This window comes from Vibrio sp. 10N.247.310.98, from assembly GCF_041467395.1.
GTDB classification, from domain to species: Bacteria; Pseudomonadota; Gammaproteobacteria; order Enterobacterales; family Vibrionaceae; genus Vibrio; species Vibrio crassostreae_C.
This window is the reverse complement of record NZ_JBFSUL010000002.1, coordinates 1-57,671: the sequence shown is the minus strand read 5'-3', so window position 1 is coordinate 57,671 and position 57,671 is coordinate 1. Positions and strand designations below refer to the sequence as shown.

The following is a 57,671-nucleotide window of genomic DNA, read 5'->3' as shown; positions in this document are numbered from 1 at the left end:
CTGTTAGCGAACGATCGTGCACGCGAAATTGCACGCCATGAGCTAAAGGAATCACAGGAACTTCTTCATTGAGAATGTTTTGGGCTTGTCGGTACAAGTTCACACGGTGCCTTTGTTGATTGATCTCTAATGCTAAGTCGAGAAGGAAATCAAAGTCTGAATTACACCACATCGAGACGTTTAACCCTGCACGCTCAGAGCTGCATGAGAGCAGCGGACGTAAGAAGTTGTCCGGGTCACCGGTATTGCCTATCCAGCCTGTAAGCAACAAGTCTGTTGAGGAAATAGAGGACAACTGTGTGCGGTCAAATCGGTCGTCGGTATAGAGTTTCAATTCAATACCAATATCGGCTAAGTTTGCTTGGATAAGTTCTGCCGTTTTTCTTGGACTTGGATTGTATGCGCGTGGCTCTAGTGGTACCCACATTGAAAGCTCTAACCCAGGTTCAACGCCAGCTTCTTTGAGAAGCGCAACCGCATAGTTTCGGTCGTAGCGAACTTGAACGCTGTCTTTTTGGTGAGCCCAAGAAGTCGGAGGAAGCAAGGTGTAGGCTTTGGTTCCTGTACCGTAATACACAGAATCAAGAATGTTCTGACGATTGATGGCTAAGTTGAGCGCTTTACGAACTCGAGAGTCACGCAGTGCAGGGTGCTCAGTATTCAGTGCGATGAAAGAGACATTAACCGCCGGAGTAGCAGAAATCTTCAACTCTTCATGAGCCTGAATAATAGGGATTTGGCTAGAAATTGGTGAGTTGAGCACGTCACACTCACTACGCAGAAGCTTGGCAAGTGTGCCTGTTCCACGTTGCGAAGTATCGAACACAACTTGGTCCATTTGTACTTCACCTTTCCAGTAGTGCTTGTTCTTTTTCAAGCGCACTAGGTCGTTGATTTGGTATTCATCTAAGTAGAAAGGGCCAGTGCCGACTGGATTGGAATCGATTCGATTTTTCTCATCCGCTGCAATGAGCTGATTGGCATACTCCTTAGAGTGAATGACTGCATAGCTGGTGGCGATGTTATTGAGAAACGAATTGTCTGGGCGACTTAATTGGAATTTCACCGTTAGGTCATCAACTGCGGTGATATCGACAATCAGGTTTTTGAAGTCGATTCCGGCAAACCATGGGTATAGGCCGCCACCCACATAATGAAATGGGTTTGAACTATCAATGACACGTTCAAAGCTAAACACCACATCTTGTGCATTCATGCTACGAGTTGGGGTGAACCAGTCTGTGGTTTGGAACGCAACATTTGGGCGCAGTTTGAACGTGTATTCTGTACCTGATTTATCAACAGACCAACTTGTCGCTAAGTTCTGTTTTGGTCGGTACGTCATCGGATCAAGAGTGAGCAGTGTATCGAAGATTTGAGGACTCAGCGATTCTGCGGTAATGCCACTATCAACTAGCTGTGGATTGAAGGTACTAGGATTACCTTGGCCGCAATAAATGAAGCCTTTTTCACGGATTTGCTCGTGATTCACACTCTCACCACATCCAGCGAGAAAGCTCAGCGTACAGATGCTCAGTGATAGTCTTATTAGTGCTTTCATAAAAAGAAATACTTTTCGAAACGAGGCGTTAGAGGAGCCTCAAGATCCGGACAATTTAACATTTTATTTATTCGGCTCCAAATAATAATCAAGTGTGGACAGCTATTTATCGTTAGCTTGTCCGACAATCGCGTACTTCCTCACCATTCCACGTAATTGGTTGTAGGTTAACCCAAGTAATTCTGCGGCTTGTTTCTGGTTATATTTGCTCTGTTTGAGGGCTTGGTTGAGTAGCTTGATGTCTTGTTGTTCTTGCCATGCTTTGTAATCAAGCGGCAAAGAAAACAAGCTCTCTGATGAAGTATGGCTGTTAGACGGCTCATTGCCAGTTTCCGGAGGGGAATCTTGCTCTGTTTTCCATGCGGGTTTAAATGGGTTAAACACCAAATATTCAATAGGATATGGATCTTTTCCGTGCTGATAGATAGCTCGCTCAATGACGTTTTTGAGTTCTCGTACATTCCCTGGCCAAGAATAATCCAAAAGCGATTCAACGGCAGAGGGGGCAAAGCCAACAAACAACTCCAATTCCAATTCACGACACATCTTAATGGCGTAATATTCTGCCAGTAGCATGATGTCTTCTTTTCGCTCACGCAAAGGAGGGATAGTAATGACGTCAAACGCCAGTCTATCTAATAGGTCTGCTCGGAATTCGCCCTTTAATGCCATGTCTGGTAAGTCGGCATTGGTTGCACACACCAGTCTGACATTGGCACTTAGCGCCTTTTGCCCACCGACACGTTCATATTGCCCGTATTCAATAACGCGCAGTAGTTTCTCTTGAACCGCAAGGGGAGTGGTCGCCAGCTCATCCAGAAACAGCGTTCCGCCTTCTGCTCTTTCAAAACGACCTTGATGACGCCCTTTCGAACCCGTAAAGGATCCCGATTCATGACCAAACAGTTCTGAATCAATCAAACCTTCACTTAAGGTTGAGCAGTTCAATGAGATCAAAGGTTGATCCCAACGTCTTGAAAGGTAATGCAGTCTTTGTGCGATCAACTCTTTACCTGTGCCACGTTCGCCAATGATCAGAATGGGTCTTTCTATTGGTGCGAGTTGGGAAACTTTATCTAACACAGAGAGAAAGCTAGGTGATTCACCAATGAGGTTCTGCTGCATAGCGGGTCCTTGTATGAATTAATCGCTGGAGAGGTCATGTAAGAGCCATAGTGGTGAAAAATACCAATACTTGGCTAAATTCATCATAGCATGGTTCGAGTTAATCACCATTTTATTGTAAGTAACTGATAATAAATGGCTTAAAAGTTGGCACGCTACTTGGATTATTTATGGTAGGTTTAACAACAAACGTAAATTTTTGAGCAAGTGGATTGATAAAGTCGCACAACGATTTGAAACGCATTTGCCATCATTGTAATTAAGGAGTTCCTCATGGGTATTTTTTCTCGCTTTGCAGACATTGTAAATTCAAACATCAGTGCACTATTAGATAAGGCTGAAGATCCAGAAAAGATGATTCGTCTTATTATCCAAGAAATGGAAGACACCTTAGTTGAAGTTCGTACCAACTCAGCAAAAGCAATTGCTGACAAGAAAGAGCTAGCGCGTAAAGTAGAAGCTATCGAAACACAGATTCTAGATTGGCAAAATAAAGCGACACTTGCCCTGACCAAACAACGCGAAGATTTGGCGAGAGCGGCGCTAATCGAAAAGCAAAAACTGGAAGACATCATCAAGAGCCTTCACACCGAACAAACCTTGGTTCATGAAACCATCGAAAAATTGACGAGTGAAATTGGTAAACTTGAAACAAAGATCGCAGAAACTCGTGCAAAGCAACAAGCATTAATGATTCGTAACAATGCGGCAAGCAACCGTCGTGATGTTCAAAAACACCTGCACTCAAGCAAAACCAACGAAGCAATGGCGAAGTTTGAGCAATTCTCGCGTAAAGTGGATGAATTAGAAGCTGAAGCGGACGTTTACGCTAAGACTGGCAACGCAAAATCTTTAGACCAAGAGTTTGCCGAGCTACAAGCTCAAGATGAAATCGAAAAAGAGCTAGCGAAACTGAAGCAACAAGTTGAAAACCGCGATAAATAATCTAGGAGTTGTCTATGTCAACATTTCTAATTGCAGGTCCACTGATTGTCTTTTTAATCTTCGTGGCACCGCTATGGTTATTCTTACATTACCGCAGCAAGAAGAAATCCAGCAATGGTCTTTCTGAAACGGATCTTCAACGTCTGCATAAGCTTTCTGCGCAAGCCGAATCCATGCAAGACCGAGTGAAAACGCTAGAAAAAATACTGGATGCGGAGTCGCCTAACTGGAGACGAAACTATGAGTAGAGAACTGTATCGCGACACGATTAACGGCAAATTGTCTGGTGTGTGTGCAGGGTTAGCGAACTATTTTGGCCTTGAAGTGTGGTTGGTTCGCATCTTAGTTATCTCAGCAGCACTGCTTGGTGGTAGTTTTCTGGTGTTATTAGCGTATTTAGCTTTGACATTTATGCTTGAAAAACAACCACCTCAGTATGTCGACCAAATGAAGGCGAAACAAGAGCATACGCTGAAGCAAAAGCCTTGGGAAAAAGGGCAAACTGCAGAGTCGCTATTGAACACTTTAGAGGGTGATTTCCAGAAGTTAGAGACCAGTGTCCGCAACATGGAAGCTTATGTCACCTCAGATACGTTTAAAGTGAATCGTGAATTTAAGAACATGTAGTGGTAAAACCTAAAAAGGATTAGATAACGGTTTAGGAAAATTTATTCCAAGCCGTTATTTTTTTTAATAATTTTCTCTAAATAAATCTTACGCTGACTGGTAAGTTACATGTGATTAATCTATGTTATAAAAATATTTATAGATATGGATGATCACCAATGTATAGAGCCTCCCTTGTCCTATTGACTGCCTTAGCTGGGTTGTCTGGGTGTGGTAAGGAGCTTCCTCCCGTGCCTGAACCTGAGTCCAGACCCGCCAAACTCTTCACTGTCTCCGTCGGTAATAATGCCTTTGAGCGTAATTTCCCTGCTACCACAGAAGCTGGTGACAGAGCGGTACTCGCATTCCGTGTTCCTGGGTTATTGCAGAGCATCGATGTGACCGCTGGGCAGCACGTGTCTAAAGGCGACGAGCTTGCTAAGTTAAATCCCGATGAATATCAACTACTCGAGAAGCAAGCAAAAGCGAATTTTCAGCTAGCCGATGTTCAATATCAACGTGCGATCAAACTTCGTAAAGATCGTGTGGTATCAGAGCAAGATTTCGACCAAGCGAAAGCGAACCACAATTCAGCTCGCGCGGTGCTTAATCAAGCTAACGCGAATCTTCGCTACACCACTTTGGTTGCGCCGTATGACGGAACCATTTCCATCATTCCTGCTGAAAACCATGAATACATTGCGGCTAAACAAGGCGTGATGAATATTCAAACCAATCAAATTCTTAAAGTCGTCTTCTTATTACCCGACCAACTTATTACGCGCTTTTCATCAGGGTTCGAGATGGATGCAACCATGGTTTTTGATGCGTTTCCTGAAAACTCTTACGTTTTAACCTTCCAAGAAGTGGATACCGAAGCTGACCCGAAAACAGGTTCGTACAAAGTCACCATGGTAATGGAAAGACCAACCGATGTGGGTATTTTGCCCGGTATGTCTGGCTCGGTAAATCTCGTTTCATCGTTAGCGGCGGCCACCAAAATACCAACGTCAGCAATGATGACCGATGGGGATGATGTCTCTGTATGGCGTGTGAATAGCGACGGCATTGTTGAAAATGTTGCCATTGTCATCGATGAAAAACGCCATATCGTCTCTGGATTGAACGATGGCGATCGCATTGTGACTTCTGGCGTCAATGGTCTTGAGTCGGGCATTAAAGTTCGAGAGTGGATCAAGGAAAGGGGGCTATAACATGAAAACACTTAAAGTGGCTGCTGGCCTGTCGTGTTTAGCCTTACTGACGGCTTGTGAAGATAAGCAAGCTGTAGAAGTGAATAACACGCCCTTGGTTAAAGCTATCGAGATTTCAGTCATCGATTTTAGCGACAAACTCTATTTCCCTGCGGTAGCAAACGCTGCTGAGAAGGCTCACCTCAGTTTCCGAGTTGCGGGTGAAATCTTCAAGCTAGATGTGAAGGAAGGTGAACGAGTTGCCAAAGGGGACATCATTGCCGAGCTTGACCCTACCGATTATCAATTGGATGTGGACAATGCTCAAGCTCGTTACACGGTAATCAATAGTCAATACCGACGTTCGAGTCCGCTAGTGAAGAAAGGCTTATTGGCTAAGTCGCAATTCGATGAAATTGCCGCTCAACGCCAGATTGCTTATGCCGAGTTGGAACTGGCGAAACTGCGCTTATCGTTCACTATGCTTCGTGCGCCTGTTGATGGGATTATTTCTCGAGTCAGTGTCGACCAATATGAAAATATTCAGGTAGGCCAACAGATTGTGAACATTCACAGTGTTGAGGATGTCGAAGTTGTGATTCAGCTCCCTGACCAAATTTATGTGAATCAACCCAATGAAACGCTCCTCTCGAACGTGGAAGCTGTGGTGAGAGTGCCAAGCGGTAATGAATACACCGCAGGTATTAAAGAGTTCACCACTGAACCCGATCCAAGTACGGGTACCTTCACGGTTACATTAGCTTTGCCGATGCCAGAAGACGATTTGATTCTTGATGGTATGGCCGTTGATGTGACTTCAAACGGGCGGGATATCGGTTTGGAGCTAAAAGCTGGTGTACTTATTCCGATCGAAGCGGTCTTCAATGCAGACGGTGATGAACTGGATCGTAAAAACTCTTATGTGTGGGTTCTTAACGACGACAAGACAGTCTCGAAACAACAAGTCGTGTTAGGAAAAGCAAACCAGGAAACATTGCAGGTAGTGAAAGGATTGGAAATGGGGCAGCATGTCGTTGTTGCAGGCGTATCGCGATTGCGAGATGGGATGACAGTGGAAGTATTGTCTCAGGAGACGAACAATGAGTGAAGTAAATAACAAGCCCCAAAATGACGATCAACAGGGTGATGATCAGATCACAGGTGTTGCTTCTTACTTTATACGTAACAAAGTCATTAGCTGGATGCTATCTCTGATCTTTCTTATTGGTGGTGTTTCAGCATTCTTCGGTTTGGGGCGTTTAGAAGATCCTGCCTTTACCATCAAAGATGCAATGGTCGTGACTTCATACCCGGGGGCAACGCCTCAGCAGGTGGAAGAAGAAGTTACCTACCCACTAGAGAAAGCGATTCAACAGCTTACCTATGTCGACGAAGTGAACTCTATTTCAAGCCGTGGCCTGTCTCAGGTAACGGTAACGATGAAGAATAACTATGGTCCGGACGATCTTCCGCAAATTTGGGATGAACTTCGCCGAAAAGTGAATGATCTTAAGGTTGAACTGCCACCTGGGGTCAATGATCCTCAAGTCATTGATGACTTCGGTGACGTTTACGGGATCTTGCTTGCGGTGACGGGTGATGGTTATAGCTACAAAGAGCTGCTGGATTACATTGATTATCTAAGGCGAGAGCTGGAGTTGGTTGATGGGGTCAGTAAGGTCTCTGTTTCTGGTCAACAACAAGAGCAAGTATTCATTGAGATATCGATGAAGCGGATAAGCTCCTTAGGTCTGTCTCCAAGCACGGTATTTAATCTTTTATCGACTCAAAATATTGTATCAAGTGCAGGAGCGGTAAGGATTGGTGATGAATATATTCGAATCCATCCAACAGGTGAGTTCCAAAACGTTGAACAGCTTGGAGATTTGATTCTTACGGAAGGTGGCGCTCAAGGGCTTATCTATCTAAAAGATGTGGCGAATGTAACTCGTGGTTACGTTGAGGTACCGAGTAACATCATTGGTTATAACGGCGAACTCGCGCTTAACCTGGGTGTCTCTTTTGCGCAAGGCGTGAACGTGGTAGCGGTTGGTGAAGCGTTTGATCGAAGATTGGCCGAGCTAAAGTATCAACAACCCGTCGGCATCGACATCTCCGAGGTTTATAACCAACCTAAAGAGGTGAACAAGTCGGTAAGCGGATTTGTAGTGAGTTTAGGGCAGGCGGTTGCGATCGTAATTGTGGTGTTACTGTTCTTCATGGGAGTACGATCGGGTCTGTTGATTGGTTTGATACTGCTATTGACCGTATTCGGCACCTTTATTTTCATGCAGTACTTCAAAATCGACCTTCAACGTATTTCACTGGGCGCGTTGGTTATTGCCTTGGGGATGCTGGTGGATAATGCCATTGTGGTGGTGGAGGGGATATTGATCGGCACGCAGAAGGGGCGAACCCGGATGCAGGCCGCCACTGATATCGTGACCCAAACCAAATGGCCACTGCTTGGCGCAACGGTGATTGCGGTCACCGCGTTTGCTCCAATTGGTTTGTCTGAAGATTCAACGGGCGAATACTGTGGCACTTTGTTCACGGTGCTATTGATTTCATTGATGCTGAGTTGGTTTACTGCCATCTCGATCACGCCGTTTTTTGCCGATATCTTCTTCAGAGGACAGAAGGTTGATCCCGATAACGAAGGCAAAGATCCATACAACGGGATGGTTTTTGTTATCTATAAAAACTTCCTTGAGTTCTGTATGAAACGCGCGTGGCTAACCATGATCGTTCTGGTGATTGGTTTAGGTGCGAGTGTGTACGGTTTTGGCTTTGTGAAACAAGCATTCTTCCCATCTTCAACTACTCCGATGTTCCAAGTGGATGTTTGGATGCCAGAAGGTACGGATATTCGAGCAACTAATACCAAGTTGAGAGTGCTTGAGAGTTGGTTGTCGGAACAAAGTGAAGTTGAACATATCACGACCACGGCCGGTAAAGGTCTGCAGCGTTTCATGTTGACCTACTCACCCGAGAAGAGTTATAGCGCGTATGGCGAAATCACGGTTCGTGTGACAGATTATCAGGTACTTGAAGGGCTGATGCGTCGCTTCCGTGAACACGTTGACAGTCAGTTCCCTGAAATTGATTACAAACTTAAGCAAATTGAATTAGGCCCTAGTGGCGGTGCGAAAATTGAGGCTCGAATCGTCGGTTCAGACCCAACCGTGCTACGTTCAATCGCAGCTCAAGTTATGGACATCATGCGTGCCGATGACGGAGCGTTTAACGTTCGTCATGATTGGCGTGAAAGAACTAAGGTCTTAGAGCCTCAGTTCAATGAAAGCCAAGCGCGTCGTTATGGTATTACCAAGTCTGACGTTGATGATTTCCTAGCGATGTCTTTCTCTGGTAAGTCGATTGGTGTGTATCGTGATGGTACTACGCTGATGCCTATTGTGGCTCGTTTACCTGAAGATGAGCGAGTTGATATTCGCAACATCGAAGGTATGAAGATTTGGAGCCCGGCATTAAGCGAATATATTCCGTTGCAGCAAGTGACGCTTGGCTACGAATTGGAATGGGAAGATCCACTTATCATCCGTAAGAATCGTAAGCGCATGCTGACGGTAATGGCCGACAACGACCTATTGGGTGAAGAAACGGCTTCGACGTTACAGAAACGCTTACAGCCACAAATTGAAGCGATTGAGATGCCTCCGGGTTATTCGTTGGAGTGGGGTGGTGAATATGAGTCATCTGCTGATGCACAAGCGTCACTGTTTACCACTATGCCGATGGGTTACCTGTTCATGTTCTTGATTACCGTGTTCTTGTTCAACTCAGTCAAAGAGCCGCTGATTGTTTGGCTAACGGTTCCATTAGCGCTAATCGGGGTAACGACGGGCTTATTAGCCTTGAATACACCATTTGGCTTTATGGCATTGCTAGGCTTCTTGAGTTTATCCGGGATGCTACTTAAGAACGGTATCGTATTACTTGATCAAATTGAGATTGAAATGAAATCAGGTAAAGACCCTTATGTTGCGGTAGTTGATGCTGCATTGAGTCGTGTTCGCCCAGTATGCATGGCAGCGATTACAACGATTCTAGGTATGATCCCGTTACTGCCTGACATCTTCTTCAAGCCAATGGCAGTAACCATTATGTTTGGTTTAGGCTTTGCGACTGTACTCACGCTAATCGTAGTACCTGTGCTGTATCGTTTATTCCATAAAATTGAAGTGGCTTAACGTCAACTAACCTTTGAAATAATGCCCCTATTTGGGGCATTATTTTTATGTACGATTACTAAAAGAGACTATCGAAATGGAAGCGAATACAGTGGATAGAACGTGTGCATGGGCGCTTAAACATGAGCTTGAAAGGGAGTACCACGATGCAGAGTGGGGCGTGCCTGTTTATGATGACCAAGTTCTGTTTGAGTTCATTACTTTAGAAGGCGCTCAGGCGGGTCTTAGCTGGATTACGATCCTTAAAAAGCGTGAAGGCTATCGTGCTGCATTTGATAATTACGATCTAAACAAGCTAGCTGAGTTGAATGAAGACAACGTGCCGTTCATCATTGAAAACTTCGATGTGGTTAAGCATAAGGGCAAGATCGCCTCTGTATACGGTAATGCTCGAGCAACACTTGAACTCCAGAAAGAGTTTGGTTCTTTATCAAATGCTTTGTGGCAATTTGTCGATAACAAGGTGATAGAAAACAACTGGACTGAGATGTCTCAAGTTCCCGCTTCTACCGAGCAATCTAAAGCAATGAGTAAGTTTTTGAAAAAAAGAGGCTTTAAGTTTGTAGGAGAAACAATCTGTTACGCATTTATGCAAGCAACAGGTATGGTCAATGATCATTTAGTCGGTTGCCCACACAAATAAAGTGTTATTTATTTCAGCGGAACAATCACTTAGAAATTGAAAAATTCATAGCCATTTTTTCATCGCTCTGAGATCTTTAAGTGGATGTGCTTTAAGGTTCAATATTGGCTTTGAAAGCTTCTGGACTATGAGCGGTTTGTATTATGAGCTGAAGTATCTGAATATGAGTATTTTGAGTTATGCTTTAAACAGAAAAAGGCAGGAATATCCTGCCTTTTTTGCATATTAGACCTATCGTCTCAGATTAAATCAGAGCGCTATAACGTTCTAATCCCGCCTCTAGATCAGCAATCAGGTCATCAACATCTTCTAACCCAATATGAACACGTATCAAGGTACCTTCGAAATTAGGATTGGCAACAGTTCTCAAGCTGTCAAAACTGCTTGGTTCGTTAGCTAGAATCAAACTTTCAAATCCACCCCAAGAGTAACCCATACTAAAATGTGTCATTCCATCAAGTAACGCTGTCGTCGCTTTGATATTAGAGTTGTTTAGTACAAAAGAGAACAAGCCATTACCGCCAGTAAAATCTCGTTTGAAGAATTCATGGCCTGGGCAAGACTCAAGAGCAGGGTGACGAACGTGGTTAACTTCAGGACGAGTCTCTAACCATTTTGCGACCTTCAAGCTGCTTTCTGCGTGTTGGCGTAGACGCACATCAAGAGTACGAATGCCGCGAAGCCCTAAATAAGCATCATCAGGTGAGACACATTGCCCCATCAAGTAACTTTGCTCTCTTAGTTGATCCCAGCATTTCTCATTGGCGACTGCCGTACCTAGCATCACATCAGAGTGACCCACGATGTATTTGGTCGCTGCTTGAATCGAGATATCAACACCAAAATCAAACGGTGAGAAGTTCACGCCAGCCGCCCAAGTATTGTCTAGCATAACGATGATGTCATGTTCATGAGCGATACGCGCTAGTGTTGGAATATCCTGCACTTCCATGGTGACAGAGCCTGGAGACTCAGTAAACAGCACCTTAGTGTTTGGCTTGATAAGGTCTTGGATACCTTCACCAATCGTTGGCTCGTAGTAAGTTGTCTCTACCCCCATCTTTTTCATGATGGTGTCACAGAAATCACGAGTAGGTTCGTAGCAGGTGTCAACCATTAAAATATGATCACCTGTTTCTACAAAAGAGAGAATGGCATTCGAAATTGCTGCTGTACCACACGGGTACAGTGCACAACCCGCGCCGCCTTCTACTTCAACCATCGCATCTTGGAAGGCAAAATGAGTGTTGGTTCCACGACGTCCGTAAAAAAGGGTCTTGTTAGCGCGGTTAATCGTAGCTTTACGCTTCTCTTCTACTGAGTTAAATACGACAGTTGAAGCGCGTTGTACTGGTGGGTTAACAACACCATTGGTCCACTTCTTATCACGACCGGCAGTGATAAGTTTAGTGGTTTTGTTCTCGGACATGCTGTGAATTCCTTATCAATCGGTTATGTCCTATTTAAAACATGCCAAGAGTGTTCAAAGCAAGAGCGGAGCGGGGATTTTTGCGCTTTTCTTACGATTTTTAACCTTTCACTCAGTTAACAGTGAAAGGTTAAAAATGATCGATGGGGAAACAACGAGCCATAATCGACTCATTGCTGGAATTATAGGAGTGGGTTGAACAAGTAGAACAGCCTCTCAAAGAAGCGATTACTAAGGTTTCTTTGCTCCCACTGTTCTAACTCTACAGAGTGGGATGAAGCGATATAAGATTTCTGCAGCTCAGACAGTTTTTGCGTGAAATGCACATCATCCACAGCCAGAGTCACTTCAAAGTTGAGCCACAAACTGCGCATGTCGATATTGACGGTTCCGATCAAGCAAAACTCTTCATCGATCACTACCGATTTGGTATGAAGAAGGCCACCGTAAAATTCATAGATCTTCACGCCAGCTTCAAGCAACTCGGTATAAAACGCACGAGAAGCCCATTTAACCATTAGTGAATCGTTATTGTGTGGAATGATCAGTTCTACAGTTACGCCGCGTTGAGCTGTCATCTTAAGTGTTTCGAGTAAGTCAGCACTTGGCACAAAATAAGGTGTAGTAATACGTACAGAATGATTCGCTTGATTGATGGCGATGGTCAGTACTTGTAAGATCAAATATTCCGGCATGCCAGGGCCAGACGGCACTACTTGAACCGGATGATGTGTCATGATTTCTTCAACTGGGCATTCAGGTATATCAGGGAGAATGCGTTCACCAGTCTCAACTTCCCAATCCCAGCCATGAATAGCGGATAACACATTAACGGTTGGCCCAGTCACTCTGACCATTACATCAATCCACTGACCAACGCCGGAACTTTGTTTGAAGTGAGCAGGATCGACCATGTTCATTGAACCCGTATAGGCGATAGTCTCGTCAATCACAATGATTTTGCGGTGTTGTCTTAAATCTAGGCGACGTAAAAAAATACGCCATGGGCTCACTTCTAGTGCTTGTACGACTTGAACGCCTGCGTCCTTCATCATTGACTGCCAGTGGCTTTTGAAAAAGCGAGGGCTACCGGCTGAATCGAGCAAAACTTTAACATCTACGCCACGTTTTGCAGCGCGAATCAGCGCAGAGGCAACCGAATCGGTCAGGCCACCTGGATGCCAAATATAGAAAACCATCTTGATACTGGTTTGTGCATTTTCTATATCTTCGATAATTGCGTGTAGGATCTCGTTTGGTGAAGATTGCAGCGATAGAGTGTTTCCACTGAGTGCAGGGATGCCCATTCGATTGTTACAAAGCTCGTCAATCTTATGGATAGGGGAGCCGACTTTCCCTGGTTGGTGAAGTTGGCAATCATTCAATTGACGGAACCAGTCGCCGAAAGGGGTAAACATACGATGAGCGCGTTCAGCCCTTTTTCTGCCTAGGTTTAGCTCACCAAAAAGGAAGTAACAAGCTACACCAACAATCGGGATAATGTAGATAACCATTAGCCAAGCAAGAGAAACGCTGACAGAGCGTCGTTTTAGTACAACACGAAACGTCACACCGGCTACGAGAACCCAGTACAAAACAACAGAGGCCAAAGTTAAAAAATGATAAAGCTTATCCACATTGAATACTCGAAAAAAGAGACACTTAGATAGTAATGCTATTTAACGGATATGGGAATTTAAGGATTCAACTATTTACAAAATAGAGCAAAAGATGTAAATAGGTTAAAGTTGTTAAGTTTTGGTCAACTTAAGAAGAAAACGATTGTTTTGTATGAAAAGTCGGCATTTAACCATAAAAATTTACATCTTTAACGAAATTTGTACGGTATGCTCTTCCAATTTTATTCTTAAACTGGTTTACTTGCTAGACAACGAGCGTCAATCAAATCTTTTAGGTGTGTAAATTTATTTATACACCTTCCTTTTAAAGACGCCACCCAAAGCAAAACACAACATCACATAACACAAAAGTTTGGAGTACACGTGGCTACTAGTAATACAACCACAACACCCCGCGATACCTGGGGTTCGAAGTTAGGATTCGTAATGGCTGCAGCAGGTTCTGCTGTTGGCTTAGGTAACATTTGGAAATTCCCATACACAGCAGGCGAAAGTGGCGGTGGTGCATTCGTTGCCATTTACCTGTTTTTTGTAATTTTTATTGGTTTCAGTGTCATGCTGACTGAATTTGCGATTGGCCGTCATACGCAAAAATCAGCAGTAGGTGCATTTAAAACAACTGACCGTCGTTGGACGTTCGCTGGCGTTATCGGCGTATTCAGTGGTCTACTTATCATGGGTTTCTACCCAGTAGTAGGCGGTTGGTCAATCGCATACATCGGTAAAATTGCAGGTGGTCTTCTAGACGCACCAGAAGCAATTGGTGATAGCTTTGGTGGCTTTATCTCAAACCCAGTTCAACCACTAATGTGGATGGGCTTATACCTACTACTTAACGTTGTTATCGTTATGAAAGGTATCTCTGGTGGTATTGAGAAAGCAGGTAAGATCCTGATGCCGCTTCTTTTCATTATCCTTATTGTAGTATCAATCAAAGGCATTATGCTTCCGGGCGCGATGGCTGGTCTTGAGTTCCTATTCAGTCCTGACTTCTCTAAAGTAGACAGCAATGTAATCCTAGCCGCTCTAGGTCAAGCATTCTTCTCTCTAAGTCTTGGTATGGGTTGTATGATGACATACGGTTCTTACCTTAAGAAGAAAGAGAACCTAGTTCAGACAACAGCAATGGTAACCGCAATGGATACTGGTGTTGCTATTCTAGCTGGTGTTGCAATGTTCCCTGCAATGTTCGCGTTCGGTATGGAACCTGCAGCGGGCCCTGGTTTAGTATTCGTTGTTGTTCCTCAGCTATTCGCTGAAATGGGCGGCGTAATCGGTCTTCTATTTGCTCTTATGTTCTTCGTTGGTTTGAGTGTTGCGGCACTAACATCTTCAGTATCTCTACTTGAAGTTGTGGTTTCTTACCTAATCGATGAGAAAGGCATGAAGCGTGTAACAGCGGTACTGTCTGCAAGTGTTGTAATGGCGATTCTATGTATCTTCGCTTCTCTATCACTTGGCGGCTTCGGTCCAACACTGTTTGATACTGGCGCGTTCGACATTTTCGACCTACTAACGGATAAGATTTTCCTAGCGGTTGGCGGTATGTTGGTATGTATCTTCGCTGGTTGGAGACTAAACCGTGCAGACCTAGAGAAAGAAATCACTAACGATGGTGAAGTATCTTTCCCACTATTTGGTCTATGGTACACACTAGTTAAGTACATCATCCCTGTAGCTATCGCAATCGTTGCGTTCATGGGTATCTCTTCTGGCTTCGATAGCGGTAAAGGTGCAATCATGCTACTAGGTATTGGTATCATTGCCGGTTTTGCGCTGATTTCTAAGAAGTTCTAATCGCAAGATAAAGTAATTTGATAAACGGGAGCTCATTAGCTCCCGTTTTTTTATGTCTGGAACTTAATTATCTAAGAAAAATAACCATTAAAGGTATCCGTCTGATAGCCGATATAAATGGAACGAATAGCTGTTAGAGCTATATTTTGATTTAGGTAGGTGTTGTTTGAAATTGTCAGTGAGAAAGAAACTGTATGCCGGTTTTGGCTCTATATTGGCGGTGCTTGTCACGTTAGTCGGTATTGTATGGATGGAAGTTATTGGCGCTCATAAGAGCGCCGATGAGATCAGAATGGACGATGTACCGGGCACTGTTACCTATCTTGTTCTGATAGATGAAGCTGGAGATGTCTATCGAGATGCTCTGGGTGCAATCACTCTGGTCGATAATGCACTCAATGATTATCGAACCAACAAGAACGAATTTGCTCAAGCTATCGAGCAGGCTAAGCGTTTGGAGAGTAGAGGTTCGGAAGACCACCGCCGTATTCAGCGAATTGAAGACCTGATGGGGCGTTTCACTCAAGAGTTTGAATCAAAGCTTGTGCCGAAGATCAATGATGAAGCTGCGCTACTAGCCAATATTCAACAGCTACGATCTTTGTATGAGAGCAATCTTATCCCTATTGAGAACTTACTGGATTAAGCGTCAGCAAGTGAGCGCGCAGATACAGAACAGTCACTACTGACACTAACCGACACGTTTACTACCATCGAGCGCACCATCATGGTGTTGTCTGCTATTGCGATTGTCTTTGGTTGTGTGATTGCGTATCTATTGTCTAGCTCTATTACCAATCGTCTTACTCGTGTAGAACAAGTAGCACGACGTGTAGCAAATGGTGACCTAACGGCAGGCGACATTATTGATGATTCTGGTGATGAATTGGCTGAACTGGCTAAGTCGTTTAACCAGATGCAGAAATCACTAGTAGACCTATTAGGTTCAATCTCGTCTGTGACTCACCAAGTCCAATCGGTGACAGGGGAGCTCTCTTCTATTAGCCAAGACATCGTTACTGGTGCATCAGCTCAAGCAGACAAAGCTAACTTGATTGCAACGGCTGCTGAAGAGCTAAGCTTGACCATTTCTGAAGTGGCGCAGCAAGGTACTTCAACTTATGAAGAAGCACGTCGCTCAGAAACCTCTGCAGAAGATGGCCGCAACGTGATTGTTGAGATGGTGGCGAGTATTCAACAAGTGTCGACTCAAATGAGCGATATGTCGTTGCAAATGAATACTCTAGGTTCTCACGGTGAGCAGATTGGTAGCGTTATCAAGGTAATCGAAGACATTGCTGAGCAAACTAACCTGTTAGCTCTTAACGCTGCAATTGAAGCGGCACGTGCAGGCGAGTTTGGTCGTGGTTTTGCTGTGGTAGCCGATGAAGTGCGAGCGCTAGCAGAAAGAACAACCAAAGCGACACGAGAAGTCTCGGGCATCATTCAATCGATTCAATCGGGCACTCAAGAAGCGGTGACTTACACTCAAGATAACTGTCGTTTAGTTGAGATTGGTGTTGAGCAAAGCTCAGGTGCTGTTTCGGCTCTAGAAGCGATTGTGAGCGGTGCGGGCAATGTACAAAGCATGGTTAACTCTATTGCGACTGCGGCAGAAGAACAGACGGCTGTGACCAAAGAAATTGCAGCGGACATTACCGCGATTAGCGATATCTCTGAGCAATCTCTGCAGCTAGCAACTCGTAGCTCCGAAAATACATCAGGCTTGAACGCTAAGGTTGCTGAGCTAGAAGCATTAGTTGGTAAGTTTAAACTGGGGTAAAGCGGTAGCTTGGTTCTATTTACCTATTGGTAATCGAGTAAAGACCACGCACTGATCGCTAGTTGCTGAAAAGAAGCCCAACGATTCAATATTTATTGAGTGAGTTGGGCTTTTTCGTAGCTGGAATCTGGGTTCAGACGAGGTATACTCCACGTTCTACAATGGAGCTAGCCTTTAATGTTCGATATTCTTCTGAACCACTCTGATTTTTTACTTATCAATAAGCACCCTGGAGTCAGCGTCCACAAAGACGATGGCGATACCATGTTGCTTCAAGAAGTTGCTAAGGCAATTAATGAGCCTAAGCTGTATCTCGTTCATCGACTAGATAAAATGACTTCGGGCATTCTGCTGCTGGCAAAAAATGCGTCGGCGGCGAGCGAGCTTTCACAGCTATTTGCAAAGCGTGAAGTAGAGAAATACTACCTTGCGATCGGTTCTAAGAAGCCAAAGAAAAAGCAAGGTTTGATCTCAGGAGACATGGAGCGCTCACGACGCTCAAGTTGGAAACTTCTGACATCCAAAGAGAACCCTGCGATTACTCAGTTTTTATCAGCAACGGCTGAACCCGGTGAGCGTCTGCTGTTATGCAAACCCTATACGGGGCGAACTCACCAGATCCGTGTCGCGATGAAGTCGATCGGCTCAGCCATTGTTGGTGACCCTATTTATAATCCATCGAGTGAGGCTGACAGAGGTTATCTGCATGCCTTCGCGATTCGATTTGCCTATCAATCACAAGCCTACGAATATGTCTGCGATCCAAGAAGCCTAAACTCCTTGGGTGAGAAGTGGCATCAAGAAACCGTGTCGAACGGTTTGGACAGTTGGCTTGAACCTTGGTCATTAACTTGGCCAAAGCTAAACACTAAGTGAGTGAAATAATGGAAGCATCAGCTTTACCTCTGTTTTTTAGTCATATTGAACAGCAACTTAATGAAGTACCAAACGAACTACGCCGTATTTTCCACGGGCGCGGTAAGTTTTGGCCTGGTCTAGAGCAACTGACATGTGACTGGGTTGATGGACAGCTACTGGTTAACGTGTTTAAAGAAGTCGACGATGAATTCTTGTCATCTCTTAAAGCTGGATTGGTTGAACTCACCAACAAAGATATCTGGCAATCAAAGCAGGGCACAAGCATTGTTCTGCAACACCGTTATGCCGATGGTGCGCCTTCAGAGGTTCTATGGGGTGAGTTGAATGACTCTCCGGTTGTGGTTGAGCATGGCCTTAAGTACCAATTAGACATTGGCCGTAATCAGAACTTCGGTTTGTTCCTAGACATGCGTAATGGTCGTCAGTGGGTACAAGATAATGCCAAGGATAAGAACGTTCTTAACCTGTTTGCATACACTTGTGGTTTCTCTGTCGCGGCTATCGCTGGTGGCGCTCGTCAATGCATGAACGTGGACATGTCACGTGGCTCGCTAAACAAAGGTCGCGATAACCACCGTCTGAATGAACACGATATGCGCTCGGTTAACTTCCTTGGCTACGATATCTTTAAGTCGTGGGGGAAAATCAAGAAGGGCGGTCCTTACGAGCTCGTTATCATCGATCCACCTTCGTTCCAAAAAGGCAGCTTTGCTCTAACCAAAGATTACAAAAAAATCTTACGTCGTTTGCCTGAACTTCTAACTGAAGGCGGTGAAGTGATTGCGTGTGTGAACTCACCAGCAGTATCACCAAACTTCCTGATTGAGACGATGGCAGAAGAAGCACCAAGCGTTGAGTTCATTGAGCGTCTGGACAACCCGCCTGAGTTTGTCGATGTCGACCTTGATTCAAGCCTAAAGGTATTGAGGTTTAAAATCACGGCTTCAGCTGAAGCTTGATGTCATGATTTAGCGGGCATTATCCATACTAATATAGAAAACGCCGCTCACAATGAGCGGCGTTTTTATAGGTGCAAGAAACTAACTCATTTATTAACTAGCTTGGTTTTTTAGTGTCTGAAAACCAAAATAAATACGCATGAACGTGGTTAGCCAACAAGTTGCACCAAAGGTGTAAGCGATAACCGCAAAGTGTTGAGGCCAAATACAGAAAGCAATGAAACACGCGATGGTTTCTGTACCTTCGGTTAACCCCGACATGTAATAGAGAGACTTATGTTTATAGACTGGGTTTTCAATACCTCGCTTACCAGCCATAACCGCAAACGCTAAAAAGCTGCTGCCTGTGCCGATAAAAGAGAAAATCAAAAATGCACCGGCAATGGCGTTGTGTTCTGGGTTGGCAATGACAAATCCAAAAGGGATCAGCGAGTAGAATAGGAAATCTAGGCTGATATCGAGGAAACCGCCCGCATCACTAATGCCTTGGATTCGAGCCAAGGCTCCATCAAGCCCATCACATACTCTATTAAACACAATGAAGCCTAACGCCCACTCATATTGTTGAAATGCCAACGCTGGAAACGCTAAACACCCAATCAGAAATCCGAATAACGTGGTTTGATTGGCCGTGATACCCAATTGGTTTAGTAACTTAGCAGACTGATTTAATGGCCACTTAATGACCTTAATGGAGTACTTATCCAGCATGGTTACTTCTCCATGGCCAAGACAGTACTTCTGCCCCTTGAGGTACATCGGCTTCGTCGTGCGTGACCATTAATGTAGGGATATTCGCTTTGGTCAGCTGTTCGAAGACCCAATCGCGAAATTGTGCTCTGAGCTCTTGGTCTAACTTACTGAACGGTTCGTCAAGCAGGGCGAGTTTAGGCTTGGCTAACAACATACGAGTCAAGCTTATTCTTGCGCGTTGACCGCCGGATATTTGATCCGGGAAAGATTCAGCTAAGTGAGTTAGCTCTATGTCTTTTAGTGCAGCCATTGCTTGTTTTTGGCGAGCGGAACCTTTAACAGAGTTCGGTAACGAAAAGGCCAAGTTTTCCCATACTTTGAGGTGCGGAAACAACAAGTCATCTTGAAACAAAATACCGACTTCACGCTGATGTGATGGAAGCTCGTCGAGCTGAATATTGTTCAACACAACGGTGCCAGAGTACGAAAACTCTTCACTTAAGTGACCAGCAATCGCATCCAGTAAGGTCGACTTTCCGCAGCCACTCGGCCCCATCAAAGCCAGTATTTGGCCAGATTCTAATGTGACGTTTAGCGCTGAGAACAGCGAATCTCCATCGGTTTTACGGATGGCGAGGTCGTTGAGGTACAGACTCATTACTTAGGAAACCTTTAAAAGTAAGACGGCGATATCTGAGTTGAAGTCGGCTGACTAATATCGCTAAAGAGAAAAAGAACAGAGGCAATAGGGCCTGCCAAATGGCATAGATTGCTGTCACCCTGCGGTCGAAACCACTGGTAAGTGCAACGGCTTCTGTGGTGATCGTGCTAATACGGCCCGCGCCGAGCATTAATGTTGGAAGGTATTGGGCCAAACTCACGCTGATCCCGACCGCCCAAGCAAAGGCAATCGCAGGAAGCAAGATTGGTAGTTTGATCGAATACCAACTCTGAAATGGCGATTTACCTAGGCTCAGCGAGGCTTTAATCAACCCATCATTGAAGCTTTTCCACGGGCCATCCAAAGACAGATACACGAACGGGAAAGCAAAGAAAACATGCGCCCAAATCACCCAGAACTCATAGGCACTACTGCCGATGTAGAGGGTCGTGACTTGCATACCAAACAACACTGAAAGCTGTGGTATTAGCATTGGAATAGCGATAATGAAGCCCGGAACTTGCCACTTGTATTTGATTCTGTATTCGTGAGCCACCAGCGCAAGCAACAAAGCGACTGAAGCGGCAATCAGACCAATCCATAAGCTTTGACCCACAGTACTCATGATGGCATCCCACTCGAACTCCCAGAAGCGCATGCTGTAGCGGCTCGGCAGTAAATTAGGGAAGCGCCAACGCTGAGCAACGCTCCAAATTACCATTAAAGGAATGATCAGCAGTGAAAGGCTAGCAAGGACAGTGAATACCGTTTTCCCCGGAAGGTTTGCCCCTGTTCTTCCGGAATACTGCCAAGTTCGAAAGTACTTAAGAACCGCCCATTCAACTAAACGCGCCAAGGCGATGATCAACGAAGCTAAACCAAACAAAACGATGGCACCAGCAGCAGCTCGCGGAAGTAGGTTAAGATCCGGATCGTTGAACCATTGCCATACCAAAACGGCAAAGGTCGGCGGGTTGGTTGGGCCTATGATCAAAGCAATATCGACAACCGAGACACTGTAAGCGAGTACCGCCAGCATTGGGAAACGAAGCTTGGTAAACCATTGTGGGAAAATACATTTCCACCAGATCTGAGCGCGGCTGTAACCGAGCGATGCACTGACCTTGGTGATACGCTCTACATCAATTTGCTGAAGTATCGAAATGCTCATCAGCAATAAGAAGGGGACTTCTTTGAGTGCGAGCATAATAATTAAGCCGAACGCGTATGGGTCTTTCACCAATAACGCCAATTCAGAGCTGGTAGCCGATTCGCCGAGCAAGTGATGTACCGCTCTTGCGCCAAGCCCCGTTGGACTAAACAGAAAAGCAAAGCCGATAGCGAAAGCTACATGTGGAATGGCAAGCATTGGCGATAGCGTAAACTCAATCTTTCTCCAAAACTTGTTTCCCCAAGAGGCTTGAAGAATACAAAAGGTCAGGAAGCAGGCTATATAGCTGCTTGCAATTGCTGAACCTAGGCTTAAGCCAATAGAGTGCCAAGCCCCTTCCCATTGAAAGACTTGGCTAAAACCGTTGAGTGTCGGCTCCTCTAAACCAAGGGGCGGGATGAAACTCAGTGACGAAGCCACGACTCCCGCTACCCCAGGAATGGTCGGGATAATGCATACAGCTATAACAACAAAATATAGAGCGCGTAGCATGAAGACTAGTTACCGTATCGCTTAAGCCACTCTTTCTCGAGCGCGTTTTGCCAGCTAGGGTGTGGTTCATCAACCGATTTAAATTGCTGGGTGTTTTTAGCGCTGCCAGTCAGGTATTTGCTGCTCAGAACCGAAGGATCGCCCCAAACATTGAGGTCACCCTTGCGAGACTGTGCTTCCGGGCTCAATAAGAAGTTAATGGTCACTTGAGCACCTGCGGTTGCATTGGCATTCCAAGGAATCGCCAGGAAGTGAATGTTAGATAGAGCGCCGCTTTCTAGAGCATAAGCCTTAGTGGTTTCGGCTAAGCGACCACTGGCTTGTGCTGAATAAACAGAGTTTGGATTAAACGTAATCGCGAGATCGATCTGTCCGTCATCCAGAAGTTGGATGCTTTCCGATGTGCCTGCTGGGAATTGTTTGCCACCGCGCCAAGCCACTTTATGGAATTTATCTAAGTAAGCCCACAGTGGTGCCGTCACTTCTTGGAAGTTGTCTTCTGAAACCGGCTGAGCCAGTGCAGGGTTATTGTTTGTTAGTTCAATCAATAGAGACTTAATGAAGCTCGTGCCATGAAATTCTGGTGGGCGAGGGTAGCTTAAGCGATTTGGGAAAGCTTGAGCGTAGCTCAACATCTCTGAAAACGATTGTGGCGGGTTGTGTAGTGTCTCTTGATCGTGAATGAACACAAGTTGTCCCACGCCCCACGGTGCTTCCAAGCCTTCTGTCGGCTCTGAGAAATCAACATCAATCGGCAGAGACTTATCGACATACTGCCAATTTGGAAGTGACTCTGTAAATGGCCCAAACAATAGCGCGTTGTCTTTCATCGAGCGGAAGTTCTCGCCATTAATCCAGACGATATCGACGCTGCCTTCACTGTTCTTTCCTGCTGCTTTTTCAGCAAGCAGTCGAGTGGTGGTTTCCGCAATATCGGTCACTTTCACATGCTTTAACGTGACACCGTAGTCACTTTGTAATTTCTTGCCTGCCCACTGTAGGTAACGATTGATCTCTTGGCTTCCGCCCCAAGCGTGAAAGTAGACAGTTTCTCCCTCTGCCTGCTGTTCTATTTGGTTCCAGCTGTCGGTGGATGTTGCTTCATCAGCATAAATGGTTGCGCTGTATGCAACGGTTGCCATGATTCCTAACGTACTTACTATCTTGTTCATAAACTTTTCCATTTGGTAGTGAACGGGCAAGAGCATTGTATTTTCGAACTCCCTAGTGCGTATTGACCCTTCGTGGTTAACGAAAGATCAACATGCCCTAATAGTTATTCTATCTGTTTCTGAAATAAATTCTAATTCAACAGTAAATTCAATCAATTACTTGAGAATAAGCAGGGAGTTCGCGGTCGAGTTTTGTTCGATACGTAATCATCTCGAAAACTCGACAGACTCTAGGCTTTTGCCATCCTAGCAACAGACCGCTGAACCGTTGAATTTATTGCATCTAAATGAGAGATTTTTGAGGTTTATTGGAGGTTGGTACGAAAAGTCGGCGATGAGCGTCAATTTTGAAGAAGTAGTGAGGGCAAGCTGACAATAAAAAAGGAGCCATCAGGCTCCTTTAATCAGTATTTGGTTTCGATGACGGATTAGTTTACCCAGTCACGAATTGTGTACGTTAGCGTGTGTACATCGTTTTTCAGTACTAGCGTATCGTTTGTTAGCGTTACGTCGCTCCACTCGCTTAGAGTAGCAGAAACCGATTGTTCGATTTCCATCGCAGAGCCGTGACACATTTTCATTGTCATGCCCATTTGCTTGATACGGAATTGACCGTCTTTCAGCTCGCCTTGACCGAAGAAGTTGTTACAACCAGCCATGCCGTTTGCAGTCATCTTTTCGCCGATCTCTAGACGAGGAGCTGCTTGGTCTTCGCTTTTCACAATGTCCTTGCCATCAATTTGCGCAAGTTCCCAATTATGGTGCTGTAGATCGGTTGGTGTTACTTGCATCGCGTTGTCACCTGTTGTTGTGCATGCTGCTAGCATCATAGGTAAAGCGGCTACTGCTAGTAATTTTTTTGAACTAAACTTCATATTATAAGGCTCCAAAGGAAAGAACGAAGTTACCGGATAAGTGTAACTTGATGGGTTCAAAGTATAGTTTACAAAACACTATATGTGTCAGTATAAGGTCATAGTTTAGTATGGATTTCACGAGCCAGGCGACAAATTAATCGCTTATTTTTGAGAGAGTAAGCGTAATTTTGAATGTGTAAGGAGGCATGGTGGAGCAGTTAGAGTTTTTCCAAGTTCCAAGCCCTTGCGTTGGGGTTTGTTCAAGCGATGACAAAGGCTATTGCAACGGTTGTATGCGCAAGAGAGAAGAGCGCTTTAATTGGATGTCGATGACACCGTCAGAACAATTGCACGTGATAAAGCTGTGTCGTCAGCGCTATAGAAGAAAAATAATGAATCAAAAAAACTTGATTGGTAAGCAGGTCGATGAAGAGGGAAATACCAGTCCCCAAAGAGATCTTTTTGGCTAAAGAGGAAGTATTTAGATTTTATTTAACTCCGAAGTAACTATTACTTTACATAATGGTTGGGGTGTAATATTAAAGTAGGTACCTTTGTACCTGAAGGAGTGGTGTCGGTATGAATAAAAAGAACGTAAAAATCAAAAAAGAGCCAGTCAAAGCACTTGACCGAAAACCGATCGGGGCAAAAGATGACCCTGAAGAGACTCCGCGTGATTGGCATTCGATGTCAGAAGAAGAACGAATGGAAATCCTTTCTCACCTCTCAGACATGCCTTTCCAATAACACCACTGGTTCTTCAGAGCCTTTCTTAAAGCTCAGTTTTCAGAAACAAAAATGTGATTAAACAAACATGTGATTCGCTTTCGTTACACCACGATGGTACGTGCAAAATGTATCATCGGCCTCGGTGGTTTTACTGTGAATCTTAATGTTTGTGATCACTTCTACCGCCCCTGCATCGTAGCAAGCTTGTTCTGCTTTTTTAACGATATCGAGTAATTGGTTGAGTTCACCTTTCATCGTAGTTTCCATCGCACCGACTTGGAAAGGCACATCGGCAGCTTTCACAACTTCAATGGCTTTATCAACCACTTCGAAGTTGTTGCCTTCTTTAACGCGAGGTATCACTTGGAAGGCAACCATCACTTCTTTTTCTCTTTTTAACTCAGACACTTTCTGCTTACTCTAGGATAGGGAATTGTTGCAGATGATAGGTTAATTCGGAGACGAATTCTACAGCGATTATGCTGGTTGGATTACTCTCTTTGTCCTACTTGTTACCCCAGTGGTCACTTACCCAACCACCTATGTGCTCATCAAAATGACTGCCACTGAACCTCTGGTTGCGTTCAACCGAAGTATCACAATCATCTTTATTATCTATTAGGGTTTGTATGTAGTTTGCCATCGGGTCATTGGAACGTTGACGATCTCGGCGAGTTGCCACTTCCTTAATCAGTTGTAATCGATATGTAGAGCTAGCACGTTTCATTTCAATGACCTCCTGTTGTAGACACTAATAGAAAAATCTAGTTGCTAGATATAGGGGCGTCAACGTGATTTAAGAGTATTTTTTTTGAGCAACCAAGAATCAATACGTTGGCATCATAATTCACAAAAGTGTCATTTAAGTTGGCAACTTTAGGGAAGTTTTTGGGTGTGAATTTGTATTTTGTTGCATATAAAAAAGCCCAGTACAAACTGAGCTGACCATTCTATTTCTGGTTACTTAGAGTTATTTCTGGTTACTTAGAGCTATTTGGTTTGCTTTTAAATTGCTTAATGCTTTTCTTTTTAGCTGTTCTTCGATTGGCCATTTTATCTTTAGGTGGACGCTTGCGAGCGGTCGTTTCAGATGCAGGTTTGTCGGTAACCGGGAAACCCTCTAATGGTTGCAGCACTAACGGCTTATTGGTCAAGGTGCGAATCGCATTGAGGTAGTCAGTTTCGCTGTGGCTAACCAGAGAGACCGCGCAGCCAGTACTTCCTGCTCTTGCTGTACGACCAACGCGGTGTACGTAAGTTGCTGAGTGAGAAGGTAATTCGAAGTTAATTACGACAGGTAATTGATCAATATGAATGCCTCTAGCCATCACGTCTGTCGCGATAAGCACACGAGTCTCGCCATTTTTGAAACTTTCTAATGCTTGCTCTCGTTCTTCTTGGCTCTTATTTCCATGTAACGCACTCACACTGATTTTGGCTTTATTCAATCGTTTGGTTAATGCATCGGCATTGTCTTTTGCGCCAATAAATACCAATACTTGCGGCCATGTGTGTTGATTGAGTAGTGCGATGAGCGCTTGAGCTTTACTGCCTTTGTTCACTAAATACAGGGTTTCTTCAATAGCCGCGACCACGCTGTTTTCTTGATGTGTCGTGACCTTAACTGGATTTGAAAGAAGCTCTTCAGCCTGACCTACTAATTCGGGCGGAAGTGTCGCAGAGAACAACAGTGACTGACGTTTGCTCGGTAGTGCTGAAGTAATCGCTTGAATATCTGGCCAAAATCCCATGTCGATCAGGCGGTCGGCTTCATCAAGAACCAATGATGAACACCGAGCTATATCCAGTTCATCACTTTTGATTAAAGCAAGTAGGCGGCCCGGTGTGGCGATGGCTAATTGTGGTTTAGTCGATAATTGTTGCTGTTGATCATCAGTATTTACGCCGCCCGTTAGCGTTACCCATTTGATATTGAGCGTTGTCGCGATCGGTTCTAAAGATTTGGTCACTTGAGATGCAAGTTCACGGGTTGGAACAATGATCAGTGCTTGCAGTTCATTCACATCTTGGTTGATGTTATTCAGTAAAGGTAAGCCGAACGCCAATGTTTTACCGCTGCCCGTTTGAGCCAATGCGAGTACGTCTTTCCCCGCAATAATGGTAGGAATTACCGCTTGCTGTATCTCTGTCGGCTTATTGAATTGAGATGAGAGCGCGGAGACGGTTTTTGCGTTAAGGGTTAGGCTATCAAATGACATAAATGAACCAAGTATCAAAAAGGAGGTGGAGTCTATCAGGGCTACAAATGTTAGAGAATCAGTTTTGTATGTTAGACGATAAACACATTCATTATACGCGCGAATTATGTCTGTTAGCTATACGCGATAATTAAGCGTTTATCATATTGTAATGGCACTGAATGGACGTACAATGTCCGCCCTAAAAATGTTCATGAAATGAGATCGAAATGAGTTGGGACAGTATCTGGCTGTTTATCGTGATCGTGTTTTTTATTGCCATTATCCCGGGCCCAAATGCGCTGTTGGTATTAAGCACAGCCTTAACTCAAAGGAAGCTGTTCGCATTTGTGAACGTGTTGGGCGTGTCATGTGGTTTCTTTTTTCATGCCTTTATCTCGGCTAACGGCATAAGCTTATTACTGTCGAACACTCCCATGGCCTTTGAAGGGCTAAAGTGGGCTGGGGTTTTGTATCTTGTCTGGCTTGGGTATAACCATTTTCGTGCGGCGCTGCGCGCTCAAGAGGGCGTGCTCTCTGTGGTCAGTGCATCGGGAAGTAAGCTTTATAAGCAATTTTTCAAAGGGCTTCTCACTAATCTACTGAATCCTAAAATTGTCCTGTTTTATCTTTCTATATTCCCTCAATTTGTTTCAACAGATGCGATTGTGACAGACAGTTTGATACTTGGTGCAATTCAAGCGTCAGTGGTGTCGATGTGGTTCTTAGTTGTGATCTTAATGGCGGATACCTTTAAGCGCTTGTTAGTTCAAAAGCGCACCTCGCAAATGATGAACATTGTGTGTGGGATTCTATTCGTGGGCTTCAGCATTCAGTTGGCATTGTTTCAGCTTTAGGGTGCGATGCGAAGAATTGGGTTTTTAGCTATTGGTTCAGTTCATTTCCGGCTTAGTTCTCGTTTCCATCTTAGTTTTCATTTCCGATTCAGTTCTCATTTTTTACTGAATGCTAAGCAATCAGTGTTTCTCTGTATAAATCTCTAAAGCATTAGCTCGGGAAGTCGATATAATTATTAGCTATCAATTTGGTGAATGTGTTTATTTGAGACCAATTGAAGCTACAGCCTATTGCTTGACCGAAATAACAGAGACAGGGAGTCACCAATGCGTGAAGATTCATTCACCCAGAAACGCAAATATTACCGCTTAAAGTACCCTCAAAAGGCTCGTCCGGTGATGCGAATTAAGGATGAGCTTTTTCATGTCAGCGAAGTTTCTGAAAAGGGTGTACGCCTGATGATGCGTAACATCATTCCGGTTTATCGTGGCTTTTTAATGGCCGGCACCTTGAGGTTGCATGACAACAACAGTATCGATATTAGCGGTGCTGTATTGCGACAAGAAGGTGACGAAGTGATCGTTCAGTTATCACAAGGTCCGAGCTTCAAAGATATGGTGTCTGAACAACGCCACATTAGGCAAAGATACCCAGTGTTTTTTGCTAGCCTCAGAGTGGCATAGAAAGCTTTTAAAGTTAGATTCACTCATCCAAGCCGATATTAAAAAGCCCAGCACTTTCACAAGTGCTGGGCTTTGTTCTATCTATAGCCCAGATTCTTATAAACCAAAGGCGATACAGGTAAAGCTAATGAGCTTAGTTCGCCTTATAGCTCGTCTACTGTAGCCCAAACTGCGGCTAGCATATCGTGACCAAACGCGACACTTCGTTCTGGAGACCAGCCGTAAAGTTCGTCAGCGTGACTGATGTGATCTTTAAATGGCATCTCGACGGTGTAAGTCAAACACTTGAATTGCTCACCAATCCAGTTTGTGCCAACTGTCATGTTTGCTTTGCCTGGTTCGTCTTTATCGTAACCAAATTCATCTTGGAACTCTGGCGTGATAGTGAGCAGTGCTTGCTTGAAGTGGCTCTCTAGCTTCGCGATGCGCTCGTTGTAAGAAGGTGTGCCTTCGCTACCTGCTACAAAGTTATATGGAATCGCTTCGTCGCCGTGAATATCTAGACACAGGTCAACGCCCGTTTCCAGCATACGCTCGCGAACAAGGAATACCTCTGGGCTGCGTTCCATAGAAGGTGATTGCCATTCGCGGTTCAGGTTTACGCCAATCGCGTTAGTACGCAGGTGACCGCGGATGCTGCCATCTGGATTCATGTTTGGTACAACTCTGAACACAACGCTGTCTAGAAGAGAGCGACCAACCGTATCTGTTTCATCAAGTAGGCGTTGTAGCAGGCCTTCGATCAGCCATTCAGCCATCGTCTCGCCAGGGTGTTGGCGACCAATAACCCAGATGTTTTTCTTCTCTTCACTTGGCTCGCCGATGGTTAGCAAAGTGATGTCGTTGTTGTCTAGCGTCTGACCTAGAGTTTCAAGCTTACAAGCAGGGTGCGTTTGAGCATTGTGCAGAAGATCTTGGTGACGATCGTATGAGTACGGCGCGAAGTACGCGAAGTACATTGAATCGTGTTCAGGGATGATATCGAAGCTTAATGTATCGCCATCGAACTGAGATGGGATACGGAACCACTCTTCACGGTCATACGATGCAACTACATCGTAATCTTTCCAGCCTTCAGGGTAGGCAGATGTTGCCAATTGACCGATTTCAAAGTGGTGAGATTGTTGAGCTTCACTTTCTAAGCGGAAGTGAAACCACTGAGAGATTTCAGTTTGGTAGTCTGCTGGGATCGTCAGTTGAATGTTTTGTGGTGAATCTGCAGAAACGACGTGAATGTTGCCGCTTTCGAAATTGCTGAAAATTTTCATTGTAGTTTTTATCTCGTAGTTGAGTTGCCGTAAGACTAGCACACTTTTTTTCGAGCAAACCACTAACTAAATCGTAATGAGATGTTATTTCAACTATCTACTTTTTAGTTCTCTACTTTGAGCAGTACTTCCTATCTATCGACGCTGACAAGTTGTACACCCACGACAGGCTGAACGTGTGTGGCGATCTAACTTGCTGCGTTGAACCTTACAATAAGCGTTTTTCAGCGCTCTTCTTCCTGAGAACCAATCATCGGGTTTTGACAGGATCAGATAACCATTAAAGCGTTTCATAAGCTCGACTCTATTTTGGTTGATGAACTTGCTATCAAACCCAATTTCGAAGTAATCAAGCGCTTGTTCAATCGAGGTGAAACTCGCCATTTTTTGTTGGAATTCTGTTTGGTTCATTGAGTGAGGAGTTTATGAAAAATAGATAGCCAATATTGTAATAGATTTACAATTTACTTCTTTGACTTAGAAAGCCGTTTTGTCTCGTTGATGTTGGATTAATCAATAATGAATATTTAACCGCTGCCTCTTATTTGGTGGGTGATTGTATCTGGTGGGGAATAATTTCGTGAAGTGACCTTGGGTTCTCATAAAGGTTCAATTTTTGTTCCTCAGAATGCGATTTATGATCCAAATCAAACTGATCTACCCCTAAAGTACTATTCTGATCTTAATTGTAACCAATTGTTGAAGATGATTAAGAATTATGACAATAAAAAAACGTTATATCGCACTAATAGCGGCGGTTGGTATAGGTATTGGCTGGTTAACCTTAGGGGGAACTGCAGCCGTTATGCACTATACATCGAGCACTGAGTTTTGTGTTTCTTGCCACACAATGGAAGCACCCCACAAAGAATACCAAGGTTCTGTACACTTCAGTAACGCAAAAGGCATTCGAGCTGAATGTGCCGATTGCCACATTCCAACTGATCCGATTGACTACGTGATCACCAAAGTAAGAGCGTCCAAAGACATCTACCACGAATTTATTTCAGGTAAGATAGACACGCCTGAGAAATATGAAGCACACCGTGAAGAGATGGCTGAGACAGTTTGGGCTCAATTCCGCGAGAATGACTCAGCGACTTGTCGCTCTTGTCACGAATTCGATGCAATGGAAGAGTTCGAGCAATCTCGTGATGCAGCAAAAATGCATGCTTATGGTCGTGAAAATAACCAAACGTGTATCGATTGTCACAAAGGCGTTGCACATTTTGCTCCTGAAGCTCAGCTAGATAGCAAAGCGTTCGATACCCTGATCGCATTTACGAAAAACACGCCAGCAGATGCGAAAGTGGTTTACCCAGTAACCGATATCGCAATGGGTGACTTCGGCAGTGTAAACCCAACAGCAGAACTGCAAGTGGTTAAGGCTGAAGGCGACAACCGTACTGTGACTTTGAATGCATTCCAAATGAAAGGTGCAGAGCAAGTGCTTTACTTCGGTGAAGGCCAACGTGCAATCGTTGCGACATTGACAGACAAAGGTCAAGAAGCACTGACTACTGGTGACTATAAAGCAGATGCTTATGGTAACGAGTGGCGTTCAGTTGCGCTAACGGGTGATATCACTTCTCCAGTTGTCGATAAACTAGACCCAATCTGGTCTTACGCAGAAGAGTTGGACAACGTTTACTGTGCAACGTGTCACGCGAAAATTCCTTCAAACCACTTCACTGTGAATGCTTGGGGGCCTGTTGCGAAAAGTATGGGCGACCGTACAGACATTTCTGAGCAAAACCTTGAGCTGCTGACTAAGTACTTCCAAAACCACGCGAAAGACGTTGTTGGTCACTAAAGAGAATTAGAAGGATAAAATTATGACTAATATGACACGTCGTGGATTTATGAAAGGCACAGGTATTACAGCTGGTGCGTTGGCATTCACATCTTTGACGCCGATGAGCGCAATTGCTTCGGACAAACGTGGTTCTGGTGTTCTAACATCAGGTCGTATGGGACCAATGCTGTGTGAAGTGAAAGATGGCAAGTTAGTGTCGACGACGAATGCACTGGCACAAACGGTTCCAAATAGCCTGCAGACCACAGGCCCTGATCAAGTACACACCAAAGCGCGTGTTAAGTACCCTATGGTTCGTAAAGGCTACTTGGCTAACCCATCTGCACCTGAAGGTGTACGTGGTAGTGATGAATTTGTTCGTATCTCTTGGGATGAAGTGTACAAATTGATTCACCAACAACACTCACGTATTCGTCAAGAGCACGGTGCGGAATCTGTATTCGCAGGCTCTTATGGCTGGCGTTCAAGTGGTGTTCTGCACAAAGCGCAAACGCTTCTACAACGTTACATGAGCATGGCTGGTGGTTACTCTGGTCACTTAGGTGATTACTCAACAGGTGCTGCGCAAGTTATCATGCCGCACGTTGTGGGTTCGATTGAGGTGTATGAACAGCAGACGACTTACCCAGTTATCCTTGAGCACAGTGATGTGGTGGTACTTTGGGGCCTAAACCCAATTAACACCTTGAAGATCGCTTGGAGCTCAACCGACTGTGCAGGTCTTGAGTTCTTCCACCAGTTGAAGAAGTCGGGCAAGACAGTGATTGCGATTGACCCAATGCGCTCTGAGACTATCGAGTTTTTTGGTGACAACGCAGAGTGGATTGCTCCTCACCCAATGACTGACGTAGCCATGATGATGGGTATCGCACACACGTTAGTGAAACAGGGCAAGCACGATAAAGAATTCTTGGGTAAATACACAACAGGTTACGACGTATTCGAAGCTTACTTGATGGGTAAGGAAGACGGCGTAGAAAAATCTGCTGAGTGGGCGTCTGAGATCTGTGGTGTGCCAGTGAAGCAGCTTGAGCTACTTGCGGATATCTTCAGTAAGAACCGTACTATGCTGATGTCTGGCTGGGGTATGCAGCGTCAACAATACGGTGAACAACGTCACTGGATGTTGGTTACGCTAGCGACAATGCTAGGTCAAGTTGGCTTGCCTGGTGGTGGTTTCGGTCTTTCTTACCACTACTCAAACGGTGGTAACCCTGCTCGTGATGCAGGCGTACTTCCTGCGATTTCAGCGTCACTTGGCGGTGGTTCTTCGGCGGGTAACGATTGGGCTGTTTCAGGATCTGTGAACGCATTCCCTGTAGCGCGTATTGTTGAAGCGCTAGAAAACCCGGGTTCAAGCTACCATCACAATGGTCACAACCTAACGTTCCCAGAGATCAAAATGATCTGGTGGGCAGGCGGTGCGAACTTTACTCACCACCAAGATACCAACCGCTTGATCAAAGCTTGGCAAAAGCCTGAGCTGATTGTTATCTCAGAACCTTACTGGACAGCAGCAGCTAAGCACGCGGATATTGTTCTGCCAATTACTACATCGTTTGAACGTAATGATATGACGATGACGGGTGACTACAGTAACCAACACTTAGTGCCAATGAAGAAAGTGGTTGAGCCACAAGGTGAAGCTCGTAACGATTTCGATGTATTTGCGGACATGTCTGAGTTACTTGCTCCGGGTGGTCGTGATGTGTACACCGAAGGCAAGACCGAGATGGAATGGCTGTATGGTTTCTACAAAACCGCACAGCAAGGTGGTCGTGGTCAGCGTATCGTAATGCCTAACTTCAGCAAGTTCTGGGAAGATAATCAGTTGATCGAGATGAAGTGGAACGAGAAGAACGCACAGTTTGTTCGTTACGCTGATTTTCGTGAGAACCCAATCATGAACCCACTAGGTACACCAAGTGGCAAGTTCGAGATATTCTCAAGAACCATTGAAGGTTACCAACTAGATGATTGCCCTGCACACCCAACTTGGTTAGAACCAACAGAGTACACAGGCAACGCTAAAGATGGCGAACTGCAACTGATGACAGCGCACGCCGCGCACCGTCTGCATAGCCAGTTCAACTACGCGAAGATCCGCGAAGAGTATGCGATTGCAGACCGTGAGCCGATTTCAATTCACCCTGAAGATGCGAAAGCTCGAGGCATTAAAACGGGTGACTTGGTTCGTGCACATAATGGTCGTGGACAAGTATTGGTGGGTGCATTAGTGACGGACGGCATCAAACAAGGCTCTGTATGTATCCATGAAGGCGGTTGGCCTGATTTAGATAAAGAGACAGGCCTATGTAAAAACGGTGGCTGTAACGTGCTTACGTTAGATATCCCGACTTCTCGTTTGGCGAATGGCTGTGCTGCAAACTCTGCGCTTGTGAAGATTGAAAAATACACAGGTCCAGTATTAGAACTCACGGCATTTGATCCACCTAAAAACGGCTAATCTTTAACAAGTAATAGCTAACTGAATGAAGCCAGCCTAATCGCTGGCTTTTTTTGATCCTTTTCTTGCGATGAAGACTATTACTCAATGTCGGCTAGACATCCCATAATAATCAATGACATCTAAGCGAGAAATAAGCTCATGAATCGAATCAATCCAAAGAAACTACTTCGCAGTAAATGGACGGCCGTTAGCCCAATAAAGAAAGAAAAACACTTCATGGTCACAGAGGTCGAGTTTGAAGAAGGGGAGGTCATTCGTTGTTTAATAGAAGCGGTGATGACCAAACGTGAGGAAGACATCAACTGGCGGGATCTCACCGACAAGGATCATTGGCTTCCCGGTTGGAAATAAGGATAGCAAGTAGGGAGCAGTCCTTATTTCTAATTACCCGCTGCTGCACGTCCTTGCCAGTATTTAAGGCCTTCTAAGACACCCTCAGCATGTGTTGCTCTACTCGTGTATACGTTGTCTCTATCCGATAGGTGAGCAACCTCTGGGTAATGGTTAGCAACCAGTATCGAGTTTACGCCTTCAATGGTGAGCATTGAGGTGTCGTTAGCTGAGTCACCTGCGACGCACACTTCTGCAACGCTCAAATCGTGTTGTTCGAGTAGGTGGTGAATCGCAGTCGCCTTGTTAACGCCTTTTGGTGTGATATCTAAGTACCAATCATGAGAGTAAGTAAGGTGAACATCTAATCCGTGGATCTCCAAACTAGATTCAATCAGTTCGTGTTGAGGCTCTGAAAGCTTTCCTTCAAAAGTGATCTTGTAATCGCCTTGATGGTTCTCTATCCGCTCACCCATAAAATCAAGGGGGGCGAGAGCCGTCTCTACCCTTGATTTGTTCCAAGAAGCTTCCAGTTGGTTATGCCAAACATGGTCTGGTTTTTGGGAATGAACATGATGAATTTTGGTGCCCACATCGCTAATAATACTGTGTGGCTTCGGGTAGTTATCCGATTCTAAACCCATTCGAATCGAAGGTAATGTTCTTCCTGTCGCGATGATAAAGCGAATATCAGGTTGTTCTGTGAGGTAATCAAATAGCTGGTTAACACCGTGAGATGAGCCTCCATCAAGCGTACCGTCAAAGTCACACACCAACATTTTTATCATTCGAATTCCTTGTCTTTTTCTCTATTTCGTCACGGGAAAATGCTTATTTCTTTTATAAAGAATGGCTCAGCAATGAGCACTCTACAAGTTGAAGTTCAGCTTAGATAATCACCAATTGACAGTTTGCAGCAAGTATCACAGTTGGTGTGACGTATTAAAATTCTTGGTTGAAAAGGTTGATTTCAACTCGCTGACTTTAGCCGGTTGACCTTTGGTTTTTAGGTAGAGATTGAGAGTTGATCTTATATTTTTTATCGAGCGAACTTTCGCCTCGGAAACATCATGAAAGCTTAATAAATAGTTCGTATTCGAATTGTTTGTGCACGAACTAATTATGGCTTTTGTTGGTTCATTCAGCCTATTAATTACTCTAATGTAAAATTAATATTCAATAATCTACGACTACGTAATACATAATATTGGCCGTACGCTTATCTAATTTATCCCTTTTATTATCAGTAGCTTGCTTTGTTTTTGCTTATTTTTTGGTCTTGTTGTTGCTGGTCTGGTTTCAGTCTGTTGCCTTGTTTTACCGAGCGAAGAACCTTGATTTACACGTGTCAATTACTTAGAGTGCTAATTGTTTTTCGGGTTTAAATAACCAATTTAAGTTTAAATAACTGAGAAAGGATTAGATTACATGGATCCCATACTGGAAGTTAAGGGACTGTACAAGGTGTTTGGTGAAGACACCGACCGTGCTTTTACAATGATTAATGAAGGCGCAAATAAAGATAAAGTTTTCGAAGAAACAGGGCTAACGATCGGCGTTAACGATGTTTCTCTTAGTATCCAAGAAGGCGAGATTTTCGTCATAATGGGACTGTCAGGATCTGGCAAATCAACCCTAGTACGCCTTCTTAACCGCTTGATCGAACCAACCAAAGGCAATGTGCTTCTTCGAGGCAAAGACATTGCCCACATCTCAGAAGATGAACTCCGCGAAGTTCGCCGCAACAACATCTCGATGGTTTTCCAAAATTTCGCTTTGATGCCGCATATGACGGTCATCGAGAATGCCGCATTTGGTCTAGAGCTTGCGGGTGTTGAAGTTGAGCAACGAAAGCAGTCAGCACTTGAAGCACTTGAACGTGTTGGCCTTGGCGCATATTCAGAATCTTACCCAGATGAACTATCTGGTGGTATGAAGCAGCGTGTTGGTTTGGCTCGTGCACTAGCATGTGACCCAGATATCTTGTTGATGGATGAAGCGTTCTCGGCGCTCGATCCTTTGATTCGTACAGAAATGCAAGATGAGCTTATTCGCCTTCAAAATGACGATAAACGAACCATTGTTTTTATCTCGCATGATTTGGATGAAGCGATGCGTATCGGTGACCGAATTGCGATTATGCAAAATGGCGAAGTGGTTCAAGTAGGTACTCCAGACGATATTCTTAATAACCCAGCCAACGATTATGTCGAAGCTTTCTTCCGCGGTGTGAACGTGGCAAGCGTGCTTACTGTGAAAGACATTGCGCGTAAGAAGCCAGCCGCGGTATTTAAAAAATCAGAACACGATGGCCCGGCGTCCGCTCTGCAAATTTTAATGGATAACGACCGCGAATACGGCATCGTAGTTGAGAAGAGCAGCCGTTACTCCGGCATTGTCTCTATTGACTCGCTTCGTAAAGCTCACAAAGAGAACAAATCACTCGTCAGCGCGCAGCTCGATGATGGATTAACGCTGAACCCTGATTTACCAATCAATGATGTGCTTGGCCTAGTTGGTGGTGTGCCTTACTCAGTGCCTGTTGTGGATGAGCAAGGTAATTACTTTGGCGTGGTAACTAAGTCACGACTGTTACAAACATTGGATAAGGGGTAGATCATGTCGTCTGAACAAACAAATAATGCCCCATGGTCTCAATCGGCTCCTGCAGCTCAACCTGCAAGTGATCCTTGGGGTCAAGCAGCTGATACCTCACCATCAGCAGATTGGTTAAGCAGCGAAACAGTTGAAGCGACACCTTTTGATCCACTGAACCCTTTTGCAGAGGCAGTTTTGCCTGTCGACACTTGGGTAGAGTCTGGACTGAATTGGTTAGTTGAGCACGGACGCCCATTATTTCAAGCGATCCGTGTGCCTATCGATTTTATTCTAAGTTCATTTGAAACGTCGTTGGTGTCTACGCCAGCCCCATTCATGTTGATCATTCTGTTTTTAGTCGCATGGCAGTTTTCAAACTTGAAGCTTGGCGTTGCAACGGCCGTATCTTTGACTTTCATTGGCCTGATTGGTGCTTGGTCTGAAGCAATGACCACACTGTCACTGGTCATGACATCCGTATTCTTTTGTCTATTGATTGGCTTACCCATGGGTATATGGCTCGCCCGAAGTAACACGGCAGCCAAATTCGTGCGCCCAATTTTGGATGCTATGCAAACCACACCAGCCTTCGTTTATTTAGTACCGATCGTAATGTTGTTTGGTATCGGTAACGTTCCGGGTGTAGTAGTGACCATCATATTCGCACTTCCTCCTGTTGTGCGTTTGACCATCTTGGGTATTCAGCAAGTACCGGAAGAATTGATCGAAGCGGGTCACTCATTCGGTGCAAGCAAAAAGCAGATGCTTTACCGAATTCAACTGCCACTTGCATTGCCAACTATCATGGCGGGCGTGAACCAAACACTGATGTTGTCGCTATCTATGGTGGTTATCGCATCAATGATTGCGGTAGGCGGTTTAGGTCAAATGGTACTGAGAGGTATTGGCCGTTTAGATATGGGACTGGCCGCTGTTGGTGGCTTAGGTATCGTTATCTTAGCCATTTTATTAGACCGCATCACCCAAGTACTGGGTGTCAACGCTGGTAATACAAAATTACGCTGGTATCGCATGGGACCTGTTTCCCTTGTACTGAATGTACTTAATCGCGGTAACAAATCAGAACTTCAATTAAGGAAAAACACTAATGAATAATTCATGGAAGAGTAAACTCGCAGTAAGCATCGTTTCTACATTAGCGGTATCGACTAACGTGTGGGCAGCAAGCCTACCGGGTGAGGGCGTATCAGTTCAGCCTGTTCAATCGTCTGTAGCGGAAGAGACGTTCCAAACATTGATCGTTAACCGTGCTCTAGAAGAACTGGGTTATGACGTGAAATCAACTCAAGAAGTGGATTACAACGTAGGTTACACTTCAATTGCAAAGGGTGATGCAACGTTCCTAACAGTAGGTTGGTTCCCGCTTCATGCTGACAAATACACAATGGCTGGTGGTGATGAGAAATTCTACCGTGAAGGCCAATATGTAAGCGGCGCTGCTCAAGGTTACCTAATTGATAAGAAAACGGCTGAAAAGTACAACATCACTAACATTGGTCAATTAACCGATCCAAAAATCGCGAAGCTGTTTGATGCGGACGGTGATGGTAAAGCAGATCTAACAGGCTGTAACCCAGGTTGGGGTTGTGAGATGGTGATTGAACATCAACTTTCAGCGTTCAAACTGGACGATACGGTGACTCACAACCAAGGTAACTACGCTGCAATCATCGCAGACACGATTTCTCGTTACCAAAAGGGTGAATCAATCCTTTACTACACATGGACACCTTACTGGGTAAGTGGCGTACTGGTGCCTAACGAAGATGTGGTTTGGTTAGAAGTACCTTTCTCAGCACTTCCTGGCGAACGTTCGAACGTGGATACGACGTTATCTAACGGTAAAAACTACGGCTTCGAAATGAACTCAATGCGCATCATCGCTAATAAAGAGTTTGCGAAGAACAACCCATCAGCAGCGAAGCTTTTCGAAATCATCAAACTTAACATCAATGATGTAAGTGCTCAGAACATGATGATGAGTAAAGGTAAGAACAGCTCTGCGGATATCGAAGCGCACGTAAACGGTTGGATCAAAGCGAACCAAAGCACGTTCGATGGTTGGATTACAGAAGCGAAGAAAGCAGCACTGTAACTTTGACTTGTATTTGTTCTGTCTTACCAGACACTTTGATTTGAAATGATGAGCGTGTTGAGTGATTGTGTAGAGTCACTCAATCACCTTCAAACCAAGTGAAAGGGCGACAAGAGTGAACATTATAAAGCCAGCAGTCCATTTGGATTGCTGGCTTTTTGTTTTCTGTTTCTATTTTTGAGCTTCTAGCTGTTAATTACAGCTCTAGCGTTCGCCTTGAACTTCGAAGTTGTCGCTGACTAAGCGAGCGCAGCCATCGGCTTCAAGTGCCCAGTGTTCATGATGTACAACGCCAAACGCTTTGTTCATTGTCCAACTCGCGGTAAGAATGTAACCGCCGTCTGGGTGCTCTTCCCATTTCACGTCAGTGTAATCAACGTCTTTGAAGCCTTGGTCTATGATACCTTGCCAGAATGCTTGAATCGCTTCACGACCTTCAAAAGTACCAAATGGACGAGCTTCCATTACGCAGTTCTCTGTATATTGGTCTGCACAACCTTTCGCGTCTTGGTTGTTGAATGCTTTTTGCCATGCGTTAATGCCTTGCTTACACGCTTCTAATACTTGATTGTTTGACATTGTTTTCTCCATAACAGTCTTCTTTGAAACACTGTGTTTTTGATTGGGTTATCTCGATAAGTTGAATACAGTTTAGCTTTGGTAATTAACTTGAAAAACAGAGATAATAGAAAATACTGTTTGTAAAAAGAGAACAATAAGATGAGTAAGCTAAAGCAGATGTCGATTTTCGCTCATATCGTAGAGCAGGGTTCAGTCTCGGCTGCGGCTGAAAAGTTAGAGTTGTCTAAATCTGTCGTCAGTCAACATCTCAAAATTCTAGAACAAGAGTTAGGCGCCTCTCTCCTTAAACGCACAACACGAAGACAAACTTTGACAAGCATGGGTGAGCGCTTTTATTTGAGTTGCAAAGACATCAATGTGATCGCTGAATCGGCTTGGGATATGGTAAAAGCCGAGCTAGAAGAGCCACAAGGCCGGATTCGTATCACAGCTCCGAATGCCTTGATGGATTTATTGGTAGCGCCTGTTATTGCCGAACTGATGAAACAATATCCGAAGTTAAAGCCAGAACTGATAAGCGACGATCAGCATTTAGACTTCATGGAGCACGATATTGATCTCGCGGTACGAGTGGGCAGTTCTCGTGACAGTAACTTAAAGCAGAAGAGGTTAGGTGAGTTTAAAGATGTGTTATGTGGCGTTGAAAGCATGCGTGAACGTGAGCTTGAATCGATTCCTTACATTGCAAACTCTTGGCAGGGAAAGCAGGTGACTCATCATTTTAGTTCTCAAACTGAGCAGGACTTTGTCTACCAACAGCAAGCTAGTTGCGTCACCAATTCGTTCCACAGTTGCCTTGCACTGATTAAATCAGGTGTTGGTATCGGTGTGATTCCAGATTTCTGCATTCCTCAGTTATTTGGTGATGTTGTCGACGTGCTGCCAAGCTTTGAATTACCCACCAACACGGTTTATGCGCTAAACCCATTTGCTTCAAATACGCCTATCGCCATCAAGCTGTGTATCCAAGCGTTGGAAGAAAAGCTTAAGCAGAATTTAGTATAAGCTTTCTATCGTTGGTAAAATCCGGTGCTTAACCATATTTACTAATAAAAGAAATAACATGTTTATTACTCAGTAATTCGATCTTGTCGATAGTCAGTACGCAATAGCGGTAGTTTTTGTTTTTGAAGGTGATGTTCGACTTTTGTTCTGTTGGTTCTGAAAACTTCCATATTTCAAATCCAAGGTTTTTCATCAGCTCCAATGCATTTGGGTTTTTGATCATCATAGAGAATTTCTTGATCTTAGTATTGCTTGCAAGAAGCTTCATATCGGAAATCAGGTTCGCAATAGATTGTTCGCGCTTCTCAGAGTGACCGCTAACCACAATGTAATTTAAGTTCTGGTTAGAATCTAAAGAGCAAGCTTGCTTAATATGTAGATGCTTATTTTGGTATTGCTCGAACACCTCTTCGTTGAAGAAAAAACCTAGGCTATGGCTAACAATATCGCCCTTAACATCGACCATTTTTCTGCCATGCGCCTTTTTTTCACTGCAATAGAGAAACAGATCTATGGTATCAAGGGCTGAAGGATCCATCTTTGTATATTGTGAAATCAGCTTTATTCTATCTATTACTGCTTTGTCATTCTGATCTGTCATTAGTGGCATGATCTGACAGTCGCAGCCTTCTTCTATCTCCCCTTTAGTGATAGATGATATTCGGCTTTGAAACGAAAAGAACCTCTCACGAAGGAAGTCTTCAAGTAGTGCACTGTCTTCGTTATCTTCTGAATCAAAGGATTTCAACGTTGTATACAAGTCCAGACCAAGGGAGTCCAATAGCTTTAGGGCTTTGTAATTACTTGGCTTTACTTTGCTATTTTCCCATCGATTTATCGTTACGACATCTACAGAGCTGAATTCATCATCTAAGTGATTAATGTATGCCGCAAAATCCTTTTGCGTTAACTTCAATTTCTTGCGCGCTTCGCGCAGTAATTGCGGAAATTTCATCATGGCAGAATATTCATCTTTGATTAGTGACATTACGTTCCGATTCGTCAGATAGTCTATTTTATCAATCGTTAATATACAGTAGCTATAATATTTATTTTTGAATGTAATATTACATTTTTTAGCAGAAGGTTCTGAAAATTTAAATACTTCAAACCCCACGCCCTTCAAGAGTTTCATCATGTTGGGGTCTTTTACTAAAACAGAATATTTTTTAATGTTTTTGTTCTGAGAAAGTAACTGTATATCTGAAACTATATGCTCAATAACATGATCTTTTGTCTCTGAGTGTGAGCTTATATTAAAATAATTTATGCTTTTGCTTGAATTTAAAGAGCAGGCCATTCTTAGATCTAGCTCTTGAGTTTTTAATGTTTCAAATTGATGGTCTTCAAAGAAAAAGCCTACGTTGTGACTCACAATGTCACCATCTACATTGATCAGCTTGTGACCATGTGCTTTTTTCTCACAGTAGTAGAGATATAAATCAATTTGGTCCAGTGGCGAAATATCGACTTTTGTGAATTTAGAAAGTAGTTTGATTCTGTCGATAACGCCAGTGTCACACGGCTCTGACATTAAAGGCCGTGACTTAAAGTTGCGTTTGCCTTGTTGTTGATTCAGGCCTGATAGAGCTGAAATTCTACTTTGAAATGAGCCATAGGATTCGTTTAAAAACAGTTCGATTAGTGTGTCTTTTTGTTCGGATTTAAAGCTCTTTATTGTCTCAAACAAATCTCCGCCAAGGTACTGTAAGATCTTGAGTGCTTTGTATGTACTAGGCTTTACCTTACTGTTTTCCCAACGATTTATCGTTACGACGTCAACCGCATTAAACTCGTCGTCCAGCTGATTTAAGTAGGTTGCAAACTCTGTTTGTGTAAATTGAAGTTCCTTTCTGAAGTTACGTAACAACTGTGAAAACTCACTCATTAAAACATTAACCTTCTGATAATTAACTCAATGTCTTGATTCTAATTTAGACATCAGATTCTCTATTTAACATCTTCAGTAATTTGTTTTTTACAGATGTTAATTGTTCGGATTATTTGAACTGTATGTTGCGCATGTCCCTAATAGGCTAAGTGCCAAATTAGTGACGTCAAATCTATGGCTTTTTGCCTAGACACTTGTCAATCTAATGTGAAGTGCGCGTTAATGTTCAGATACAACCTTGCCTTTTTCTTATCTATTTTATTGATTCCATTTGCCTCCTATGCGGACACAACGGGTCTTGTTATGGATCTGTCTGTTGACAGTGCGTCTTATGACAACGACCAAGAGGTGGCTTATACGCTTGTTTTAACGAATGAGTCGGATAAAGCTATTGCTGAGTTGGACGTTAAGGATGAGCTGTTAAATATCTTAACGACAGATGACCAAGGGAATAATGTCAGCGCGTTCTCGCAAGTCTCGACTCAAGCGCAATCCTCCTTCCTGTCATCTCCAGGTGATTACAGTCGCTTCGGAAACTTAGATGCATCAGGTGTGCGTATTGCGGCTGGTGGGTCGGTGACCTACACCATGGTCGCCACCGTTTCTGCTGACGCAGCCGGTACGATTGATAACGTCGCAAGTGCGAGCACTGGACTATTGGATGCTGTTGAATCAAATACAGAATCCATTCAGCGTGGTGTGTACCAACATGATGTTGTTGTTTCAGTCGATAAGACGAACTATCAACTCAATAACAAACTCACCTACAAGATTAAGGTTTCGAACACTGGCGATACGTTTATTCAGACGATCGACGTTCAAGATGTCATTTCAGACATAAAGGCACTCAATATTGAAGGGGCTTTGCAACAAGCCTTTACTGACAACGTTAACTCAGTAAGCAAGGTTGAAGGCAGCAAAAGCGATCCAGGCACCTTCGCCGAATCAGGGGACTTATCAGTAAGTGCTGCGTCGATTGATATAGGCGGTTCTGTGACTTACGAAATTCAAGCGACCGTTGCCGACAATTTAGTCGGCGACATTGTTAATGACGGTATAACCGCTGAAACACGCGATGACTTGGTCACAGTTGATGAGGTTATCACTCCACCCACTGAGCCTAGTATCACCCTGACACATACCTTGAACCAATCGGATAACTACCTAGTCGACGATGAGTTTTCCTATACGGTCACGGTTGCTAACCAAGCAAACACTGGTATCGCATACCATTATTCGGTTCAGCAGTTTCTTGCGGATCTTGAAACCGATCTAGGCAACGATGTCAGCAACGAAAAGAACGCAACTGACACGGTTGGTAACCCTTACGATTTTTGGACCAATGAAGTGACCTCGATCGGTTCTAATAGCCTTTCTGAACTCAATGCATCTGGAAAGGAGTCCAACAAGTCACTAGAAGACAAAGTGTCTATCTATCCCGGTGAGCAGATTGTTTATTCCGTTGTGGTGGACGTTAGCCCTGTGTCTATTGGTCAAATTCCCCAAGTTGCAGCCCGAGTGGTTGATGCTGATGGCCACGCAGATTCTGGCGATGCTTTGGCCAATATTCTCGATTCGAAAGACGTTCTGACGACGTCATCAAGTCAAATTACACGTAATAAGAACACCACAGATACGACTTATGTTCCGGGGATAGTCGGTGATAACGAAGTGGTCTATGACATTGTTATTTCTAACAAGGACACAGAGTTCTTCGCCAACGATATCGAAGTTGTCGATAAATTTGCTTGTATCGTGACAGAGCAAGCGGATGGCTCTAATGCTTCAGCATTTTCCGAGTGGAAGCTTGAAGTCACTGATAGAAGTGGTGACGGATCGAACTATGGTTCATTTAATTACAATACTTGGACAACAAACGACATCAATTTGAAAGTCGACCTCGCACCTGAAGGCTACGTTCATTATAAGCTGACCGCAAAAGTGGCAGACACCAGTGTGGGTCAGATTGTTGATGATGGTACCGATGCGGGCTTGTGTTTAGGGGATAACTTAGGCGAGTCGGGCTCTGGCGTTCAAATGCCAAACTCGAAATTAAAAGTCCAAAAGGAAGTGGATTCTCGTTACTACTCAGCTGGCGGTACTCTGAACTACGACATCACGGTAGAGAATAACGGTGACGGCTACGCGATTGATGTACCGGTTTATGATGATTTAGTCTCTGTCATGACTCAGTCTATTAATGATACACCGACTAAAGCGTATTTGAGCTGGGTTATTACTGCGAAATCCTATGCCTCTGACGGCTCAATTTCGACAAACAGTGATCCCGGCTTTACTGGTCAAATTGAAGGTAATCAAAGCAATAAACTTATCCTGGACGAGAAGGCTAAGTTGGCCCCACACGATAAGATCGTTTATAGCATTGCAGCGATCGTAAACCCCATTGCCGATGATGAAATCCGTAATGAAGTGACGGTCGACAGCGTGCTTTATTCCGACAGAGGCTCATACCCACGAGATTACTACTTAGTATTGGATAAGCGTGTTGATGGTCATAACGAACAAAACGCGTATACCGACACCACCAATACTGTCACTTATACGATCAGCATTACCAACCCAGCAGGGAACGGTTTCGCCTCTAACATCAATGTCAAAGATGAAATCAGCACCATAGAAGCTGAGCTCCTTCACGAGCCGGGTGAAACCAAGCCCGTGTTCTCATCGTGGACGATCAGTGCAGAAAGAGAGGCAGACTCTCCGTGGGTGAAAGCCGTGACTGACCCTGGATCGTTCTCGGATAACAATGATCTGGATGCCACCGCTCAGATCCCGCCAGGTGCGACGATTACTTATACCATTGTTGGGACACTCGATCGCAGTGTCGACAGTGAGATTCTTTGGGGAGCATTCACCAATACCGCAACAGTGACGGGACCAGATACTAATCTATCGGATACGGTACGCACCTATCCTAGTGAACCTAATCTTGTAGTCGCTAAGACAGCTCAAAATACCGACTTTGTTGTAGGTGAGCGCGCTACGTTCGATATTTACATCTATAACCGCGGTGTTGGCTATGCAAATGACGCAACGGTACAAGATAGTATTTCGGCGCTTAACTTCTTTAATAGCTGGACAATTGTAGGTTCGACCAACACCGATAAACCGGGTTCTCGTTACGGTGACATTGCTAACGACACTGACATCGATACCGACGTTGACATCACTCCCGGAGGGTGGGTTCACTATGAGGTGAGCGGCATTGTTAAGTCTGACTATGAAGAAGAACAAGTATCCAACCGTGTTGATGTTTACGACCCTATCACGGACCGTGACCACAGCTCTTCTGCACAAATAGATAACTCACACAGTACCTATGACATCAATGTTTCATTAGCCAAAACGACCGATGTTGTCCGCTACACGCCGGGTGAAGATCTCACCTACACCATCGTTATTGGCAATAACAGTGACACTGATGAGACCGATCTTATCTTCATGGATCGCCTGAGTGAGATCACTACTACGCTAGCGAATGATAAAGATGGTGAAGTAGAAGATGTTCTTAATCAAAACCCGTTTGACTATTGGTCTGTTGATACTGGCTCTGGTTTCGGCCCTCAAACGACTGAAGATGTGGAGTTCCCAGTTTCAATTCCGGCCAAAGACTTTGTCACGGTGCGTATTAAGGCGCATGTCAAAGACAATGCGGTATCTAACGGTGTAGCGGACAGAGACGGCGGCATAATCCGCAACGAAGCCGTGCTGATTCATGATGATAATGCCGGTTGTACTGACGATTGTGAGTATGCCAAACGTGCCGTGGCTGAAAACCATCAGGTACATAATAACGGCGGCGTTGTTCGCACTACTAACATTAACCGCTACTCTCCGGGAGATGAGTTGACTTATACCATTAGGTACAACTCTCAAGATGGACATGGTTATCGAAACAACGTAGACGTTAACGAACTGATTAATGACATATCAGTGGAGCTACAAGATGGCAATTCAGGTAATCCATTTTTCGATGATTCGGTAGGTTCAAACAAGTTTACGGTGGCGGTTGCTAAGAGCGATCCTGCGAACGCGGGTACAACAGATGGTACCAAAGACGGTGATGTTGCGAACGACACTGACATCGTAACCTCGATTGATATCGATGCTGGCGAAGACGTGACTTACACAGTAACAGGTACCGTAAGACCGGATGCGGTCGGTGATATTCATTATCGAGATACCGTCGTGATTCCCGATGGCTACCATTTAGATTTTGATAAAACGACTGATGAAGCGGTGTACGAGCCCGCTCAAACCGTGACCTATCACTTAGTGATTGAGAATGACGGCAAAGGTAACGCTCACGATATTCCAATCGTCGATAACCTCGAAGATATTACGGTCAGCTTATTGGATGGTAATACAGGACCAGCGTATTCAGATTGGACCATCACATCGATCGCAACTGGAACTGATTCTGAGTATGTGGATGCGGGCGCAGGTGCTGGCAATGTTTACACATCAACCAACAGTAACCTAAATGTTGAAGCCGATATTCCGATGGGCGCTAAGCTTGAGTACCAAGTTGTCGCGACCATCAATGACAAAGCCAATGGCGATGTTGTTAACGTTCTAACCGTCGATGGCGACACGATATCTCATAATATTTCGCAAACTGGTCGCAAAATTGATTACGAAAAAAACATTCTGGCTTACTACGACACGGATGGTAATGAGTTGGTTGGTGCTACCAATTACATGCCTGGCGGCTACATCGAGTATGAAATCCTAATCGAGAACATCGCATCGGCGCACGTTGATGACATTAGCCTGCGTGATGATATCGACCAGATAACGACTCAATACTACGATGGAACTCGCGGTTCGGCGTTTGATAGTTGGACGATTGAAACTTTCGCTGATGGATCGGGGATTTCAGATCCTGATGTAGATAACTCGATTAAAGACAATCAACCGATTGATACGCACTTTGATATATCGGCAGACAACTTTGGCGGTGTAGTATTGTCATCGTTTGTGCGTTACGTCATCAAGGCCAAAATCAGTCCGAAAGCAGTAGGTTCTTTCACTAACCGAGCGTACATCGATGAAGATGACGGAAATGAACTAATTGCCGTATCTCCACCTGCAAAGATGGCTGAGCCTGAAATTTCGTTCTCTAAGAAAGCATTTTATGACGCAGGCCTCTCCTCGGCAAAGACTGAGTATTCTCAAGTCGCTGGTGAAAGTGAGGTTTACTACCGAGTTCAAATTAAGAACACGGGTAATGGTATTGAGTATGGTTCTCGCCTTGAAGATACTATTTCTGCAATTCAGACTCGCATTGCAGAAGATGCCTCGACGTCTGGCACTGACCCTGTCGGCCAGCCATTTTTATCTGGTTGGGAAGTGCAGCTAGAAAAAACGGCAGCGGTAGGTTCGATTACAGACGCGGTTGACTTCGTTTCTGGTAATAACGTCAATATTGATAACGACATTGTTATCGCGCCTCAAGAAAGCCTAACGTTCACCATCCATGCTGAGATTCGTGAGGATGCGTTGGGCGATATTCAAAATAAAGCGACGTACGACGGTAGTGCTCGAACAGCGAATTTAATGCCACTAGGAAATAATATCAGTGTTGAGAAACGCGTGGTGTCGATTAACGGCAACCCGTTCAATGATGGGGATACCTATCTGCCGGGTGACGAAGTTGAGTATGAATTTGTGGTCACTAACACTGAAAACGGTTGGGCGAATGATATTCAAATCAAAGACACGGTAAAGGATATCCAAGTTGAGGTTATTGGCGGAACAATGGAGTCTGCCTTTGTTTCGGGCGATATCATTCACGAAATCAGTAATGGTATTGATGCCAACGTCGATACCTATGTTCCTAGCTATAACCCAAACAATAACCTGAATATTGAAACCGATATTGCCGCAGGTGAAATACTGACGTTTAACTTAACGGGTGTTATCCGTGATGACGCTTTGGGAACTATCGAAGCCAACCGAGTGACGGCAGAAAATGAGTCTGCGACGTCAGAAACTATCCCACCTCAAGAAGCTGAGCTCGACTATTTCAAAACCTTGGTGTATACCGATGGTGAATCGGCAGGGTGTTCTGTTCCTTCAAACGATGGCAGCGGTTGTACTTACGCACCACGTGGTGATGTTGAGTATCAAGTTACGTTAGATAACACAGGCGATAGCATCGCAAATGACGTGAGCGTTATTGATGCGATTCACACCATTAAAACCGAAGATGGCGATGATGCGTTCTCTAGCTGGACAACGGCTATTGCGGTTGAACCTGTTGGCACTTATGACGTGCAAGGTAACTACAACGGTAGCGTACCATTGAATGCAACTGTCGATCTTCGTCCTGGTGAGCGTATTGTGTTTGACGTGAAAGGCACCGTGTCGACTTCAGCGACAGGCACTATTACCAACACGGCGCAAGTGAACGGTGATAACACCAACGACATCGTACTTGATCCGGGCCGCTCGAATATCCTGATTGATAAATGGACGGATACGCCTGAGTACGTGCCGGGTGGAACAGTGAATTACTACATCGACATCACCAATGACGATGTGGATTCTGGCCTGTTTTCGATTCGTGACATCATCAGCGGCTTTGAAGTCGAAACCGTCGACGGCTCAATGAAAACGGCATTGACAGAATGGACGGTTGATTACGATGTGCTTTATAACTCGGCGCCGTCAGACCCTGACGCTAATGATTTCTCAGAGTTAGATAAGCTAGTTGGTCAAAACAGTCCAGACATCGATTTACCTGTTGAATCGATCAAGATGGCAGGGCGTGACGATGCCGGTACGGGTGGCGGTGATAAGTACACAGTTGTCCGTATTCACGTCCAAGGCAAGGTACGAGATGACGCGATTGGGCGCTTTACTAATACGGCTTATCTACGACATGGTTTGGACGATTCAAAGATTGCTCGCTTACGAGAAGGCTTTATCACTCCGAAGTCGGGTCAATTGGTTCTAACCAAAGAAACGACGCCAATTGCAGAACCTGATGCTAAGTATCAACCGGGTCAACCTATCTCATACAAGATCACCGTGGCTAACACAGGTGAAGGTTACCTTGTCGATCAAGTCCTGACGGATCGCATCGATACCATCATGACAGAGGTGGCTAACAGCCCAGATCAAGAGCAAGCGTTGACAGGTAATTGGATCATTAGCGACGAACAGCTTGATGGCAGTGGCGATCCAGCCCTGAACGCTCGCAAAGATGTGGTTAATAACGCACAGGGTTATAGTGCGACTTACAGCATTCACCCGGGTGACAGTTATTCATTTGTCGTGACCAACACTGTTAATGATAAGGCCAAAGGCGAGATCACTAACGTCGTTAAAGTTGATAGCGACGACGGTGAGCACTCTGCATACGCGACCTACATTCCAGAAGATGCGCAAGTTGAGATCACTAAAGATGTAGATAAAGCAGAGTACCTTCCGGGAGAAACACTTCAGTACACCGTGACCGTTAAGAATAACGGCTTAGGTTGGGCTGAAGATGTTGCTATTGAAGATGCGCTGAAGTCGGTTGAAACCACGATTGCAGGTGGTACGACTGAACAAGCTTTTGACCCTGCTTCAATCCAAATATCGGCGGTATCGACAACCGGTGAAACCCCAGTACCGGATGCAACCCGTGGTGAAGACCTTCATGAGACGCTCGATATTGCGCCTCAAGACAGTATTGTTTTCACTATTCAAGTTGCGACTAATCCGTTGGCGACAGGCGATATTACTAACATCGCATCAGCGACCTTTGACGGCACAACATTTGATGACAGTGCTACCAGTACACCAGTGTTGGCGACGGTTTCGGTCAAGAAGACGGTTGATACGCCATCGTATGAAGTAACCAAGCTGATTAACTACGACATCACCGTAACCAACAGCTCTGATGCGTTTGCATCTGGTGTTCAACTTCAAGACATCATCAGTGACATTCAAGTCGACACGACCGCGGATAAACAAGAGTCGGCATTCCTACTATGGGAAGTGAGCTTTGACGCCTCGGATGATCGCTCTGTTGTCACTCCCAAGACGTTCGACTTGAGTGAAGATATCGATGTGAGTATGGATGTGGCGCCACAAAGTACCGTGACATTCCATGTTAAGGCGTTGATTCGTACGACGGCGATTGGCGATATCAGTAACACGGCAACCATCACTTATAACGGAACACCACAAGACTCAACGGTAGTCATGACACCGAAAGACTCTGAGTTTGTTGCGACGAAAACTAACGTACAAACCGAGTATGAGCCGGGTGGTGAGCTGGAATTCTTGATTACCATTGAAAACACCTCTAACAACTACATCAGCGATTTAAGTGTTGTCGATGACATGAGCACGATAGAGGTGGGCTATTACGATGGTACCACTGGGCCTGCTTTTGTTGCTGGAACCACTTCTTTGGTTGTTGAGTCAACCACGGTAGGAACGACGACGGAGCAAATTAGCCCGATTGAGTACAGTGTGGATATTGCACCGCACGGCACAGTTGTGTTCCGCTCAAAAGGCACCGTAGTCGATACCGCGACCGGACACATCATTAATACTGCGCAAGTAGATGGCGGCGATGTTATCAGTCCTCCAGTTCAAACAGTTGCGGCTGTGGTTCAAGCTGAGCTGTTTACCGATGCCCCGTATTACGTGCCGGGAGAGCAGGTTGAGTATCACTTAGTGGTGCAAAACATAGGCCGAGGTATAGCCAAAGATGTCGCGCTTTACACCCAGTTCTCTGAATCCATGGGTGATCATATTGATGGTAATTTTAGTAATGCGTTTGATGAATGGACACTAACGGCAACATCAGAAGGGGCTGAAACTCAACCTGGCACCTTTGATGACGACAAAGACCTGTTCACCTTGGTCGACATATCGCCGGGCGGCAAGATTGATTACACGTTCACATTGACGGTCAACGAAGACATGCTGACTAATATCGATGTGCTTGGATACTACCTCGACTTAACTGGTAGCCCAGCGATGCGCGCTCGTTCTAAAGGCATGTTGGCCTCTGAAACCTCGATGCAGGCAGTGGCAGATCAAGTATCTGCTTTGGATTTGCCGCCAGTGGGTGCTGATCTGGTTGTTGAAAAACGTTCTGATAAGCCTGAATACACCGAAGATGACGACAGTGTCACTTATTACTTAGCCGTGACCAACAACGGTCAAGGTAACGCGGCTAATGTTCGTCTAACCGATGAGATCAGTGGACTACAAAACAGCACAGGTAATAAAGTCTTTATCGATTGGACAATTGAAGGTGTGGAAGTCGACGACTCGGGCGCGGTTATTCAGCGTCATTCTTTCCCGTCGAATAAAGACTTAGACACTACCGTTAACCTGAAATCCAACAAACGAAATGCTTACGCGTTTGAGGTCGTGGGTACGCTAGGTAAGGGCTTGGATGACGACATTACCAATACCTTTACGGCGACCGAATCTGACGGTACCGAAACCAGCGACAGTGTAACTACTCATATCAAGAAGATTCCTGATAATTCTGGAGAGTTGGAGCTGACCAAGTCTGCGTTGCAAGATACCGCGCAAGTGGGTGATGCGGTTGAGTACGAGATCATCGTTGAGAACAACAATGAATCTTACTTTAAGAACGTGACTGTGGAAGACCGTTACCCAGGTGGTCTGAAATACATCGTGGATACATCAGAAGTTGTGCTAAGCGGCATTGATGGTGAGTTCGGTACGGAAGACGATCAGGTTATCTCTCAAGATCCATCAGATACGGGCAAGTTAATGTTCACATCGTTGAACTTTGATCCGGGCGAGAAGCTGCGTATTCGTTACTTATTGCGTGTCTCGGTAGGTGCCACTTTTGGTGATTACATCAACACCGCAGTAGCGAAGGTTGATGGCTCGGCTGTTTCTAATGAAGACACCGCCAAAGTGACCATTGAGCCGGACAAGGTGTTCGATACCTCATCGATCATCGGTAAAGTTTTTGAAGATCATAACAAAGATGGATTCCAAGCTGATGCAACCGCGTTTGATGTTGAGCTAACTGCGAACTTAGCAACACAAGGCTACATCGCTGATTCGACGCACATCATTCGTGATGGTCAAGACGTTGCTATTCAAGATGGTGCGATAACCACTGCACTTGAACAAGGTTTGGAGCTTGGTGACCTTTGGGGACATTCAGTGAACCGAACACTGCCAGAAACCAGCAAAGTGGTGATTCAATTTAAAACTCGCACACAGCAAAGCTTTGATTTCTACGTCACAACCGATGCGGGCTCTCGTATCGAGTTCGACGCACAAGGTCAGATTCAGTTTAAGCATGAATCGGACAAGAAAAAGGGACTGAGCGCGGAAAACCTCAACGTAACCAGAAACCTGTATCGCGATGGCGAGGATTACCTGTGGGAAATCGTTATCGAGAACAAAGGTATTTACGAAGATGGTATTCCGGGCGTTAAGTTGATGACGGTTGAGGGAATCGTTATTTACACAGACCAGTACGGTCGTTACCACGTGCCCGACCAATGGGTACTCAATAAGAAAGGTAAGAACTTCCTCGTGAAGTTGGACACTGATTCGCTCTCCACCTCCATGGAAGTGGTGAGCGAAAACCCAAAAGTGTTGCGAATTACCCCGAACAAGCTCACCAAGTTCAACTTTAGCGTTCATCGCAAAGACCAACAAAGTGAACAGAAGTAAGCCATTGGAACCGTAACTGGAAATTGTATGAAAGTATTTAGTAAGTCTCGTTTAGCGACGTGTGTGTTAACGGCCATTCCTGTGATGGCGGTAGCGAAAGACACAGGTAAGCTTGAAAAACTCGGTTCTGAGACGACTGGCATTGAAATCACTAAGCCGAACCAAGACCAAGACAGTTCGCGTATTTACCTAGAACAAGGCGCTATTTGGGCAAGCCGTGACATCACTCGCTTTGACCCAGTATTAGATGTCAGTGTCAGCGATGAATTAGAAGTCGAACAAGGCACACTGCGTGACAGCGTCGGTTTCACCATTACCACCAACTACGGTTACTACATCAAAAAGTACCAATTGGAAGTGTACCGTGTGGGTGACTTTGGTTTGTCTGAACCCATCGCTGTACTTGGTGGCGATAAACTGGCGAACGACTCTGACATCAATTGGGATGGTCAAACTGATGTTGATTATCAGTTTGAGGTCGGTGAGCAGCTGATGTTCCGCCTAAAAGCGTGGGACAAAGATGGCAACATGGATGTGACCACCGTTGGTGTGACTGACTTAGTTAAGCCGGACTCTGAAGTCGATATCGACCGAAACGATAACGACGATGAAGAGAGCAAAGGTAAAAGTTACGGACAGGCAAAGCTGATGCGTCACAACATCCCGACCAATGCGGGCTTAGCCAAGTTCATTGGCACCGGTTTGAAAGGCGTTGATAAAGTCATCATCGGTGAAGATGAATTTGATGTCGAAGATGGCAACTTATACGCAGAGCAGTACTTACCAACAGATTCTTACATTTTCCCAACCAAGGTTGTGTTTGATAACGGTGATGAACGTCGTTACAAGCTTTACGTTCGTATTCCAGATACGTACTACGCACAAACTGGCTTGGCTGATCTTTATGTTGGTAAGAATAATGTGTCTGGTAATAGCGATGCATTAAGTGTCGATGACCAGTACCAAGATGACATCTACAACCAAGGTCGCTTAGCGTACTTTGGTCAGGGTAAATTTGGCGACAAACTTCGTGTAACGACTCACTTTGATACGCGAGAAAGTGAAATCAAAGACATGTTCAAACATCCGTTCGCCTCCGACGATTCGGATGTGTTCGATATCCTCGAAGACGACGATGAGCTTTATTACGGCAACTATGGCGATAGCTCAAATATCGAAAAAGTGGTCAACACCAAGGGCAAGGTTTACCTCAATGTTGAATACGATAAGTCTCAATACTTGTGGGGTAACTACAACACGGGTTTAACAGGCACCGAAAACAACGATTACAACCGCAGCCTCTATGGTTTCAAAGCTGATTATCGTACTCGCGATACTACACAATACGGTGAAGATCGTTTGAACGTGGTCGGTTTTACCGCAGAAGCTGATTCCTTGTATGCACACGATGAGTTCTTGGGTACAGGCGGCTCTCTGTACTTCCTTCGTCATGGTGAAGCGGTACCGGGAAGTGACAAAGTTTACGTAAAAGTAAAAGATGAATCTGGCCTAGTGCAGAATGAAATTCCACTTGAGCCGGGCGTCGACTATGACTTTGACCCGTACCAAGGTCGAATTATTTTGACCAAGCCACTGGACAACATCCTATCCGACAGCTTTGGCAGCGTGATTGAAAACGGAGACGACTACGAAAACTTTCTGGTTGTCGACTATGAGTATGTTCCACAAGGTTCAGATTCATTAGACGCGATGTCTTACGGTGGTCGTGCTAAAGGTTGGATCAACGATTACGTTGGTGTTGGCGTGACGTATGCAACTCAAGAAAAGGACAACCAAGACTACGAGTCTTACGGTACGGACTTAACGTTGCGTGCAACAGAAGGTACCTACATTAAGGCTGAGTTTGCACACAGTGAAGGCAGGCAAACCGAGTCGAATTTTGTCTCTGTTGATGGCGGCTTAACCTTTACGCCAATTGGCGACACATTGGAAGACCGCGAGGGCGACAGTGTCCAAATCACAGCTGTCACCAGCCTTTACGATCTTGCTCCAACCATTTTTGGTGCTGTTGGTAATGACCTGAAACTTTGGTATCGAGACAAAGACGCGGGATACAGCTACGCAAGCAGCAGCGATGATTTAGAGCAAGAGGCATACGGTGCTGAACTTCGTTTGCAAGCTACCGATCGCTTGGCGGTTCTCTCTCGCTTCTCGACCAATGAAGAGCGCGATGTCGATGGTAATCTAGAAACAGATACTGAAACGATTGAGATTGAGACTCAAGTTAAAATCACCGAGCACATTAAGGTTTCGGCGGCAGGGCAACAAACTGAAGAGCTTAACCAAAACGACGAGCACAGTGATGCCACCTTAGCGGGTGTGCGTTTGGAATACATGTGGGACAGTGAGAACAGCGTTTACGTCAAAGGGCAAAAGACCGTCGACCAGTCGGATGACTATGATGAAAACGACAGCGCGTCGATTGGTGCTGAATTCCAAGTGTTGGAAGACTTGTCTCTTGGTGGCGAATACACCGATGGCGACCGAGGCCAAGTAGCAGAAGCGACTGTGACTTACGATGTATCCGATGACCACTCAACCTACGTAACTTATGTAGATGATAACTACGAAGGCCAAAACAACGTGATTGTTGGTCAGCGTGCAGACCTGACTAGCAGTGTCGATTTCTACCAAGAGAACCAGTTTGTTGATGAAAACGATGGTCATGGCCGTATCGACTCGTACGGCTTTGGCTACGATGTGACGGAAGATGTCGAGATGGGGATCGGTTATCAGCTTGGGGAAATTGAAGATGACCAGAGCATCACCACAGAGCGTGAGTCCATCAGCTTCAATGCTTCAATTGACCTAGATGACATCACCCTAAGCCACAAATTTGAATATCGAGTGGATAAGAGTGAAGACGACCCTGACATCGCTCAGCGAGAGCTGCAACAAATCGTGACGACCAACCGTTACACGCATCACTTAACGGAAGAGTACACATTGTTCGGCAAGTACAACTACTCCATCACCGAAAGTGAAACAACGGGCGAAACCATGGCGCAATTCACTGAAGCGACCGGTGGACTAGCGTATCGTCCGATCTACAACGATCGACTCAACTTACTGAGCCGCTACACCTACATTGCAGATTTCGATCAACTGGATCGCGATGTGGATTATCAAGATGAAACCAGCCAGATCATTGAAGTTGAAGCGATCTATTCAATCGACCAACACTGGGACGTCGGTACTAAGTACGCCCATAAAGACAAACAGCAAGCTTTTGAACGAGCGTCTGGTTCGAATGAGTTGGTCAAAAGCGATATCGACCTATACGGATTAAGCGCTTCTTACCGCGTGATGAAAGAGTGGGATGTGACGGGTGAATACCACTGGAAAACAGACACTCTCAACGATGAGCTAGAACACGGTGCATTAGTTTCGGTGAACAAGCACATCGGCGAGAACTTCAAAATGGGGATTGGTTATAACTTCTCTGCGTTTGATAGTGACTTAACCAATGATGATGACTACGACGCATCTGGTGTGTTCATTAACTTAGTCGGTAAGATCTAAGCCTGCCCAAGTGGGTCGAAAGTTAAGAGTTGAGAATTCAAAGTGACAGTTAAGAGTAAGATGAAAACAATTATTTTCCTAATAAGCGCAGTGATGAGTACTTTGCTGCTTTCCGGCTGTGCAACCGACACCTATGTGAGTCAGGAGAACCGAGACAAGTTTGCTGGCATCGATGTGTCTAAGTTTTTAATAAGCGAGTGTTTGGCGCCAGAGCGTGAGGTGCACATCGCCATCGCAGAGCATTTTGCGTTTGATAAATATCAATTACGCGACCTCGACAAGATCAACTTAGATACCTTTGTTAAAGAGATCAGAGGCCTCGAAGGGCGCATCACGATTGTCGGCCATACTGATTTCAAGGGTTCTCTCGAATATAATGAGCGCCTTTCACAGCGCCGTGCTAAATCGGTCGCAGATTATTTGAAAGGGCAACTAGACCCAACGCAATATGACTGGGAAGTGAAACATCTTGGTGAGACTCAACCTCTTCTGTTTGGTAAGACAGATAAAGACCGAGCGGAGAACCGCCGTGCATTTATCGTGTTTGAAGAAGCTCAGAAGTACGAAGAGATGCCTTTCTGTGAGCCGCCAAAACCAGAACGTAAAGTTTATATGGCAATGACGCCGCACTTCGATTTCGATAAGTCAGTACTCAAGCAAGAAGACCTAACTCAGTTAGATGACTTCACAACTAAGTTGAGCGGCCTGCAAGGTAGCATAATGGTGGCAGGGCACACCGACCAAGCGGGTTCACTTTCTTACAATGAAAAGCTGGCAGAGCGCCGCGCAGAAACGGTGGTTGAATACCTCAAAACCAAACTCGACCCTAAGCAGTTCATCTGGGAAGTGAAGTCATTTGGTAAGTTGCAGCCTGCGATTAATGAACGCTCTGAAAAAGCCGATGCATTAAACCGCCGCGCGTTCATTGTGTTCAAAGAATCTGATATTACCGCCGAACAGCAAGCTCTTGCTGGCAGTGAACAAGAAGCGGTGAGCAGCGAGAGCGATTAGAGTTCACCGAAGAATAACGAATAGTTGCCTTTACAATAAAACGCAAAAAGCCCCATACGTTGGTAATGCCGTTCACTTAAGAGTGAACGGCATTTTTGTTCTTAGCATACCGTTGTGG

General features: G+C 44.8%; 41 protein-coding genes and 1 pseudogene (1 of these 42 running past the window's edge). 25 read left to right on the top strand and 17 right to left on the bottom strand.

Annotated elements, in window-relative coordinates:
• Both sapA and pspF read right to left on the bottom strand, forming a co-directional pair.
• On the bottom strand, nt 1-1,561 hold the 5' portion of the coding sequence (gene sapA / locus AB6E78_RS01130) for an ABC transporter substrate-binding protein SapA (protein WP_017065332.1). The gene continues 62 nt to the left of window position 1, outside the view; the window shows 1,561 of its 1,623 coding nt (coding positions 1-1,561); it begins with the start codon at nt 1,559-1,561; the stop codon falls past the left edge of the window.
• A gap of 102 nt (nt 1,562-1,663) precedes the next feature.
• Nucleotides 1,664-2,686: a phage shock protein operon transcriptional activator gene (gene pspF, locus AB6E78_RS01125; protein WP_372132411.1), complete on the bottom strand. Its 1,023-nt coding sequence runs from the start codon at nt 2,684-2,686 to the stop codon at nt 1,664-1,666.
• Between the two features lie 273 nt (nt 2,687-2,959).
• Here pspF and pspA point away from each other — a divergent pair, with 273 nt between their 5' ends.
• From pspA to AB6E78_RS01090, 7 genes are all read left to right on the top strand, one after another.
• The gene (gene pspA, locus AB6E78_RS01120) at nt 2,960-3,631 is read left to right on the top strand and encodes a phage shock protein PspA (RefSeq protein WP_010440091.1); all 672 of its coding nucleotides are present in this window, start codon (nt 2,960-2,962) and stop codon (nt 3,629-3,631) included.
• 14 nt (nt 3,632-3,645) lie between these two features.
• Nucleotides 3,646-3,879, top strand: a complete 234-nt coding sequence (pspB, locus tag AB6E78_RS01115) for an envelope stress response membrane protein PspB (RefSeq protein ID WP_004734605.1) — start codon at nt 3,646-3,648, stop codon at nt 3,877-3,879.
• Nucleotides 3,872-4,258 (top strand): envelope stress response membrane protein PspC, encoded by a 387-nt coding sequence (pspC, locus tag AB6E78_RS01110; protein ID WP_017065334.1) that lies wholly within the window; start codon nt 3,872-3,874, stop codon nt 4,256-4,258. Before pspB ends, pspC begins: the two co-directional genes overlap by 8 nt.
• Nucleotides 4,259-4,416: 158 nt before the next feature.
• On the top strand, nt 4,417-5,451 hold the full coding sequence (locus tag AB6E78_RS01105; protein WP_029236444.1) for an efflux RND transporter periplasmic adaptor subunit: 1,035 nt from the start codon (nt 4,417-4,419) through the stop codon (nt 5,449-5,451).
• Between the two features lies 1 nt (nt 5,452).
• On the top strand, nt 5,453-6,538 hold the full coding sequence (locus AB6E78_RS01100; protein ID WP_017060312.1) for an efflux RND transporter periplasmic adaptor subunit: 1,086 nt from the start codon (nt 5,453-5,455) through the stop codon (nt 6,536-6,538).
• On the top strand, nt 6,531-9,641 hold the full coding sequence (locus AB6E78_RS01095) for an efflux RND transporter permease subunit (RefSeq protein WP_372073088.1): 3,111 nt from the start codon (nt 6,531-6,533) through the stop codon (nt 9,639-9,641). The genes AB6E78_RS01100 and AB6E78_RS01095 overlap by 8 nt, the downstream gene beginning before the upstream one ends.
• Before the next feature lie 76 nt (nt 9,642-9,717).
• Complete coding sequence (locus tag AB6E78_RS01090) at nt 9,718-10,284, top strand: DNA-3-methyladenine glycosylase I (protein ID WP_372132415.1); 567 nt, start codon at nt 9,718-9,720, stop codon at nt 10,282-10,284.
• A gap of 244 nt (nt 10,285-10,528) precedes the next feature.
• On the opposite strand, the gene AB6E78_RS01085 is transcribed toward AB6E78_RS01090, so the two are convergent.
• Together AB6E78_RS01085 and cls are read right to left on the bottom strand one after the other, a co-directional pair.
• Nucleotides 10,529-11,713, bottom strand: a complete 1,185-nt coding sequence (locus AB6E78_RS01085; RefSeq protein ID WP_017065338.1) for a cystathionine beta-lyase — start codon at nt 11,711-11,713, stop codon at nt 10,529-10,531.
• A 182-nt stretch (nt 11,714-11,895) separates the two neighbouring features.
• Nucleotides 11,896-13,350: a cardiolipin synthase gene (gene cls / locus AB6E78_RS01080; RefSeq protein WP_017065339.1), complete on the bottom strand. Its 1,455-nt coding sequence runs from the start codon at nt 13,348-13,350 to the stop codon at nt 11,896-11,898.
• A gap of 366 nt (nt 13,351-13,716) precedes the next feature.
• Here cls and AB6E78_RS01075 point away from each other — a divergent pair, with 366 nt between their 5' ends.
• From AB6E78_RS01075 to AB6E78_RS01060, 4 genes and pseudogenes are all read left to right on the top strand, one after another.
• A complete protein-coding gene (locus tag AB6E78_RS01075) occupies nt 13,717-15,150 on the top strand; it encodes a sodium-dependent transporter (RefSeq protein ID WP_050543975.1) in 1,434 nt (477 codons plus the stop codon).
• Nucleotides 15,151-15,316: 166 nt separating this feature from the next.
• A pseudogene (locus AB6E78_RS01070) lies at nt 15,317-16,933 on the top strand (methyl-accepting chemotaxis protein).
• Nucleotides 16,934-17,110: 177 nt separating this feature from the next.
• Nucleotides 17,111-17,809 carry a TIGR01621 family pseudouridine synthase gene (locus AB6E78_RS01065; RefSeq protein ID WP_017060318.1) on the top strand — a complete coding sequence of 233 codons (699 nt, stop codon included), beginning with the start codon at nt 17,111-17,113 and terminating at the stop codon, nt 17,807-17,809.
• A gap of 8 nt (nt 17,810-17,817) precedes the next feature.
• On the top strand, nt 17,818-18,771 hold the full coding sequence (locus tag AB6E78_RS01060; protein WP_017068057.1) for a class I SAM-dependent methyltransferase: 954 nt from the start codon (nt 17,818-17,820) through the stop codon (nt 18,769-18,771).
• A gap of 93 nt (nt 18,772-18,864) precedes the next feature.
• Here AB6E78_RS01060 and AB6E78_RS01055 read toward each other — a convergent pair whose 3' ends face one another.
• The 5 genes from AB6E78_RS01055 to AB6E78_RS01035 all read right to left on the bottom strand — a co-directional run bounded on the left by AB6E78_RS01055 (nt 18,865) and on the right by AB6E78_RS01035 (nt 23,835).
• Nucleotides 18,865-19,482 (bottom strand): CDP-alcohol phosphatidyltransferase family protein, encoded by a 618-nt coding sequence (locus AB6E78_RS01055; RefSeq protein ID WP_372132418.1) that lies wholly within the window; start codon nt 19,480-19,482, stop codon nt 18,865-18,867.
• Nucleotides 19,472-20,122, bottom strand: a complete 651-nt coding sequence (locus AB6E78_RS01050) for an ATP-binding cassette domain-containing protein (RefSeq protein ID WP_017065359.1) — start codon at nt 20,120-20,122, stop codon at nt 19,472-19,474. Before AB6E78_RS01050 ends, AB6E78_RS01055 begins: the two co-directional genes overlap by 11 nt.
• The gene (locus AB6E78_RS01045; protein ID WP_372111032.1) at nt 20,088-21,788 is read right to left on the bottom strand and encodes an ABC transporter permease; all 1,701 of its coding nucleotides are present in this window, start codon (nt 21,786-21,788) and stop codon (nt 20,088-20,090) included. The genes AB6E78_RS01050 and AB6E78_RS01045 overlap by 35 nt, the downstream gene beginning before the upstream one ends.
• A 5-nt stretch (nt 21,789-21,793) precedes the next feature.
• Entirely contained in the window at nt 21,794-22,960 is a 1,167-nt protein-coding gene (locus tag AB6E78_RS01040) for an ABC transporter substrate-binding protein (protein WP_017060323.1), read from the bottom strand.
• Between the two features lie 428 nt (nt 22,961-23,388).
• Complete coding sequence (locus AB6E78_RS01035; protein ID WP_004734625.1) at nt 23,389-23,835, bottom strand: META domain-containing protein; 447 nt, start codon at nt 23,833-23,835, stop codon at nt 23,389-23,391.
• 188 nt (nt 23,836-24,023) lie between these two features.
• Here AB6E78_RS01035 and AB6E78_RS01030 point away from each other — a divergent pair, with 188 nt between their 5' ends.
• The gene (locus AB6E78_RS01030; RefSeq protein WP_017060324.1) at nt 24,024-24,287 is read left to right on the top strand and encodes a DUF1289 domain-containing protein; all 264 of its coding nucleotides are present in this window, start codon (nt 24,024-24,026) and stop codon (nt 24,285-24,287) included.
• Between the two features lie 109 nt (nt 24,288-24,396).
• On the top strand, nt 24,397-24,564 hold the full coding sequence (locus AB6E78_RS01025) for a hypothetical protein (RefSeq protein ID WP_017060325.1): 168 nt from the start codon (nt 24,397-24,399) through the stop codon (nt 24,562-24,564).
• Between the two features lie 57 nt (nt 24,565-24,621).
• Here AB6E78_RS01025 and AB6E78_RS01020 read toward each other — a convergent pair whose 3' ends face one another.
• The 3 genes from AB6E78_RS01020 to AB6E78_RS01010 form a co-directional block, all read right to left on the bottom strand.
• The gene (locus tag AB6E78_RS01020; protein WP_017065764.1) at nt 24,622-24,924 is read right to left on the bottom strand and encodes a thiamine-binding protein; all 303 of its coding nucleotides are present in this window, start codon (nt 24,922-24,924) and stop codon (nt 24,622-24,624) included.
• A 127-nt stretch (nt 24,925-25,051) separates the two neighbouring features.
• Complete coding sequence (locus AB6E78_RS01015; protein WP_017057116.1) at nt 25,052-25,273, bottom strand: hypothetical protein; 222 nt, start codon at nt 25,271-25,273, stop codon at nt 25,052-25,054.
• A 253-nt stretch (nt 25,274-25,526) separates the two neighbouring features.
• On the bottom strand, nt 25,527-26,765 hold the full coding sequence (locus AB6E78_RS01010; RefSeq protein WP_372132421.1) for a DEAD/DEAH box helicase: 1,239 nt from the start codon (nt 26,763-26,765) through the stop codon (nt 25,527-25,529).
• Nucleotides 26,766-26,974: 209 nt separating this feature from the next.
• Between AB6E78_RS01010 and AB6E78_RS01005 the strand changes: the two genes are divergently transcribed.
• Nucleotides 26,975-27,601 (top strand): LysE family translocator, encoded by a 627-nt coding sequence (locus AB6E78_RS01005; protein WP_017060328.1) that lies wholly within the window; start codon nt 26,975-26,977, stop codon nt 27,599-27,601.
• A gap of 267 nt (nt 27,602-27,868) precedes the next feature.
• Nucleotides 27,869-28,225 (top strand): PilZ domain-containing protein, encoded by a 357-nt coding sequence (locus AB6E78_RS01000; protein WP_372132424.1) that lies wholly within the window; start codon nt 27,869-27,871, stop codon nt 28,223-28,225.
• Between the two features lie 143 nt (nt 28,226-28,368).
• On the opposite strand, the gene AB6E78_RS00995 is transcribed toward AB6E78_RS01000, so the two are convergent.
• Together AB6E78_RS00995 and AB6E78_RS00990 are read right to left on the bottom strand one after the other, a co-directional pair.
• A complete protein-coding gene (locus tag AB6E78_RS00995) occupies nt 28,369-29,493 on the bottom strand; it encodes a M14-type cytosolic carboxypeptidase (RefSeq protein ID WP_372132426.1) in 1,125 nt (374 codons plus the stop codon).
• A 135-nt stretch (nt 29,494-29,628) separates the two neighbouring features.
• On the bottom strand, nt 29,629-29,904 hold the full coding sequence (locus tag AB6E78_RS00990; RefSeq protein ID WP_017060331.1) for a nitrogenase-stabilizing/protective protein NifW: 276 nt from the start codon (nt 29,902-29,904) through the stop codon (nt 29,629-29,631).
• Between the two features lie 307 nt (nt 29,905-30,211).
• On the opposite strand from AB6E78_RS00990, the gene AB6E78_RS00985 reads away from it, so the two are divergent.
• The 3 genes from AB6E78_RS00985 (at nt 30,212) to AB6E78_RS00975 (ending at nt 34,130) form a co-directional block, all read left to right on the top strand.
• On the top strand, nt 30,212-31,306 hold the full coding sequence (locus tag AB6E78_RS00985; RefSeq protein ID WP_017060332.1) for a NapC/NirT family cytochrome c: 1,095 nt from the start codon (nt 30,212-30,214) through the stop codon (nt 31,304-31,306).
• Between the two features lie 22 nt (nt 31,307-31,328).
• Nucleotides 31,329-33,776, top strand: coding sequence for a molybdopterin guanine dinucleotide-containing S/N-oxide reductase (locus AB6E78_RS00980; protein WP_017071931.1), 2,448 nt, complete (start codon nt 31,329-31,331; stop codon nt 33,774-33,776).
• Nucleotides 33,777-33,917: 141 nt separating this feature from the next.
• Complete coding sequence (locus tag AB6E78_RS00975; RefSeq protein WP_017071930.1) at nt 33,918-34,130, top strand: TIGR02450 family Trp-rich protein; 213 nt, start codon at nt 33,918-33,920, stop codon at nt 34,128-34,130.
• Nucleotides 34,131-34,159: 29 nt separating this feature from the next.
• Here the strand turns inward: AB6E78_RS00975 and AB6E78_RS00970 are convergent, their stop codons facing one another.
• Nucleotides 34,160-34,897, bottom strand: a complete 738-nt coding sequence (locus AB6E78_RS00970; protein WP_102321519.1) for an HAD-IIB family hydrolase — start codon at nt 34,895-34,897, stop codon at nt 34,160-34,162.
• 640 nt (nt 34,898-35,537) lie between these two features.
• Between AB6E78_RS00970 and proV the strand changes: the two genes are divergently transcribed.
• From proV to proX, 3 genes are read left to right on the top strand one after another with little or no spacing between them, the layout of a single operon-like run.
• Nucleotides 35,538-36,725 (top strand): glycine betaine/L-proline ABC transporter ATP-binding protein ProV, encoded by a 1,188-nt coding sequence (proV, locus tag AB6E78_RS00965; protein ID WP_048614446.1) that lies wholly within the window; start codon nt 35,538-35,540, stop codon nt 36,723-36,725.
• A gap of 3 nt (nt 36,726-36,728) precedes the next feature.
• Nucleotides 36,729-37,823: a glycine betaine/L-proline ABC transporter permease ProW gene (gene proW / locus AB6E78_RS00960; protein ID WP_372132431.1), complete on the top strand. Its 1,095-nt coding sequence runs from the start codon at nt 36,729-36,731 to the stop codon at nt 37,821-37,823.
• Nucleotides 37,816-38,823 (top strand): glycine betaine/L-proline ABC transporter substrate-binding protein ProX, encoded by a 1,008-nt coding sequence (gene proX, locus AB6E78_RS00955; RefSeq protein ID WP_017065372.1) that lies wholly within the window; start codon nt 37,816-37,818, stop codon nt 38,821-38,823. Before proW ends, proX begins: the two co-directional genes overlap by 8 nt.
• A gap of 204 nt (nt 38,824-39,027) precedes the next feature.
• On the opposite strand, the gene AB6E78_RS00950 is transcribed toward proX, so the two are convergent.
• Nucleotides 39,028-39,402 (bottom strand): nuclear transport factor 2 family protein, encoded by a 375-nt coding sequence (locus AB6E78_RS00950; protein ID WP_136979689.1) that lies wholly within the window; start codon nt 39,400-39,402, stop codon nt 39,028-39,030.
• A 141-nt stretch (nt 39,403-39,543) separates the two neighbouring features.
• On the opposite strand from AB6E78_RS00950, the gene AB6E78_RS00945 reads away from it, so the two are divergent.
• A complete protein-coding gene (locus AB6E78_RS00945; protein ID WP_017060339.1) occupies nt 39,544-40,410 on the top strand; it encodes a LysR family transcriptional regulator in 867 nt (288 codons plus the stop codon).
• A 28-nt stretch (nt 40,411-40,438) separates the two neighbouring features.
• Here the strand turns inward: AB6E78_RS00945 and AB6E78_RS00940 are convergent, their stop codons facing one another.
• Complete coding sequence (locus AB6E78_RS00940; protein ID WP_372132435.1) at nt 40,439-42,298, bottom strand: helix-turn-helix domain-containing protein; 1,860 nt, start codon at nt 42,296-42,298, stop codon at nt 40,439-40,441.
• 306 nt (nt 42,299-42,604) lie between these two features.
• Here AB6E78_RS00940 and AB6E78_RS00935 point away from each other — a divergent pair, with 306 nt between their 5' ends.
• Genes AB6E78_RS00935 through AB6E78_RS00925 form a run of 3 tightly spaced genes read left to right on the top strand, consistent with a single transcriptional unit; the run spans nt 42,605 to nt 57,553 of the window.
• Nucleotides 42,605-52,999, top strand: coding sequence for a hypothetical protein (locus AB6E78_RS00935; protein WP_372132444.1), 10,395 nt, complete (start codon nt 42,605-42,607; stop codon nt 52,997-52,999).
• Between the two features lie 27 nt (nt 53,000-53,026).
• Nucleotides 53,027-56,542: a hypothetical protein gene (locus AB6E78_RS00930; protein WP_372132438.1), complete on the top strand. Its 3,516-nt coding sequence runs from the start codon at nt 53,027-53,029 to the stop codon at nt 56,540-56,542.
• A 60-nt stretch (nt 56,543-56,602) separates the two neighbouring features.
• Nucleotides 56,603-57,553, top strand: a complete 951-nt coding sequence (locus AB6E78_RS00925) for an OmpA family protein (protein WP_372132441.1) — start codon at nt 56,603-56,605, stop codon at nt 57,551-57,553.
• Nucleotides 57,554-57,671 lie beyond the last annotated feature (118 nt).

Bases quoted from the DNA above. Each gene is read 5' to 3' on its own strand.
- AB6E78_RS01005 (WP_017060328.1), top strand. From the start codon at position 26,975: ATGAGTTGGGACAGTATCTGGCTGTTTATCGTGATCGTGTTTTTTATT.
- AB6E78_RS00970 (WP_102321519.1), bottom strand. From the start codon at position 34,897: ATGATAAAAATGTTGGTGTGTGACTTTGACGGTACGCTTGATGGAGGC.
- AB6E78_RS01060 (WP_017068057.1), top strand. From the start codon at position 17,818: ATGGAAGCATCAGCTTTACCTCTGTTTTTTAGTCATATTGAACAGCAA.
- pspA (WP_010440091.1), top strand. From the start codon at position 2,960: ATGGGTATTTTTTCTCGCTTTGCAGACATTGTAAATTCAAACATCAGT.
- proX (WP_017065372.1), top strand. From the start codon at position 37,816: ATGAATAATTCATGGAAGAGTAAACTCGCAGTAAGCATCGTTTCTACA.
- AB6E78_RS00940 (WP_372132435.1), bottom strand. From the start codon at position 42,298: ATGAGTGAGTTTTCACAGTTGTTACGTAACTTCAGAAAGGAACTTCAA.
- pspB (WP_004734605.1), top strand. From the start codon at position 3,646: ATGTCAACATTTCTAATTGCAGGTCCACTGATTGTCTTTTTAATCTTC.
- proW (WP_372132431.1), top strand. From the start codon at position 36,729: ATGTCGTCTGAACAAACAAATAATGCCCCATGGTCTCAATCGGCTCCT.
- AB6E78_RS00945 (WP_017060339.1), top strand. From the start codon at position 39,544: ATGAGTAAGCTAAAGCAGATGTCGATTTTCGCTCATATCGTAGAGCAG.
- AB6E78_RS00985 (WP_017060332.1), top strand. From the start codon at position 30,212: ATGACAATAAAAAAACGTTATATCGCACTAATAGCGGCGGTTGGTATA.
- AB6E78_RS00975 (WP_017071930.1), top strand. From the start codon at position 33,918: ATGAATCGAATCAATCCAAAGAAACTACTTCGCAGTAAATGGACGGCC.
- AB6E78_RS01025 (WP_017060325.1), top strand. From the start codon at position 24,397: ATGAATAAAAAGAACGTAAAAATCAAAAAAGAGCCAGTCAAAGCACTT.
- AB6E78_RS01105 (WP_029236444.1), top strand. From the start codon at position 4,417: ATGTATAGAGCCTCCCTTGTCCTATTGACTGCCTTAGCTGGGTTGTCT.
- AB6E78_RS01015 (WP_017057116.1), bottom strand. From the start codon at position 25,273: ATGAAACGTGCTAGCTCTACATATCGATTACAACTGATTAAGGAAGTG.
- AB6E78_RS01085 (WP_017065338.1), bottom strand. From the start codon at position 11,713: ATGTCCGAGAACAAAACCACTAAACTTATCACTGCCGGTCGTGATAAG.
- AB6E78_RS01000 (WP_372132424.1), top strand. From the start codon at position 27,869: ATGCGTGAAGATTCATTCACCCAGAAACGCAAATATTACCGCTTAAAG.
- AB6E78_RS01095 (WP_372073088.1), top strand. From the start codon at position 6,531: ATGAGTGAAGTAAATAACAAGCCCCAAAATGACGATCAACAGGGTGAT.
- AB6E78_RS00925 (WP_372132441.1), top strand. From the start codon at position 56,603: ATGAAAACAATTATTTTCCTAATAAGCGCAGTGATGAGTACTTTGCTG.
- AB6E78_RS01065 (WP_017060318.1), top strand. From the start codon at position 17,111: ATGTTCGATATTCTTCTGAACCACTCTGATTTTTTACTTATCAATAAG.
- AB6E78_RS01090 (WP_372132415.1), top strand. From the start codon at position 9,718: ATGGAAGCGAATACAGTGGATAGAACGTGTGCATGGGCGCTTAAACAT.
- AB6E78_RS01040 (WP_017060323.1), bottom strand. From the start codon at position 22,960: ATGAACAAGATAGTAAGTACGTTAGGAATCATGGCAACCGTTGCATAC.
- AB6E78_RS01050 (WP_017065359.1), bottom strand. From the start codon at position 20,122: ATGAGTCTGTACCTCAACGACCTCGCCATCCGTAAAACCGATGGAGAT.
- proV (WP_048614446.1), top strand. From the start codon at position 35,538: ATGGATCCCATACTGGAAGTTAAGGGACTGTACAAGGTGTTTGGTGAA.
- AB6E78_RS00995 (WP_372132426.1), bottom strand. From the start codon at position 29,493: ATGAAAATTTTCAGCAATTTCGAAAGCGGCAACATTCACGTCGTTTCT.
- AB6E78_RS00980 (WP_017071931.1), top strand. From the start codon at position 31,329: ATGACTAATATGACACGTCGTGGATTTATGAAAGGCACAGGTATTACA.
- AB6E78_RS01055 (WP_372132418.1), bottom strand. From the start codon at position 19,482: ATGCTGGATAAGTACTCCATTAAGGTCATTAAGTGGCCATTAAATCAG.
- AB6E78_RS01030 (WP_017060324.1), top strand. From the start codon at position 24,024: ATGGTGGAGCAGTTAGAGTTTTTCCAAGTTCCAAGCCCTTGCGTTGGG.
- pspC (WP_017065334.1), top strand. From the start codon at position 3,872: ATGAGTAGAGAACTGTATCGCGACACGATTAACGGCAAATTGTCTGGT.
- AB6E78_RS01035 (WP_004734625.1), bottom strand. From the start codon at position 23,835: ATGAAGTTTAGTTCAAAAAAATTACTAGCAGTAGCCGCTTTACCTATG.
- AB6E78_RS00950 (WP_136979689.1), bottom strand. From the start codon at position 39,402: ATGTCAAACAATCAAGTATTAGAAGCGTGTAAGCAAGGCATTAACGCA.
- AB6E78_RS00930 (WP_372132438.1), top strand. From the start codon at position 53,027: ATGAAAGTATTTAGTAAGTCTCGTTTAGCGACGTGTGTGTTAACGGCC.
- AB6E78_RS00990 (WP_017060331.1), bottom strand. From the start codon at position 29,904: ATGAACCAAACAGAATTCCAACAAAAAATGGCGAGTTTCACCTCGATT.
- pspF (WP_372132411.1), bottom strand. From the start codon at position 2,686: ATGCAGCAGAACCTCATTGGTGAATCACCTAGCTTTCTCTCTGTGTTA.
- AB6E78_RS01045 (WP_372111032.1), bottom strand. From the start codon at position 21,788: ATGCTACGCGCTCTATATTTTGTTGTTATAGCTGTATGCATTATCCCG.
- AB6E78_RS01100 (WP_017060312.1), top strand. From the start codon at position 5,453: ATGAAAACACTTAAAGTGGCTGCTGGCCTGTCGTGTTTAGCCTTACTG.
- AB6E78_RS01010 (WP_372132421.1), bottom strand. From the start codon at position 26,765: ATGTCATTTGATAGCCTAACCCTTAACGCAAAAACCGTCTCCGCGCTC.
- AB6E78_RS01020 (WP_017065764.1), bottom strand. From the start codon at position 24,924: ATGGTTGCCTTCCAAGTGATACCTCGCGTTAAAGAAGGCAACAACTTC.
- AB6E78_RS00935 (WP_372132444.1), top strand. From the start codon at position 42,605: ATGGATCTGTCTGTTGACAGTGCGTCTTATGACAACGACCAAGAGGTG.